The sequence below is a fragment of the Endozoicomonas acroporae genome (assembly GCF_002864045.1).
Taxonomy (GTDB): Bacteria; Pseudomonadota; Gammaproteobacteria; order Pseudomonadales; family Endozoicomonadaceae; genus Endozoicomonas; species Endozoicomonas acroporae.
Genome location: NZ_PJPV01000075.1, coordinates 1 through 57,671, shown reverse-complemented (window position 1 = coordinate 57,671; position 57,671 = coordinate 1). Strand labels below are relative to the sequence as shown.

Genomic DNA, 57,671 nt, shown 5'->3' with positions numbered 1-57,671 from the left:
GAACAGGACTGAAGCGCATTGAAGCGGGCAGCTTTGTGTCACCAAAAGCCGTTCCGCAAATGGCAGACTCCCACAAAGTTTTTGATCTTCTTCATCGACAACCGGGGATCACCTATGGTGCCCTGACCCCAAATCTCAAAGGTTTTGAAGCAGCCCTGGCCGCTGGCGCTGATGAAGTGGCGGTATTTACTTCAGCCTCAGAAGGGTTCAGCCAGAAAAATATCAACTGCTCCATTGCCGAAAGCCTGCAGCGTTTTGAACCGGTTATGGCAGCGGCAAAAAAACACGGTTTAAACGTCAGAGGCTATGTTTCCTGTGTGATGGGATGCCCCTATGATGGCGATATCCCCCCTTCCGCCGTTGCCGGGGTTGCCGAACAACTCTGGCAGATGGGCTGCTATGAAATATCCCTGGGCGACACCATTGGCGTTGGCACACCCCTCAACGCCAAAAAAGTGCTGGAGCACACTTCCCGACATATTCCCGTCTCAGCCCTGGCGGCACACTTTCACAATACCTATGGACAGGCGCTTGCCAATGTCCTGGCCCTGCTCGAAGAAGGGCTTTCGGTGATTGACAGTTCGGTTGCCGGCCTGGGAGGTTGCCCTTATGCCCCCGGAGCTTCGGGCAATCTGGCGACGGAGGATGTGGTCTATATGCTGCACGGCATGGGCATAAAAACCGGGATAAATATGGAGGAACTGCTCAAAGCGGCTACATTCATTTGTGACCAGCTGGGCATACCCTCAAGATCAAATGCCGGGTTGGCATTGAGCCGGTCGATTCATCCTTCCGGGTGAATTGAAACTCGCTAATTTAGAAAAGAACCCAGAAAAGAAGCCAAAAGAGAAAGCCAATGTCAGCACTGTGGATACCGGATCAAAACACAATAACATCATCCAATCTTCAGGCGTTTATCAACCGCGTAAAAGAAGTCACAGGTTTACCACTGGAGGATTATTCTGATCTATACCAATGGAGCATTGAAGACCGCCCGGCCTTCTGGCAACGGCTGGCAGAATTCTACCGCGTACAATTTCATACCCAACCCTCCGCGCCCTTAATAAACGACAATATGCCAGGTGCTCAATGGTTTCCTGATTCAACACTGAACTATGCAGAACACCTGCTGCAACGAAGAGATAATAAAACAGCCCTGGTATTCCAAGGTGAGAATGGCCGTCGCCGAACCCTGAGCTACCGGGAACTCTATCAATCAGTAGCCGCAGCTCAACAGGGGTTGATTGCAGCCGGTATCAAAAAAGGGGATCGTATTGCGGCCTTTATGCCCAACTGCCCGGAAACCATTATTGTGATGCTGGCCGCCACAGCGCTCGGGGCAATCTGGTCATCCTGTTCGCCAGATTTTGGTATTCAGGGCGTTCTGGACCGTTTCGGACAGATTGAGCCCCGGCTTCTGCTCACGGTTGACGGTTACTTTTATGGCGGTAAAACCATCGACTGTATGGCAAAAACAGCCCAGATTCAGCAAAACATCCCATCGCTGGAAACCACTGTCGTTGTGCCTTTTGCCAATCCGGAGCCGGATTTTGTGCAGCTCAGCACTCTCAATAAAAACAGCAATGCGGTACTCTGGGCTGATTTCTGCCAACCATCGAGTAAATCGGTGAGTATCATCCCTGTCGAGTTTAATCATCCACTGTTTATTATGTACTCTTCAGGTACCACTGGCGTTCCCAAGTGTATTGTTCATGGTCATGGTGGAACGCTGCTACAGCATTTGAAAGAGCTGGGCCTTCATACCGATCTGAAAGCCCAGGATACGATTTTCTACTTTACCACCTGTGGCTGGATGATGTGGAACTGGCTGGTTTCATCACTGGCCCTTGGGGCCACTGTCGTTTTGTACGATGGCTCACCGTTTTATCCCGAACCTGAAACCCTGATGGATATGGCAGAGGCGGAGAACGTTTCCATTTTTGGTACCAGTGCCAAGTACATTGCCGCCCTGCAAAAAGCCGGCGTCAAACCTGCCAGCAGTCATAACCTTCAACACCTCAAAGCCATTCTATCGACAGGCTCTCCCTTGCTGCACGAAAGCTATGACTTCGTCTTTCAGGAGGTAAAAGCGGATGTCCGGCTTTCTTCCATATCCGGTGGCACGGACATCATCTCCTGCTTTGCCCTGGGCTGCCCGATACTGCCGGTCTATCGCGGTGAACTGCAGTGCCGGGGGCTGGGTATGGATGTTCACTTTGTGGATGCCACAGGGTCTCCGCTGACTGAAGCAAAGGGAGAGCTGGTTTGTCAGTCCAGTTTCCCGTCCATGCCCGTTGGCTTCTGGAATGACCCCGATGGCAACAAGTACCACAACGCCTACTTCAACGAGTTTGCAGGGATCTGGGCTCATGGCGATTACGGCGAGCTGACCCGGCATGGCGGTGTTATTATCCATGGCCGGGCCGATGCTGTATTAAATCCGGGAGGTGTTCGCATTGGTACTGCCGAGATTTATCGCCAGGTTGAAAAGGTAGAAGAAGTACTTGAGAGCATTGCGGTAGGACAGGAATGGGAAGACGACACACGCATTGTATTGTTTGTGCAGCTTCGTGATGGCGTGACACTTAATGATCAATTGATCCGGAAAATCATCCAGACCATTCGCAGCAACACTACGCCTCGTCACGTTCCCGCCAAAGTTCTGCAGGTCACCGACATTCCAAGAACCATCAGCGGTAAAATCGTTGAGCTGGCGGTGCGTGAAGTTATTCATAATCGGCCGGTAAAAAATACCGATGCCCTGGCCAACCCGGATGCCCTGGATCAGTTCAGACACCGTCAGGAGCTTTTTTCCTGAGCTTTTCAAAGCACTGAAGAGCTCACGCATTTCAGACTGGCCCGTTTAGTGCGTTTCTCGAGAATTTTCACAGCAAAGTAACGCACCCAGGGCTATTCTACCCTGCGGGTTGTTTGCTCATTTGCCATGAGAATCCCCGAGTCAGGCATGAATAGGCCTTCACTACCCGTGTGGCATTTTCATTATGCCGGATGACCGAACAATCAAATGGCAAAGTCCCATGACTGCCTGTGGCGGTCACGGGAATTTGAGCGATAGGAAACCAGCACAATAATTAACGCCATCATGAGGTAGTGATTTTGATACAGCCATCAACCATGCCAGGCAGCGCTACTGCCAGCGACCCGCGATCTACCACAACCCGGTCTGCCGAGTCACAGGGACGGTGGGGGCGAATGGCTGTGTGCACGAAATCTCGCGTCGGACCGTTATTACCGGACAATACCCGGCAGAAAAACGACCGCTGTAAAATAAAAAACAGACAGCCAGACGTATCGCCGCAGCATCGTAAACCGGCCAGCACAACGCCCCGGGTTCACCAGCTGCCGAGCGCCGCCGTTAGGGCTCCTTCCGGCCTTGCTGCCGCCGGTGCGGCAGCCACAGCCGACGGTAACAGTGACCGGTGGATAGCGGTGCCGGATGCTGCCACCCTTGGCAAGATCGGCCACGACCCTGACTATCCACTCAATGGTACTTACCGACAGACCGGGGATATTGATGGTAGCCAGTTGGGCCAGCCCATCGGTAATGATACTCATCCGTTTACCGGCAGCCTCCGTCGCGAAAACGGCACCATTGGTAATCTCAGCCATTGTCTGGTGCAAACGCTCGGTGGTCCGGGCCAGATCAATGGCCTGAGGTTTAGCGATGCCAACATAAGAGAAGAAGGCCCGGTCGCAGTCGCAGCCTGTACCATTGAAGACGCTGCCAGGGTCAGTAGTATCAGCGTTAACAATGCCAATGTATTAGCCCTGGGTCACAGTGCGGGGATTGCCGGGGGGGATGTCCGGGGAACGGTGCTCAACACCACTGCAGTGAACTGCACAGTTGCAACCTCCGCAGACGGGAAATACGCCGGAGCAGCAGGTATTGGTGCCGGGTTTCTTCGTGGTGGTGGTATGGTTGTCGACACCACGGCGGTTAACTGCTCATTGGCCAGCTCCACAAATTCAGGGGCAGCAGGCATTGGAGCGGGGAAGCTTATAGCAGGTGCAGGGGGGCGTCGTGGCATGGTTGCCAACACCACGGCGGTGAACTGCAAAGTTGAAAATTCCGCTCAATATGGCGGTGCAGGCATTGGCGTGGGTACGGCTTTTAATGATGGCACGATTGCTCACACCACGGCGGTGGACTGTATAGTCGAAAACACCGGTGAGGATGGCGACGCAGGTATTGGCCTGGGCAAAGCTGTTTTTTTTGACATGGTTGCCAACACCACAGCGGTGAACTGTACCGTGGCCGCTTCCGGTTTGCGGGGCAATGCAGGTATCGGCGCAGGGGGAGGCAGTTTTGCTTTGGCAAATGTTGCTAACACCACAGCCGCAAACTGTACTGTGGCAACCTCCGGCCCCAGCGGGAACGCCGGTATCGGAGTGGGCATGGTTGGTGGCGGATTTGAATCTGGAAAGGTTGTTGGCACCACCGCACTGAACTGTACAGTGACAACCTCCGACAAGAGCGCAGATGCTGGCATCGGAGTGGGAAGATTTTTAACTCATGGCAATCTTGCCTGCACCACAGCGATCAATTGTGAAGTCGACAGTGAATATGGAGATGCTGGTGTCATGGGTGGTCCTGAAGCGGGTATCTGTAATGTCCGTATCAATGGACACTGGCAAAACAATACCGACCCTGGTTGTCATCCCTGGCTGGATAGTTTAGGTGCAGTTATTGACCCTGGTCTGCTGCCGCCGAATTATCGCCCCGATGCTTATAATTTTACGGCGCTGGCAAACAATCAAATTCATCAGTGTGGGTTCTTCCCGGCCACAATCCCGACCACAATCCCAACAACAACCCCAACCACTTCGGGTAAAAGCAGCTCAAGGGATCTGGACCTGAATCAAGCCGCTTTAGCCGCTATAGCCCTGGGCGGTGTACTCTTGGTGCTGGTGGTTGGCTTGTGCATCTTCCGCTACTATCGCAACCGGGCATCGCCTGCGGCTGGCTATAGCCCCCTATTGCCCGGGAGTACAGGGGACAATCCCGTGAACAGATCCCCCGAACGCTTCGTGAACTCACTGCCCGATATTGCCGAAGAAAGCGATGATGATGAATTGGTGCCGTTACTCCGGTCGGTATAGCCACCGAAGGTGGTGAAAGTCATTTGCTCACTTTGAAAGGGCGTTTATCATGAATAGCGTCACAAATTCGATCAACAATTTGAGTAATTTTTCCACCTGTGCTCTCTGTAACGACCCAACAACCAGTTCATTTGGCGGGCGATCGGTGGTCACCGCGTCGTGCCGTGAGTCCCACCAATTCCATCTTGACTGCATTCTTCAACCATTGCTTGATCAAGCCAGGGCTGGGGCCAGGCGGAGTAAACTGCATTGTACTGTCTGCTCGGAGCAACCTGTCCTGCCGTTGCTCCGTGACTCTCAGCCTGTCGCTGAACATGCCTGTCGTTATGGGGATCTGGAAGCATTGGAAAAGGTGCTGGATCTTGATATCAACAATATAGGCTGGGAACAACCCGGAGCAGCCATTTATGGCGATAATCTGGAGAGCAGAGTTAGCGACCTGGGACGGATGGCCGCTAAACACGGTCAGGTTGAGTGCTTGCAATTATTGTGGGAAAAATCAAAAGGGCAAGGGCCACTCCCCAACCCTAACCATGTCTTGTATGCAGCGGCTGCCAATGGCCGGATTGAGTGTATGGAGTGGGTATTAAGCACCTGGGTCAACAGGATAAGCAGAGATTACCTTACCGAAAAACTTAATAAGGCAATGCGTGAAGCTGCCAGAGAAGGTCAGGTAGAGTCTATGCGGTATTTGCTGAAAGAGGGGGCAAACGAAGCTGCTAGCGCTCTGCATTGTGCCTCGCTAAAAGGCCAAACTGATTCAATCCGATTTCTGCTGAAATCATGTGACAGTTTTAAGGGTCTCGACAGTAAACGACATACTGAGATTTTAAATAAGTCTCTGACATACGCCATCGACAAAAATCAACCCGGGAGTGTGCAAGTTTTGCTCGAGGAGGGACTAAGACTCGTTGGTCGTCTTGATCTCAATGATGCTTTGTTCAATGCCATTAGGCATGGCAGCACCCAGTGCATGCAACCTCTGATTGATGAAGGTGCTGACATTAATGGCAGACTTAAAGGACTCGACGTTGCTTATCACACGCCTCTTACCCGGTCGGTTAGTTGTCAAGACAAAAAGCTCATGAATGCAGTTATGCTCGCCGGGGCAAATGTCGATGTTAAAAACCAGTTTGGCGACTGCGCACTTCATATCGCCGCTGGACTTGATGATATTACCTACCTGCGAAAACTCCTTGAGTCTGGGGCGGATTGCAATGCCAGAGATCAACAGGGCCGTACAGCCCTCCACCTGGGCAACCGGACTGACAATGTAGAATGTGCCGAAACTCTGATCAGGGCTGGGGCAGATATTAATGCCAAAGACTGCTCCGGTGAAACTGCACTCTTTGCGGCTGCCAGAAAAAACAATATTGGATACATTTTGACCCTTATTGACGCCAAGGCAGATATTAACGTCAAAAACTACAGTGACAAGACGGCGCTGGATTTTGCCAGTGATGTACGATGCAAGCGAGCACTTATCGAAGCCGGAGCCAAGTACAGCTGGGAGTTAAATCTATTAGATGCTGCAGAAGCTTTGGACGATATGAGACAGTGCACTTTAACCTGATCCAGATTGGCTGCTTTGGTTTGGACAAGAGGAAAACCCGTTCTTTTCTTGCTATTCCATCGCCGGGCCGATGCCGTATTATAAATCCGGGAGGTGTCCGCATTGGTACTGCCGAGATTTATCGCCAGGTTGAAAAGGTTTTTCATTATGCTGGATGACCGGACAATCAAATTGCAAAGACCCATGACTGCCTGTGGCGGTCCCGGGAATATGAGCGATAGGAAACCAGCACAAAAATTAACGCCATCATGAGGTAGTGATTTTGATACAGCCACCAGTCATGCCCGGCAGCGTTACTGCCAGCGCCTCGCGACCTGCAACAACCCAGTCTGTCGAGCCACAGGTACGGTGGGGGCGACTGGGTGTGTGCACAGAATCTGACGCCGTACCGTTGTTACCGGACAATACTTGGGAGGCAGACCCGGTAAACGACCACAGTGCAATAAAAAACAGACAGCAAGACCTACATCGTAAATCGGCCAGCACAACACCCCGGACTCGCCAGCTGCCGAACCCGGCCGTGGTGCCAGGTGCTCCGTCCGGCCTCACTGCTGCCAATGGGACAGCCACAGCCGACGATAACAGTGACCGGTGGATAGCGGTGCCGGATGCTGCAACCCTGGGCAAGATCGGCCATGACCCTGACTATCCACTCAATGGTACTTACCGGCAGACCGGGGATATTGATGGCCGCCAGTTGAGCCAACCCATTGGTAGTGATACTCATCCGTTTACCGGCACCCTCCGTGGCGAAAACGGCACCATTTGTAATCTCAGCCATTGCCTGGTGCAAACCCTGGGAGCTACAGGCCAGATCGATGGCCTGAGCTTTAACGGTGCCAATATAAGAGAAAAAGGCCCGGTCGCGGTAGCGGCCTGTACCATTGCAGATGCTGCCATGGTCAGTAATATCAGTGTTAACAATGCCAATGTATTAGCCCTGGGTGACAGTGCGGGAATTGTCGGCGGGGATGTCCAGGGAACGGTGTTCAACACCACCGCAGTCAACTGCTCTGTGGCAACCTCCGCTAGCGGCGAAGAGACCGGGAACGCAGGTATTGGTGCCGGGCTACTTCGTGGTAATGGTAATGTTGTCGATACCACTGCGGTGAACTGTCACGTGACAGCTTCCCTCAGGGATGGAAGTGCAGGCATCGGCGCGGGTACGGCTTTTGGGACTGGCACGCTTGCTGACACCACGGCGGTGAACTGCACAGTCGAAAACTCCGGAGATTATGGCTACGCAGGTGTTGGCGCAGGCAGAGCTTCTTTTTTTGGTATGGTTGCCGACACGACAGCCGTGAACTGTAACGTGACAGCTTCCGGCCTGGATGGAAGTGCAGGCATCGGCGTGGGGGGAGGCGTTTTTAGTTTGGCAACTGTTGCCAACACCACAGCGGTAAACTGCAATGTGACAACCTCCGGCACTGGCGGGGGCGCCGGCATCGGGGCGGGCACGATTTTAACTGGATTTGATTCTACAAAGATTGCTGACACCACCGCACTGAACTGTACCGTGGCATCCTCCGGAAAGGACGCATGTGCTGGCATCGGAGCGGGAATATTAGATTCTAAAGCCATCGTTGCCAGCACCACAGCGATAAATTGCGAAATCGACAGTGAATATGCAGTGTCTCCTGTCACGGGTGGTTCTGACCCTGATATCTGTAATGTCCGTATCAATGGACACTGGGAAAACAATACCGTCCCTGGTTGTCAGCCCTGGCTGGATAATTTATGTGCAGGTATTGACTCTGGTCTGCTGACGCCAGATTGTCGGCCTGGTGAGGCACTGGCAAACAATCCTGTTCGTCAGTGTGGGTTCTTCCCTGTCGTCCCGACAACAACCCCAACCACTTCCAGCAATAGCAGCTCAAGAGCTTTGGACCTGAGTCAGGCCGCTATAGCCGGTATTGCCCTGGGCGGTGTGCTTTTTGTGCTGGTGGGGGTTTTGTGCATCTACCGCTACTGTCGCAACCGGGCATCATCTGCGGCTGGCTATAGCCCCATTTTGGCCGCGAGCACAGGGGACAATTCCGTGAACAGATCCCCCGAAGGCTCCGTGAACTCACTGCCCGATATTGCCGAAGAAAGCGATGATGATGAATTGACGCCGTTACTTCGGTTGGTATAGCCACCAGCGGCGGCAATTCTGCGAGCAATATACTTCTGAACGCAGCGCGCGCCCAAAAAGGGATAAAGTGCCTGGAATAATTTAGTCTGAATTGTGCCAGTCTCTCGACTCCACTTCAGGATGAACCGAGATCAAGCTTTAAACCAGGAAGTTCCGAAAAAGTGCTTTTCAGGAAACAGTGATTGCCACCACAGGAATCTTTGACCTTGTTCGTCTGGGAAATACGGATATTCAGTCTCCCATAACGTGACCTTCCCGCCGTGGATCGGCGCTTCCAGGCCTGACTTCTTTTTAACAATGGCATGCAAACCGCTGTTCAGATCACGGACCGATACCTTTTAGGAATTGTCCCTGAATAACTTCCTCTTTTTGCCACGGAGACACGGAGTCACAGAGGAAAAGATTTTTTCCTGAGCTTTTCGAAGTACTGAAGGGTAAGTAGTTAACCAAATGAAATCGTATTTTCTGACTAAGTGGACAGTCACTCTGCTGCGTTACAACTACGGTCACATAGCTACGGCTATGCTCCCTACGTTGTGCCTTGCATAGTAACTGCCCACTTAGCCAGAAATATACGATTCCATTTGGCCAACTACTTAACAAACGAAATTTCTAATTCCCAAATGGTATCGCTCCTCATTCTATCTTGATCAAATGTCCAAAATAGCTATCAGGAATGCAGTATCAATAATTTCAAAGTGAACTAATGGAAAAATAGTTTATCTAAAATATGTTCTTACCGATCAAATTTCAGGAGCCTTAGTGTTTTGCCTGTTGATTCATCTATTAAGCCAATGACGGTGTTGGAAAAGTCGGTTTTGGCGAATGATGCCTTATTAATCTGTGATATTAAAATATCCTACTCACGCTATGTGATTGATGGTTTGTCGCATGTTGATTTGCGACTCCCCAATAAAATTCGGGATCCACTGTTGCCCCCTTTGCCTTTATTAAAGTTAGAGCAGCGGCACAGTGTAGGGCGAATAACGTATACAGATAATCCTAAACAGCATTTGTGGTCTATTGATCGAGTAATGACCTTGCTTCTGGATCAAAATGATAATGCTGAATTTAAATGTTATCTTGAACCAATGATGGCTGATAATGTTGATTTACCAACAACGGAAGGTAGTGGAGAGTCAGAGCATCTGGATGCTTCTTCAGTTGTCACTGTGCTTGATGCCCTCTCTGCTCATTCCAATGTAAACGAGGTACGATGCTCAACCAGCCAGAAACTGAAGAAGGGCAGCTATCTTGGGGTTTATCATCCATATTTAGCAACTCATGACAAGACGAATCTTTATTACAGGGATGGGCAATTCATTATATTATCACCCGGCGAAGGTGTGATATTAGAGTATAAATCCTCTGATGAGGGTTTACCATACTGGGAAATAGTGGCTACCTATCATAATAAAGATATAACGGTTCAGATGAACCCTCTGCTTCAGGAGAGACTTGACTTTAAAGATATAGCGATAAGTAATGGGCAATACCATCTTCCGGTCAGAGCGATTGAAGAACTCTCTGTGCTTAAAAGAAAACATGGAATCTGCCCTGCGGTCTTTAATTGTGGTCGTATCAGTGATAAAAGCGCTTTAAATTCGTTAAAAAAATACGTTTCTGAAAATCTTGCAAATGGTAGAGGACAGGCTGTTTTCAGTATGCTTGTTATGAATGAGTCTGCTGCACATATGATTGCCGTCAGATTTATCCAGGCAGGTAATCAAATTGTTGTTTATTTACATGAAACAATACAGCCGAAAAGCTGTGTAGCTAAAGAGACAAGAAATTTTATCATTACTGCTATATCTGATTCAGTAAAAAATATTCGAGACAATAGCCTGTACTTTTTGACCACGCCAGCGTCTGGATATCTCCAGAAAGACTATAACAGCTGCTCAATAACAGCATTTAAGGTGTTGCTGTCCTTTGAAAAAGAACGCAATGGGCTTGACTCGTTTTTTATCCAGCTGGTGAGAGATTCTGATTCGGAAATTGCTCTGATTGATTATCAGGCATTCAATAAGGAAGGTACAGGTGATTTCAGTAAGGGAGCAAAGGTGCTCCCGGGGAATATCAAAGTGGGTAGTGTGCCGTTAACATTATTACCCGCAGTTCTTTTAAAGTTTTATCAGGGTAGTCAGGACCTTCTTTCTAATCAGCAAAAAAAAACCATTGTCAGTCATGCCGGAAAATTAACATTGGAAGATTATTATCTAAGGTACAGATTTCATGATACGAAAACTGATAAGGTTTTTAATGTGGCCGCCTTTTGTAAAACCAATAAGTCTTTTGTTTTATGGAAAGATATGATCAGGAATTTCACACCTTTGTTTGTCAGGATTTTGAAGGTTGACTTTGATCAGGTGAGAAAGTATTCGTTAAATCGATGGTTGAAGAATTCAATGTATTCAAATATAGAAATCAATGCTAATGATTTGAAAATGTTAAAGCGATACAAAAAATTTATCACCATGGAGGCAGATTTAAATAGATGGCCTGAAGATGCTGTTTTAAAGTGGCGGAATCAAAGCAGGGAGTTGACAGTTTGGCTAAAGGAGATAAGGCCAAACACAACGACTATGAATAAGAATAAACTACTGTGGTGCTGGTGTCAGTTTTTAAATAATCATCTTGATTCCTTTTCCGATGTTGGAAGGTTGTGGGTTCGCAGGGATGTTGGCTATGTTATTGCACGGCTTGATGCCCGGTTGAAATTATTGCAAAAGACCGTGAGATCTGATTTTCCCTTTCACTTTGGTGAGAGGTTCTACAGAGAACCAGAGTCTCTGCCAGAGCCTGTGTTTGAGGGAGAGCCCATTGATAGAGGTGCTCGATGTTTCTATGTCAAGACTGAAGTCAGAGAGTCTTTGAGGGAGCCAGGACGTTTTAACAGGATTGTCATGACCTTTCCGAAGCCATTACTTTTGGCTTTTGCTGACAATGAAAGAGCATGCGATGATTCTGATTCAAATACATCGCATCGCAAGGATGAGTCATTATTGTCATCGGCTTCAGGGGAGTCCAGTACAGAAACCACTGCTGCTATCGCTGCTGTAACAAAAGCTGTCTCAGTGCTGGATTCAGTTGAGAAAATATCCTGTGATTCAACTTTGGCTATATCGGATTCCTGTAAATTAATTGACCTTGAATTACAATATGATGAAAAACTCACTGATGAACTCCTGTTTTCTCAAGACTATAGCCCATCTCATGCATCTACACTCGATCAAAAATATTTTCCGAAAATGGCAAAAGAGGCTGCTCAAAGTAGTAAAGTTCAAACTTCGCCTGTTCTGAAAAGAGAACAGGCAGCATTGGAAACGGGTTTTTCTGGCTCTCCCATAAAGAAACAACGATTGATGACTGTTTCTATGCCTGTTTTGGATACTGCTGCACCGGATTTGGCAGAGCAGGCTAACTCAATCAGAAATGAAATTGAAAAGGATGAATTCAAGGTTGCAATCGAGATGCTTTCCATGGTGCTGCAGGGTATATGGACAATGGATGTATCAAGCAAAACGAAAGCCAGTAAAAGGTTAAAGGTTCTCAAAGAAGCCATAGAGAATATCTGTAAGATTTCCAACCGTCCAAATGAGCTGGATAGCTACCTGCAGCGGAATAATATTTTTGGTCTCCCCGGCTTGCATGATACACAGAAAAGAGTCCTGATCATTTCTTTTGCGCTTGATTATCTTTTGCAAATATTATCCGCAGCTGGCGAGGAAGTTGATGATGAACCTGTAGCTATTGTTGCCACGGCAAGGCTTTTCATTGCAAGGAATACCGGGAAAAACGGTTGTGGGGTTGTGGGAGAAAGTAGATACGATTTAATAGCAGGTGAGTTTCCTACCTTGTTTGCAACAGCAAGTGTTTCTGAACCCTCTGAAAATGAAAATGTCATGGAAAAGGTGCTTAGAATCAGAAAGGAGCTTAAAACAATTGGATATTTAATGATTAGTGAAAGAATAAATACTGTTTTTTTCAAAGGGGAAGTACATGGGAGAGTAAACTTGCTTAAGTTGTTGATTAAAAAAGTCTGCTCTTTTTTGGGTAGAGAAGGTGGGAACTATGATTTTCAGTGCCCACTGAGTTTAGAGAAAAGTATAAGCCCAGCTCAAAGGAAGTGGCTTAATCTTGCGGCACTCCATGAATATTTATCATCTATATTGCCGGGGCACAGCCCTGATAAGTCATTTACTTCTGTTCTGCTAACGGCTGAGAGCTATCTTAAGGAGCAGTCTAAAAATAGTACTTTCATTAATCTGCCTTAATTTAAGAGACTGTAAGCCTGGCTTTACCGGGATTAAGACAAAGTGCTGACACCGGTATTAGCCTAAAGTCTAAGATGCTCATGTCCCCACATTTGTTACTGTCTGAGACTCAGGCAGTCCTCAGTGACTGAAGATAAGAAAAACAATAATACTTTCAGGAGCGTCTTTTCATGTCTGCTGATCCTTCTCGTGATAATCAAAGCGCAGCTGCCGCCTACTGGCGGGAGAACATACGCATACTACTTTCCTTACTGGTGATCTGGTTCGTCGTTTCATTTGGTTGCGGCATACTGTTTGTGGACCAGCTGGATCAAATCAGCTTTTTCGGCTTTCCACTGGGCTTCTGGTTTGCCCAGCAGGGTTCCATCTATACCTTTCTGGTTCTGATTTTTGTCTATATCGGGTTGATGAACCGTCTGGACCGAAAATACAACGTTCAGGAGGAAGAGTGAGATGGCGACTCAAACACTGATCTTCCTTTTTGTCGGGTTATCGTTTGCGCTCTATATCGGTATTGCTATCTGGTCCAGGGCTGGCTCAACCAAAGACTATTATGTGGCCGGTGGCGGCGTTCATCCCGTTGCCAATGGTATGGCAACCGCAGCGGACTGGATGTCGGCGGCCTCCTTTATTTCCATGGCCGGTATTATCTCCTTTATGGGGCGTGACGGGGCCATGTATCTGATGGGCTGGACCGGGGGATATGTATTGCTGGCCATGTGCCTTGCGCCTTATCTGCGCAAATTTGGCCAGTTCACTGTGCCGGACTTTGTCGCTGAACGTTACTACAGCCAGACCGCCCGGGTGGTTGCTGTTATATGCGTTATCTTTATCTCCTTTACCTATGTTGCCGGACAGATGCGCGGCGTCGGTATTGTCTTCTCCCGTTACCTGGAGGTGGATATCAATATCGGGGTCATGATCGGGATGGGTATCGTCTTTGTTTACGCTGTGCTGGGGGGCATGAAAGGCATTACCTACACTCAGGTAGCGCAATACTGTGTGATGATTTTCGCCTATCTGGTGCCCGCGATCTTTATTTCTATGATGATCACTGGCAACCCGATTCCCCAGTTGGGCTTTGGCAGTGACGTTGCAGGCACTGGGCTCTCGGTGCTGGAGAAACTGAACGGTTTGTCTCAGGAGCTAGGCTTTGCCCAGTATACCGATGGCTCCAAGTCCACCATTGACGTGTTCTTTATCACCATGGCGCTGATGGTCGGTACTGCCGGTTTGCCCCACGTTATCGTGCGTTTCTTCACCACCCCAACGGTGCGTGACGCCCGTAAATCGGCCGGTTATGCGCTGCTGTTTATTGCTGTGCTCTACACCACAGCGCCAGCGGTGGCCAGCTTTGCCCGTATCAATCTGCTGCAGACGGTTTCTGAAGCTGAATATGAGCAGCTGCCTGAGTGGTTTGCCAACTGGGAAAACTCTGGTTTGATGGCCTGGGTCGACAAAAACGACGATGGCAAAATTCAGTATCACCCTGGTGCTCCGATTGAAGGTAAGCCGTCGTTTATTGATGCACGGGGTGACAGTGGTGAACGACTGGTCAGCAATAACCAGACTGGCAACGCCAATGAACTGTATGTTGATCGCGACATTATGGTGCTGGCCAACCCTGAAATCGCCAACCTCCCCGGTTGGGTCATTGCACTGGTAGCGGCCGGAGGTCTGGCGGCGGCCCTTTCTACCGCAGCTGGCTTACTGCTGGTTATTTCCACCTCCATTTCCCATGACCTGCTGAAGCGGAATCTCATGCCGGGCATTACCGATAAGCAGGAATTGCTGGCGGCCCGTATTGCTGCCGCGGCTGCTATTGGTGTGGCCGGTCTGGCAGGCATCTACCCGCCAGGATTTGTGGCCTCGGTGGTGGCTTTTGCCTTTGGCCTGGCGGCTTCTTCATTCTTCCCCGCGATTCTTCTGGGTATTTTCTACAAGCGGATGAACCGTGAAGGGGCGATTGCCGGTATGGTGACAGGCCTGTTGTTTACGGCTTCTTATATTATCTACTTCAAATTTCTGGGGGGGACTGCGGAACAGTGGTGGTTCGGTGTGTCACCAGAAGGCATTGGTACCCTGGGTATGTTGATCAACTTTGCGGTCTCCCTGGTGGTTTGCCATGCTACGGAAGGACCACCCAAAGCGGTGCAGGATATGGTGGATGATATTCGTATTCCCCGTCGTGGCGGGAAAGCATCAGAGCCCGTAGAAGAGGGTGAGACAGTTCGGGTATGAAGCCACTGAACCGATAAACAATCCAGAGCCGCTTTCCGTTGGAACGCGGCTTTTTTTCGATTCTTTGATCCTGGTCGCCTCTGTTGCAGTCAGTTATCGTAGCCGGTATCATTTTCTGGCAATTTCTGTGTCGCACCTGATATTCATTTTCCCAAATACAGAACTTAAGTGCTTTATAGGTGTCTAAACTGCCAGTCGTTATATTCTGCCTATGGAGTAACCAGCGTGGTTTCAAGAACTGTTTGTCTATCTCTGCTTTTGCTGTCGGCACTGGCCAATGCCGTGGATGATCACCATAAGTTGTTGTTAAGTATGAAGCACTATCTTGACGATGAGGTGGTTAAAGAGGTTAATTTCTACGGCACCGGGATTGATCCTAATGTAATGTCGAATGAGGAAGGCCAGTTCAGGCTGACGGTTGACGGGGTTGAAATCGATGCCGTGAATGACTCGACTTACTGGCGATTGAATAAACTGAGGCGTTCATTCAGCTATGATACCTTTTCCCAGGGTATTCAGCAGCTTGAGCCAGGCTGGGCGATGTGCAAACTGGGTGGTCCGGCCAGTGGCATCATTTTGGAAACCCGTTATCTGACCTATCAGGACCATAACATTATTCATGATGAGATGAGGCCAGTTTATGACCGGCCATTAAATTGCCTCTATCAGCCCAGGTATCAGCCGGTGAATGACCATGCCCGGGAGGCTGCCCGAGGCGTATTGGAAACCTTGAGAACCATTGCTGAATTTAGCAATTAACCCATCAATGGAACTTTTAACAGAGGCGATGTCATCATCGCTCCTGTTATATGAAATGGTGGTTATTTAAGACCGATAAGCACCTAAGGAATTGTCCCGAAATAATTTCCACATTTTGAACTTGATCTCCGTTCATCCTGAGCTTGTCGAAGGGTGATTGGCACAATACATGAGGCCGGAGTGCACGCCCTTCGACAGGCTCAGGACGAACGTAGTTTTGAAACCCAGAAATGTGGAAATTATTTCAGGACAGCTCCTAAATGCTTCAACTGAAGAAGAGTGATAAGTAGCTAACCATATGGAATCATATATTTCTGACTCCTTGTTCAGGCACTCTGCTTCGTTACAACTCCGGTCACATAGCTACGGCTATGCTCCCTCCGTTGTGCCTCGCATAGCACCTGCCCAAGTAGCCAGAAATATATGATTCCATATGGCCAGCTACTTACAGCATCAAAATAATAAAACAATTGCTTCGCTAGCAATGTGCTAGCTTTGGAAATGGATCACATCGCTCAAGGAAGCAAAATTCATGGCCACCCTGACCATACGAAACCTGCCAGACGAACTGATAGAACGATTAAAAGCCAGTGCCAAAGCAGGCAACCGCTCCATGGAGCAAGAGGTTCGGGAGCTTCTGGAAGCTCGCTATCAGAAAAAGTCTGATCTCATTATAGCTATAAGAAATAGCTGGAAAGAGTTGCCGGAAACACCCGGCCTACGATGCGTTTTTTGTGGTATTGGCGGAAACGTTAGACTGCCCATTGGTCACTTGGGATAAAAAGCTGTTGCACAAATTTCCAGAGATAGCCGTTGAGCCTGGGACGCTGTTATAACCACGGTGGTTATTTAAGACCAATGACTACCGCCATTTCATCACCATCAGCCCAGTGTCTGCCGCGCAAATCACTGTAAGTGGCCTGAATTTCCAAACCGTGTTGTTCAAGCTCACTGCGCAGCATGTCAAGGGTAAAGTGCTGTAGCCAGTTATAAACCGTCCACTCCCGTTCTGCTTCATAGATAACGTACTTGTCCAGGGTGACCAGTTCAGGTCTGTACAAGAAGGAAGACTGGATACACCAGTAGTCCAGGTAATTGCCCAGATGGTATTCGATGTCCAGGTTCGACCGGTCTGCCTGCTGGCTTGCGTACTCAAGGGAGTTTTGAGAGAAATCAAGACCCACCACAGTGCCTGTTCCCTGTTTTTTCAGGCGCTGTGTTTACAGTCCCGGGCCGCAGCCAAAGTCTATGACAGTTGAAGATTGATTAAGGCCAAAGCTTGAAGTAAGCCAGCTGACCGATTCATCAATAAAATCAAACGATCTGGAGGCGGCGTTGATATCCGGCTTTAGATGGAAGGCCATCATTTGTCTGGCAATATGAGGATCTGCCCACAATACTTCTGCCGTGTAAGTTGACCACACAACAGGCTGAGCTGTTGCATTATTGAGTTGTTTGAACATGTTGCTTATCCCAACACTAATGAATTCATTGCTATAACTCAGGAGTGTTTTGTCTATGATGAATGGTATCGCTACATCTGAAACCACCTGTTTACTCTGTGCCAAACAAACCGATTCTGCCAGCACTGGGGACGTAGTTGGAACATCTGCCGGACGCTCAATAGTCAAAACAGCTTGCCACCATACTTTCCATCTGGAATGTATACGTCGACACCTGGACGGGCAGTCGGGGTTTCCTAAATTTCGAACCTGTGCTGTCTGTCCACAGGTTGCTTTACCGCTGGTGCAGGTGGCCGGGGAAAGGTTAGCTCCAACCACCCGTTATTGTGAGTCCCCGGCACTGGTCGCCTGCTACAACGGAGATTGGCAGGCCATACAGGCCATAGTGGAGCAAGAGCCGGACATGGCCCGGCAACACTATTATTCTGCTCACACTTGCTGCAACACCGGGCTATTGCACATCGCCGCCGAGCAAGGTGATGACCGTATACTGAATCTGCTGATCCGTAACCAGGCTGATATCAATGGAGTTGAGGGGTATCACGGTTCCACCCCTTTGCATTTGGCTGCCGACGGTGGCCACACCAGGTGTATGGATCTTCTGCTGGCAGCAGGGGCAAATCCAACGGTAACCGACCAGCTCGGCGATACTCCCCTGCATAAAGCGGTCGATGCCGGACACATTGAGTCTTTGCCGCCATTAATTAATGGTGGAGCCAATATCAATGCCGTCAACAATCGCGGTTATGCACCCTTGCAAAAAGCCGTGTTAATGAAACAGATGGCGTGCTTGCAGTACCTGCTCTCCCGTGGGGCCGATGTAGATAACATCGACGCCATGAGCTATACGGCCGCATGTAATGCAGCCTGTTCTGGCTACCCGGATTTTCTGGAACAACTGATCCACTTTAAGGCAGATATCAACAAATTCGGGATATTTGGTCATACGCCGCTCCACCTTGCGACCGAAGAAGGACATATCAACTGCATGCATATCCTTATCAACCATGGGGCGAAGATTGATGCAGCCAATGACCACGGTGATACGTCCCTGCACATGGCTGTGTGGAATAACAACATTGAAGCAGCACGACTGCTGAGCGAAAAAGGAGCCAGTATCAATATCACCGATCATGACGGTTGGGCACCAGTTCACATTGCCGCCTCAGAAGGCAATATTGAGATTCTGAAACACTTGCTGGAGCGCGGAGCAAACATCAGGCTCTTAACGAAAAATGGTTTGAGCCCGCTGGATCTTTCTGCCAATGAAGGGCACACCAACTGCGTGCAGTTTATGCACGCGGTATTTTCGATGACAGGCTCCTAGCGATGTATCACAGAAGTTTACCGCCAGGTAAAAGATCGTGAATTCTACCTGGCATGATGGAAATGCGTTGATTTCTGAAATTGATGCGCGGCCATTTACAGCTTTTTGAAGAACCTGGCGTACAGGGAGCTAATAATGCAGGTCGCAGCAGCCAACAGATAAATTGAGAAAATCACGACCATCCATTCTGCCATGTTCAGGGTAAGCAGGGTCCAGTCGTCGGCACCGCAGAGTCCGGTGGGCATAAACAGGGAGGGCCACCATTCATAGAGAGGCAGGTCGAAAGGGAAGGTCGGGCGGAAGCTGCAGCTGGAAGAAAACGGATTAAACTCGGCGTAGTCTGCCATTTGGGCAATGGCTTCCTTCAGCCCATACAGTGCACCAGCAATCCAGAGAGTGTAACCTGTGATTCTGAAAAACAGCTGGGTGGGTGAAATGATGATAACCAATGGCGCAAACATCAGCACCAGAACGGCGAGCCGCTGATAGACGCAGCGCTCACAGGGATCCATATGCAGAATATACTGAAAGCCCAGGGCGCACAGCTCCAGAAAGAGCGCAGTGGCAAACATAATAAGCCAGGTGACTCGTAAACTCTGCCAGCCGTGGATGGTTTGCAGTGGGCTATCTTTCAAACGTTGAAAGAGGCTATTGGGGTTTTGTTCAGCGGCCAATGGTGATCCCTCTCGAAGTTACTTCTGGCTTTCCGGTTGGGTCAGCGAAAAGCCATCAGCGCAGTGTTATTGTGTCTCTTCCGCTGGAAGTTTGGTCAGGTAGGTGATTAGTGCATTCAGCTCGTCATGGGACTTCAAGCTGCCCATATTGATCAGGTAACGGTTATTCACCATAAAGCCGGGAACGGCATGAACGTGTTCGCCATATTGGTTCCAGTCCAGCACTGTTCTCATCACTAGCAGGTTATTCTGGTTCGCCTCGAAGTCAGACTGTTTCAGTCCAGCCTTTTCCAGGGTCTGGAAGAATTCCGCATCGTTTCGCCAGTCTCCCTTGCGCTCTACATGAAGGCGACTGAAAAGAGCCTGTTTGACGGCGTTATGGCGCGGTGTACCCTGGGTCATGGCCAATGCCAGAGTGGCCTGTTTGGCATAGGCTCCCATAAAGTTCATATGCGCCTGTTTGAACTCAATGCCCTGCTGACTCAGCCAGCTCTTCAGGGTAATCAGTGGTCCTTTCTCCCACTGATAGCAGCCTCCGCAGTAAATAGAAAACAGCTCGGTCACGGTTGGCCTGGTAGAAGGGGCAAGCCCTTTAACGACTTTGTAATGGGGGCCTTCCTGAAACCGGCTGGTATTTTCAACGCTGTCCGTCGCTTTGGCAAAAGCCATCATCGGAAATGCAAACATAAGTACCAATAACAACTTTCTCATCGGTATTATTTTCCTGTAGTCCTGTTTAATGGTGTGAATATCGAGAGGTTATCATTGTCCAAACCTCAGTGTCTGATAAATATGCTGGTTATTTTTCAGCCTTGTCTGCTTCCCTTGCCACTTTTGCTGCTTCCATGGCCCGCAGCTGGGCTGTAATCATTTCCGGTGTTTCCAGGGTAATACGACCGAGCTGGCCATCCCGGAACTCATTGATCAGAATTTCGGCAACCTTATGGGTATCGGCAATGCCGCCCCTGCGCATACAGCCACGCCGCTGACCGATCCTGTCAAACAGCTCAATGCCGGTTTGCGGAATGTCCTTAAGCTGGTAACGCTGCAAGAGCGCATCCGGATAATGCTGCATCATAAACTCGGCCAGGTACATGGCAACGTCTTCAAACTCAATAACCGTGTTTTTGATGGCACCGCTGATGGCCAGGCGGTAGCCGCAATCTTCCGGCTCAAGCTTGGGCCAGAGAAAGCCGGGGGTGTCCAGCAAGACAATATTATTGGGCAGTTTGATTCTCTGCTGCTGCTTGGTGACCGCCGGCTCATTGCCGGTTTTGGCAACTGTGCGACTGGCCAGAATATTGATGGTGGTGGATTTGCCCACATTGGGGATACCAAGGATGATGGCCTTCAGCTGGCTGACCTCCAGATTCCGCTCAGGAACCATGGCGGGTGCCATAGCCAGAATGCTGCGAATTTTGTCCGGTTGCTTCAGATTGACGGCAATGGCCTTCATGCCGGAAGTGCGGTTGATATGGTCTACCCATTGTTGGGTGACGGCCGGATCAGCCAGATCACTCTTGTTGATAATCTTGATGCAGGGTGTGTCTTTACGCAGGGAGGCAACCATCGGGTTCTCACTGCTGAAGGGAAGCCGCGCGTCCAGCACCTCGATAATAAGATCCATCTTTGGTATCACTTCACGGATCTCTTTTTTGGCCTTGTGCATATGGCCGGGATACCAGTTTATTGCCATTGTTGGATCTATCTTGCCTGAATGAAAACAGATTATTTTACTATGTATCCGGTGCGCCACAAACCACCAATTTTAAAAGATTAAAAGGTAGCGGCTGAGCTGTTATGGTGGCTACGCGCTAAGCAATGGCAAGAGTGCTTGCAAGACAAAAGGGACGTGAAATAGAACGTTGTGTCAGCCGAACCTGGTAGCTGTTTTGATCATCAGTCTCCTGGTACATGGTTTCAATGAGTTTGACGGGTTGTCGTGCCTCCGCACTCCGTTCGTCCTGAGCCTGTCGAAGGGCGAAAACTCCGGACTCTGATAGATCGTGCCAAGCACCCTTCGACTCCGCTCAGGGTGAACGGAGATTGTACACGTCAAACTCATTGAAACAATGTACTAGTAAATGGCACCAACACTCTGAATTCCTTTACTATCCCGCAAATAATAGGCGATCCATTTCAGAGCTCTTTTTTGCAGTGACCTGAGCGGTCTTCCTGCAATTTCCTCTGCTTCCTCAATCACCTCAAGGTAGCTTTTGCCCAGAAACTGCATCTGATAAGTGCCAATGACCATGCCTGTCCGGTCACTGCCAGCCTGACAGTGAACAAAAATGGCGGCAGGCCTGCTGTACTCCTGATTAAGTAATTTGTTGAGCTTGTCTACCAGTTTGTATACATCACCAATAAAGGGAAGTTTGAGCATGATGTGGAGAACTGACGTCGGGTAATAGTCAGGATTGGAAGCGGCACCATAAACCGGATGGTGGATCAGCTGCATCAGATCCGGGTTGATTTGGGCAAACATCTGTTCCTGTTTCAGTAAATGACGTTCACCGAGCTTGCTGATCAACGAAAAATCATAAATATAGATGTCTTCGGGAAGGGGGGTATGGAGCTGATCCATACTTCTCTGGTTCATGGTTTCAATAAGCTTTTGATAGGCAAACTGGCCTTTGATAACGGGCATGTTGCCCCGGAACAGGTAGTTTCCGGACACAGGATTATAGTCAACCAGCCGGAGTTTCCGGGGGGAGAATGCCACTTCTTTCGGCTTGGACCGGGAATCTGCCGACGATAAATCGTTGGCTACAGGGCGTTGTGAGGCGGTGTTGCCCAACGTGGCAAACGAGAGCAGAACCAGTATTGAGATAAGCCGTCTGATAATAGTCATGATGTACTACATATTATGTGGAATCATATATCAGACTGTTTTCTGCTCTGAGAGTTGCAAAGAGTTTTTGGCGTTTATTCTCGGTCAGCCTCCTGGTAGATGGTTTCAATGTATTTGATGGGTTCCCTCTATCAATATGACGCCCAAACTCCGTTCGTCCTGAGCGGAGTCGAAGGGCGTAAATACCATAGCCTGAATAAAGACCGTGCCAATCACCCTTCGACTCCGCTCAGGGTGAACGAAGATTATATGCCTCAAACTCATTGAAGCGATGTACTAGTACAGGTAAGCGTTGATATCCATACCGTTCACACTGAGCGGAGTCGAAGTGCGAGGCTCCCATCCTTCGACTCCGCTTCAGGATGAACGGGGTGCAGGTGTATTAGCGCTTTCCTGCACCAGACGTTTTCCCATGCTGATGACCTGGTCTGTCTGGTAACCCAGGGATTGATAGAAGGCCAAAACCTGTTGGTTGGCGCTGCGTACCTGCAGGTTGATCTTTGGGCATCCCAGCTTTGCCAGTCGAGTTTCCAGCTTTTCCATCAGGGTTCTGCCCAGTCCGTATTGTTGCCATTGGGGAGTGACGGCCAGATAGTTCACCCAGCCTCTATGGCCTTCGTAACCCCCCATAACCGATGCAACGATTTCATCTTTGATCAGCCCTACCAGGAAAAGGCCGTCATTGATGGCCACTTTTCGATCGATATCACGTTGTGGATTATTCTGTGGAGTGGTCAAACCACACTGTTGCCATAGCCTGATAACCGCTTCGGTATCTTCAGGTTTGAAGGCGCGAACAGTCATTCCGGGGTGGACTTTATGCTGCCGCGCGTGCTCTGGTTTCGGGGTTGCTACGGGTAATCGGATTCTGGACATCCGGTAGCTGTTGACCAGTTGTCCATCGCGAAAGGCATCACATTTGCTTTCACCTTCTATCTCGAAACCGAAGCCCTGGTAGAGGCTGATAGCCCGGGAGTTGTCGGTATAAACGTCTAATTCGATCCGCACCAGGTTCAACCAGTTGTCGGCGAGTTCTACCATGGCCGACATGAGCTGTTTACCGATGCCTTGTCCCTGGGCATCCGGATGCACGGTAATAGCAAAACTTGCGCAGTGTTTGCGTCGTGGGTTGTCCTGTATTTGTAACCCGAGAAGGCCAAGGATTTGTCCTGAGGACTCGGCTACCAGCTGTATATGGTTCTTGTCGTCCATATTGAACAGATTGTGCCAATACGCTTGGGGTCGGTAAGGAATCTGGCTGGTCTGTCGGGTGACTCCCGGGTCGCGGAAAAACTCTCCAATAGCGTGCAAGTCAGGAGCCTCGGCGTGCCGGATAATGGTATCCATGTTTTATTCTCTACAATTCAATAGCATTGACTTTAGGCTATATAACCAGACGGTTTCAAGATGCAGGTTTTTAACGCTGAAAGTTGTTATTTATCTTGCTGCGTAAAGGTACCCCGGTTTTTTACACATGTCTGGTAAAGTTTTATCAGGAAGATGATTTGTTTTTACTGAAGCTCCTTGGCTGTCGCGCAGTATTTGTTGTTCCGGGTTTTTTATTGTCTTTCAAAGTGGATCACTTGGTTGACTGTTTTTAGAGTGATAAGTGGGATTTTAAAATTTAGACTATCATGAGATTTCTAAATATGATTTATAAAAAAAGGAAGGAATTGTTAAGATGTATTCGACTACAGCATCCACTACTCATTCTACTGTGGCTTCATCTGGTTCTATCAAAGATCCATCCTTGCCTGATGAAAACGTATCATTCGAAAAAGCAAGCAAGTTTGGCAGAATAATTGTTAAAGCACCAAATGCTGTTTCACAATTAACTTTGGCAAAAGCTATTCAGGAAATTAAAAAACTACCTGCTTCTGATTTTGTAAATAGTGGCAATAGAATACGACAGGTTGAACTTGTTGCTTCAGAATACTCCAAGGTTTCACAGCATCCAATACAAGTAACATTTGATGCAGCTGGTAAACTTTCAGATACAGAAGAGTTTGAAAAAAAATTTGCACCGCATACAGATTCAATAAAGGCAATGTGTAAAGAGGCCTTGCAAACAATGGGTCAAAAACTTAACTGGAAGGATTTATCTATTGGGGTTCGTTGTAATGTGCTCAGGTATCCATTTACCCCTGAACAAACAGAGATACGCAATATGGAATGGCATAAAGATGGATGTAATTTGTCCATGACAACGCTTTTATCGCCATATTATCAACACGGCAATGGTTTTGCTGGTGGAGAATTGAGTTTTGCACAAGATTCATTAGTTTCTCCCGGGGTTCCTGTAGCGGGTACTATAAAAACACTTGAGTACAAAAATCCGGGAGATGGCTTCATCTTTGATGGTTTGAAATCATTGCATAAAGTTGAAGAAATGCATGTATTGCATGAAATTAAGGATGGAGAAGAAATCGTAGAAAGACTGCTGCTTCTTTGTTTTGCCTGGCCATCTATACGTGATGTAATCGCTCTATCAAAAGCGCTTGGTGAAGAAAATTTAGTCTGAGTACCTAATCCAAAATTCAGATATGATTTATAAAACAGGTAGGCATTTTTAATATGTATTCAACCGCATCATTAAGTGCTGAGTCTACAGTGGCTTTCACTGATTCTTTTGAAGGTTCATCCTTATCTGGTAAGAATGAATCAATAAAGGCGGGAAATAATTCTGGAAGGGTGATTGTTAAGGTAAGAAATACTGTTTCAAAAATAACCTTGGCAAAAGCGTTTCAGGAAATTGATGGATTGACTACAATCGATTTTGAAAACAACGGGAATAAATTGCAGGATATCGGAATCATTGATCCAGAAAAACATAATAAATATCTATTTCCATCAACAGTAACATTTGACGCATCTGGTAAGCTTTCAAATACAGAGGCCTTTGATGAAAATTTTAAGCCGAATACAGATTCAATAAACAAAATGTGTAAAGAGGCCTTGCAAACAATGGGGCGCAAACTCCACTGGAGGAATTGTACTGTGGAGGCTTGGTGCTCTTTGCTCAGGTATCCATTCACCAGTGAACAAACATTGATATGTAATATGCCATGGCATAGAGATCTATGTACTTTATCCATGACAACACTGTTATCTCCATATAATCAAAACGATAATGGTTTTTGTGGTGGAGCATTGAGTTTTGCAAAAGATTCAAATGTTTCTGGTACTCTTCCTAGAAGTTCTTCTGGTATTCCTGAAAAATCTACCATAAAAACATTTGAATACAAAGAGCAAGGAGACGGCTTCATCTTTGATAGTATAAACACACTTCATAAAGTTAAAAAAATGTATGTATTGAATGAAGAGAAGCTTAAAGAACGACCCGTACAAAGATTGTTGCTTGTTTGCTTTACTAATCCATCTGAAGATGATGTAAGACATCTTTCAGTAGCGCTTGGTGAAGAAAATTTAGCTTGAGTATCCAAGGCCAAATCAGGGGTTGCTGCAAATGCAGTTCCCTGAATTTGTTAAAAACACTATTAAAAAATGGCTCAATCCCTATGGCCGTGGGGCTGGCTTTTGGTGCTTTTCTTTCTCTGCCTGCTCAATACTTTGGTAACCAGACCAGACCCTGAGAGCCGCAGTTAAAATGCATATAGCGGCAAAACCCAGGGCAAGCTGTGGAAAATAACCGGGCAGCAGACAAAAAAGCACAAACAGCGCAATGGTTTCTGTTCCCTCGGCCAGACCACCCAGGTAATACAGGGATTTGTGTTGGAAGCGCGGGTCTGACAGCTGATGTTTCTCAGCCATGACGGCATAGGCAAGAAAGCTGGCTCCGGTGCCCATAAAGGAGAAAATCAGGACGCACGCTGCCACCGCATTGTGTGCCGGTGACGCCAGGGCAAAGCCCATGACAATGGCCGAATAAAAAATAAAATCCAGGGTAATATCCAGAAACCCGCCAGCGTCTGAGGGGTTGCCCAGCCTGGCCAGTGCTCCATCAAGACCATCCAGTATCCGGTTACTCAGAATCAGCACTAAAGCCAGTGAGTAGAACTCAAAGGCCAGCAATGGGACTGCCAGCATGCCCATCAGAAAACCGGCAACGGTGACCTGGTCCGGTGTGATGCCACGTTGCTTTAACTGCAACGCAGCCAATCTCAACGGTGGCTGAACAAGTGAGGTTGTCCATTTATCGATCATGTAATATCAGAAGGCAGTGTTGATGAACGGTAAAAGTGCATCATACCGCTGGCTTTTTTCTGTGCCAAATCGCTTCTTCAGATGTTTGGCCAGGACTGAATTTTGGGTGTGGCGAAAGTTTGCCGGTTTGTTTGTGATGTTTTTTCGGCTTGTGTATAGTCCCGCTGTTAACCCGGATATTTCATAAACTGCCCCGAATCTCGCGTACGACCACATGGATGTGGGAGATAGGGCGACGCAGGATGCCAAAGCCGAGGACTTTGTCGCTCTAAGGGATTTTGTGAGGGAGCGCCGTACCGGGGAGTACGGTCGACTGAACAAAACTCCCTTAGAGCGGCAAAGGACAAGCGAGAGCGGGAGCATGTTTATGAAATATCCGGGTTAAGTTCTTCAGAATAAGGCGCATCCTTTTAATAGGTGCTGTTGAAGGAAGGTTGCAGGCTCATTGGCTCTTAACTATTTAACGGGCCCGAGTCATGGTCAGGAAAAGGTGGATAGCTTTGCATCCCGACAGTAGCAAACTCAGGGTTATACGCCATGACCCGAAACGAGATCAGTTAATTCGAATTTTTCTAATGGTATTTATTGCTTTGCTGGGTGGTTTTGCCTATTGGTATGGTGGAAACCATGCAGGCCAGAATCTGGACCAGCTTCGGCAACAGCATACCACTCTGGAGAACAGGGCCAGAGTATTGCAGGAAGAGAACAGAGAGCTCCGGCAGCGAGTGGGCATTCTGGAAAGTGCCAGCAAAATGGATCGTGAAGCGGTCAACAATGTTCGCCTGTTAGTAAAGAAGCTTGAGGAAGAGAAAGAGCTGCTGCATAAAGAGCTGACTTTTTTCAAAAGCATCCTGGCTCCGGAAGACATGTCTACCGGTGTTCGGGTGGCGGGCTTCAGTTTACTTCGGGGGAATGAATCCGGTCAGTACCGTCTTCGGCTGGTGATTTCCCAGGTGGCGAGAAGCAACCCGTTTCTGAAAGGAACACTATCGGTATCCCTGATTGGCGAGAAAGATGGCAAGGCACAGACCATACCGCTGCAGAAGCTGATCGCGTCGGATCAGGCTGTCGCAGGTTTGGGGTTTCGCTATTTTCAGGCTCTGCCCAGTGACAGAGAGTACTTTGACTTCACTATACCGGAAGGTTTTCAGCCGGCAGAGGTCAAGGTTATGGTGCGGATCACCAGCGGAATTAAACAGAGTTTTGAACAAATTTATCAATGGGATAAGGAGCTGTTAGCGGATGTTCGGCAAGAGCAAAACAGCGGGTAACGTCGCGAAACATGGCAGTACGACGCTCATATCGTCAGAAACAATCATTACCGGCGATATTCACTTTTCCGGTTCCGTGCATATCGAAGGGTGTGTTAAAGGTAATGTGTCAGCAGATCAGGGCATGTTAACCATTGCCCATAATGGCAGTGTGGAAGGTGATGTTCGTGTCCAGCGCGTGGTGGTCGATGGTCACGTTCGTGGCAATGTTTTTGCCGAAGAACATCTGGAGCTTGCTTCCAGGGCCGTGATTACCGGTAATGTGTTTTACAACGTGATAGAGATGACCAAAGGGTCTCAGGTTAATGGCAGTCTTGAGCATCACTCGAACGGTGTGCCAGCCGGACCTCAGCCTCTCCTGGAGCGTGCTGATGAAGAGATGCCCGCAGCGGAAGTGATTGAAGCGGTGGATAGTTGACTGTAACAGTTGGTTACTCCGATAATAGCCCGCTAATGAGTAAATGACGGGTCGCTGCCTTAACGGGTTATCACTAGGAGCCAGGGCGGCGGCACGGGAGGGTCAATGAGCGTAGTAGAAACAGTGATACCGGAGCCAATCAGTGTTACGGAAGCTGCTGCCCGCAGGGTAAGTGAATTGCTGGCAGATGAGACCGAAGAAAATCAAAGGCTCCGGGTATATGTCACCGGTGGCGGCTGTTCCGGTTTTCAGTACGGCTTCACGTTTGACAGTAATCTTGCTGATGATGACACCCTGATTACCAGAGATGGCGCAGCCATTGTGGTTGATTTCCTCAGTTACCAGTACCTGGTGGGCGCGGAGATTGACTATGAAGAGGGGCTGGAAGGCTCTCGCTTTCTGGTTAAAAACCCGAATGCCAAGTCGACCTGTGGCTGTGGGTCTTCGTTCTCGATATAAACGAATATCCAGGTTAGGCTTTTGGGAATCCAAAGATCACGCCGGGCACAGAGGAAATCTTCTGTTGTGCCCTGCGTGATCTTTGCGTTTTACCGATCGTAAAAAAGGGTCTTATACCAGCTGATCCATAGAGGCTTTAAGGGTGTTTGCCGAGTGTCGAATGCCCGCCAGTTCCTCCTCATCCAGCTTAGGGGCAATAATACTCTCCACGCCGTCACTGCCAATAACGGTTGGCAGGCTCAGGCAGATATCGCTAATGCCGTATTCTCCATTCAGCCGGACCGTGACCGGAAGAACACTGCGCTGATTATTGAGTACCATGCGAATGATAAAAGCAATAACCAGTCCAATCGCCCAGTTGGTGTAGCCTTTGTTGGCAATGATCTCGTAAGCGGCTTTTCTGACCCTGGTGACAATACCTGCCAGGGCTTCGGGATCGTATTCACGACCATTAATCGTATTGCCTTTGATACCAAGCCCGGCAATGGTGGCGGAACTCCAGACCGGTACTTCAGAGTCACCATGTTCCCCGAGAATATAAGCGTGAATGGACTGGGGTGAGACATCATAGTAGTTGGCCAGCAGGGTTCGAAAGCGGGAGGTATCCAGCAGGGTGCCGGTGCCAATCACCAGGTTATTGGGACGATGACTCAGGCTTTGCATGGCATGGGTAAGAATATCCACCGGGTTGCTGGCAATCAGTAACAAGGCTTGGGGTGCATGCCGGTCAAGCTCTCTGGCGATGGTTTCAAACACTTTGATGTTTCGCTGCAGCAGATGCAGGCGACTTTCATCGGGGCTGGATTGACTGACACCGGCGCAGATAACGATGATGCCTGCCCCCTCCAGGCTGGCAAAGTCACCGTCGGTGACCTCGCAGCGCCCCACCAGTGGCTGGCCATGCATCAGGTCCAGTGCTTCGCCATGGGCTCTGTCCTGGTTCTTATCCACAAGAATAATTTGATTGGCCAGCTTTTGTTGGAACAGGGAGTAAGCGGCCGCCATACCAACAAAGCCAGTGCCGATAATGCCAATTTTATTCGTATTCATGGTGAGTGCCTGCGTCTTTGAAGTATGCCCTGGCAGCAATAAGCTGAAATAAGTGCATACCTCAAGAAAGTGAGGAGTCAAGGTTGTGGCTTATACATTATAAGCCCTGCATGATTCTGCAGTATGAATCACCTTTAGTACAAAGTTCTATCAGCGTTAATTTAGTCTGACTTTGTTGTATTTGGTAGTAACTGAAAAAAGAAGGAAACCACAAAGACACAAAGGTTTATCCGAGCTTGTCTGAGCTGCGATAAACCAACAAAAAAGGCTGCCTTTGTGCCTTCGTGTCTTTGTGGTTCAATACAGAATGTTTGTTATGGATCATGCTGAGCAGTTAGACTCAATCTATTTACGCAAAGACTTTACGCAAAGACTCTTCATGGCAAAAGCAAAATCCCGAAAAGCATACGTTTGTACCGAATGTGGCAGCGAAGCCGCCAAATGGCAGGGGCAGTGTCCGGACTGTAAAGCCTGGAACACTTATAAAGAAGTCAACCTCGGACCGGCTGCCTCTCCCTCCATTGCTGCCAGTAACAAGGCCGGTTTTGCCGGTGCTCTCTCTGAGCTGAAAACCCTCAGCGAAGTGGATGTGGAAGAAGCGCCCCGCTTCTCCAGTGGCATGACGGAGTTTGACCGGGTGCTCGGTGGCGGTTTTGTCAAAGGCAGTGCGGTGCTGATTGGTGGTCACCCGGGTGCCGGTAAAAGTACCATCCTGCTGCAGGTGCTCTGTCACGTTGCCCAGTCCATGAATGCCCTTTATGTCTCTGGCGAAGAGTCACTGCAGCAGATTGCCGCCCGGGCCCAGCGATTAGGACTACCCACCAATAACCTGAAAATGCTGGCGGAAACCTCCGCAGAAAATATTGTCACGGTGGCCGAGCAGGAAAAGCCCGGCATTATCGTCATCGACTCCATTCAGGTGATGTATATGAACGGAGTGGACTCCGTGCCCGGTGGTGTTGGCCAGGTCAAAGAGTCTGCCGCTTTCCTGACCCGGTATGCCAAACAGAGTGGTACGGTATTACTGATTGTCGGTCACGTCACCAAAGACAACTCTCTGGCCGGCCCCATGACCCTGTCCCATATCATTGATACCCAGATCATGCTGGGCAATACCGATGATTCCCGCTTCCGTATGATGCGGGCCACCAAAAACCGGTTTGGTCAGGTGAATGAGCTGGGTATTTTTGCCATGACCGAAACCGGCATGAAGGAAGTGAAAAACCCATCGGCCATTTTTCTGTCCCGCACCCAGGAGGCGACTTCGGGCAGCATTATTTCTGTATTGTGGGAAGGTACCCGACCTCTGCTGGTTGAGATACAGGGGCTGGTGGTGGAATCCCAACTGGGAAACCCTCGTCGTGTAACTGTCGGCGTGGAACAGAACCGTCTGGCCATGCTGCTGGCCATTCTTACCCGGCACGGTGGCATTTTCACCAGTGACCAGGATGTGTTTCTTAACGTAGTGGGTGGCGTAAAGATCACAGAAACCAGTGCTGATCTGGCCAGCCTGCTGACCGTGGTTTCCAGCCTGCGGGATACACCACTGCCTCAGGATCTGGTGGCCTTTGGTGAGGTGGGGCTGGCCGGGGAAATTCGTCCGGTGGCCAATGGTCAGGAGCGTCTGGTCGAGGCTGCCAAGCATGGCTTCAGCCGGGCCATTGTTCCTGCCGCCAACCAGCCCAGAAAACCGATTCCCGGTTTGACAGTGATTGCCGTGAAAAAATTATCGGAAGCGCTGGAAGCAATTTAGGAGTTGTCTGGAAATAACTTCCCTATTTTCATTGCCTGACTCCGTTCGGACTGAGTGCTGAGCTTGACGAAGTATCGAAGTTCGGTGGCACGACCCTTCGATACTTCGACAAGCTCAGCACTCAGGGTGAACGGAAATCGGGAACTTATTAAAAGACAATTCCCTAGGGTATTTTCAACAGCAGTAGTCATTGCTGGTGAATCAAATTAAAATTCAGCCCATTCCAATACGTTGATATCTCGGATACATGAATCAGCCAAAAATAACCTTAGAATCACTTGGTCCGGGAAGTTGCCACCATCTGGGGGCCAACTTTCTCAATCAGCAGCTGCACCCGGAGTTTCCTGACTCAGCGGTGGGGGTGAACTTTGCGGTATATGCACCGGAAGCGTCAGCCATGATGCTGTGCCTGTTTGACAGTACCGGGGTGGAGCAGCGCATTCCCATGTATGGCCCTGAAAAGGGTATCTGGCATGTATTGGTTAAAGGGGTGCAGGAAGGTCAGGTCTATGGCTATCGCGCCGATGGCCGCTGGGCACCTGATGAGGGGTTGCGCTTCAATATTAATCAACTGCTGCTGGACCCTTATGCCCGTGAAGTTAAAGGGGTGATTAACTGGCAGCCTGCCGTCTATGATTACTCCGGCAAGGAAAGAAATCAGTGGTCGTTCAATGATCAGGACAACGGCCATTTGCTGCCCAAATCGGTGGTCCGGACCGATCAGTTTGACTGGCAGTCTGTTACCAGGCCTGAACTCCCCCATGAAGACAGTATTATTTACGAGAGCCATGCCAGGGGCTTTACCCGTCAGCATCCCAATATTCCGGAAGCCCTGCGAGGGACTTATCTGGGGATGTGCCATCCTGTCGTTATTGATTATCTGAAGGGGCTGGGCGTCAATACGGTTGAGCTGTTGCCGGTGACCAGTTTTCTCAGTGAGCCAAGATTACGGAAGCTGGGGCTGAAAAACTACTGGGGCTATAACCCGCTCTGTTTTATGGCACCTGAGCCGTCCTATGCAATTGATGATCCGGTGGATGAACTGAAGACAATGGTTCGTGAATTGCACCGTGCCGGTATCCGGGTAGTGATGGATGTTGTTTACAACCATACCTGTGAAGCGGGATCGGATGGTCCGGGCCTGAGCCTGCGAGGGTTGGCTGAGAAAGATTACTATTTGCTGGATCACCATGGTGGTCATCTGGTGTCTACCAACTACAGTGGTTGTGGGAATACGTTGAATTTTGACAGCCCACAAACCATCAAGCTGGTAATGGATAGCCTCAGGTATTGGGCTGAGCACTATCAGATCGATGGTTTCCGTTTTGATCTGGCACCGACCATGGCCAGACGACATCGGAAGTTTGATGCTCAAAGCGCATTCTTTCTGGCCGTATTTCAGGACCCGATTCTTTCTACCCGGCAGATGATTGCAGAACCCTGGGACTTGGGGCCTGAAGGTTATCGCCTGAAAGGTTTCCCAAGGGACTGGCATGAGTGGAATGACCGTTATCGCGGTGGTATACGATCATTCTGGCGTGGTGACAAGGACCAGGTGGTGGATATCGCCTGGCGTCTGACCGGCTCCAGAGATATTTTCGGGCCAGGCAGACCGGCTGGAAGTGTTAACTATATCTGCAGTCATGATGGTTTTACCCTGCGCGACCTGGTGTCGTTTGAGCACCGGCACAACCTCGCTAATGGTGAGGGTAACCGGGACGGTGACCAACATAATCTCTCCTGGAATTATGGCGTTGAAGGGGCGTCCGGTGACCCTGCTATTCAACAGCAGCGGCTGCGTGTACGAAAAAACCTGCTGGCGACGCTGATGTTTTCCCGCAGTATCCCCATGCTGATGGCGGGTGATGAGTTTGGTAACAGTCAGCATGGCAATAATAATGTTTACTGTCAGGATAATCCCATTGGCTGGGTTGACTGGTCGTGGTTGGCTGGAAACGGCAAAAGTGATGAGAATCCTGATGGTGCCGAGCTGCAACAGTTCACCTCAATGCTTATTCATTTACGCAAGTCAGAGCCATTGCTGGGCATTCGTTATCAGACAGATGACAGGCAGTGGCACAGCGCTGAGCTCGAATGGTTTAATACTGAAGGCGTACCTCTGACCGCAGCAATGCTGCCTGATGAGCGTGGTCGTGCACTGGAGATGCGCTATCGCTGCCCTGTGGATAGCCAGCCCAGCCTGGTGCTATTGGTCAATAATGAGGCTGAAACCCGGCGCTTTAACTTGCCTGATACTGGCAATGCCGTTCGGTGGCAAAGAGTTTTATCCACGGATCTGGATAATGGAGAAGCTTTCCGGGAAGAGGTGATTTTGCATCAGGGGTGGTACGAGGTGCCGGGGCGCAGTGTTGTGGTGATGAAAGAATTGGCCTGAAAACCTTTTATTCTTTCATAATAATGGGATTGGGGTAAATCAGTAATAAACGGCAATGCATCTTTATAGGATAGACGGTATCGTGAGCGTAATCACTTACAGACTGAATCGGGCAATTGCCTCGCATTTCCATGGCTGGCAAATATTGGTTCTGTTTGCTGTCAGTCAGCCAGGGCATTTTCTGCCATTTTTACTATTGAGGAACCGCCATGCACCCCCTCGCAGGCCAACCCGCAACCGATGATCTTCTGGTTAATATTCCCCGGCTGGTTAGTGACTATTACACGATACGGCCCGATCAGGCAGAAAGCAGCCAGCGTGTTGCTTTTGGCACATCAGGTCATCGTGGCACGTCTGCCAATGGTTCGTTCAATGAAGCCCATATTCTGGCGATCAGTCAGGCAATCTGTGAATATCGTCGTGTGCAGGGGATAGAAGGCCCAGTTTTTGTTGGCATGGATACCCATGCGCTGTCTGAGCCGGCGTTAATCAGTGCTGTGGAAGTGTTTGTTGCCAATGGCCTGGATGTCATGATCGATCAGGAGCGTGGCTATACGCCAACGCCGGTTATTTCCCATGCCATCGTTTCCTATAATCGCTGTCACAGCAAGCTGGCGGACGGGGTGGTCATCACCCCTTCCCACAATCCACCGGAAGATGGCGGTTTTAAATATAACCCGCCCCATGGAGGCCCGGCAGGTAGTGATATTACCGGCTGGGTGGAAAAACGGGCCAATGAGCTGATCGCTGAAAACCTGTCTGGCGTTAAAAGAATCGCTTTTGAACAGGCGCTCAGATCCGGCAAGGTTCACAAGTATGACTTCGTTACGCCTTATGTGAATGACCTGGAAAATGTGCTGGATATGGCGGCCATTGCCAACGCTAAACTGAGCATTGGTGTTGATCCTCTGGGTGGTTCCGGTTTGCACTATTGGGCACCTGTTGCGGATCGTTATGGTCTTGATCTGACGCTGGTCAGTAAAAAAATTGATCCGACCTTTTCGTTTATGCACCTTGATAAGGATGGCCGTATCCGTATGGATTGTTCATCCTCCTCCGCCATGGCCGGGCTGATCAACCTCAAAGATGACTTTGCCATTGCTTTTGGGAATGACCCGGACTTTGATCGCCACGGTATTGTGACCCGTGGTCATGGGTTGCTGAATCCAAATCACTATCTGTCCGTTGCCATCCAGTATCTTTATACCCACCGTCCGCAATGGTCACCAGAGGCGACTATCGGCAAGACGCTGGTTTCCAGTGCCATGATTGATCGTGTTGGCAATGGCCTGGGCCGTACTGTGACTGAAGTTCCGGTCGGGTTTAAGTGGTTTGTTGACGGTCTCTGTGCAGGCTCTATGGCATTTGGTGGCGAAGAGAGTGCCGGAGCCTGCTTCCTGCGCCGGGATGGTAATACCTGGTGTACCGATAAGGATGGTTTCACCATGGCGCTGCTGGCGGCAGAAATTACCGCCGTTACCGGGCGTGACCCGGGAGAGCACTATGAGGAGCTGACCCGAAAATACGGTGCTCCGGTTTATCAGAGGCTCGATGCTGTTGCCAATGATGCCCAGAAGAAAGTGCTGGCTGCATTAAGTCCGGAGCAGGTGAAAGCGGAAAAACTGGCAGGTGATCCCATCATTGCCCGTTTAACCCACGCGCCGGGCAATGGTGCCGCGATTGGTGGTCTGAAAGTTGTTACCGAGCGGGGCTGGTTTGCCGCCAGACCTTCCGGAACTGAAGCCGTTTATAAGATTTATGCTGAGAGCTTTGAAGGGAAAGAGCACCTTTCCCATCTGCAAAGTGAAGCTCAGGAGATTGTCGCCGAAGTCTTTAAGGCAAATGGCGTGTGACTTGGTACTCGCTACAGGTGTTCAGCTGAATCAGCGAAACACCTGAATACTTTGCCTGAAGCTGGCAATAGGGGTGTCGGCTGCAGGCAGCTGGGGGATTCTTCCGGGGGAATGGTGTATTCATCAGCCGGAATGGGTCAGGGATTGACCTAATTACTTTCAGATCATAATGCAGAAAACAGGAAAATCGACCATGGCGTCAGTCCTTTCCATGATCCTGGCCGGGGGGGTAGGATCGAGGCTTGCTCCACTCACGAGTGTAAGAGCAAAGCCAGCGGTTCCTTTTGGCGGGCAGTATCGAATCATCGACTTTGTGCTGAGTAATTTTGTGAATTCCGACCTTCACAAGATTTATCTGATTACTCAGTTCAAGTCGCACTCGCTGAGCAAACACCTGCAACGTTGCTGGCGAATTGCCGGTCTGGCGGACAAGTTTATTGATACGCTGCCAGCCCAGATGAATACCGGCAGTGACTGGTATCAGGGCACAGCGGATGCGGTGTATCAAAACCTGAATCACATCGAGTCGCACAACCCTGATCTGGTGTGTGTGTTTGGGGGTGACCATATCTACACCATGGATGTGCGGGATATGGTTCAGTATCACCAGCAGCACAGCGCTGACTTGACTGTTGCAGCGATTCCCGTACCGGTGGATCAGGCCCATCACTTCGGTATTATCGAGGTTGACGAGGATGGTCGTATGATCGGTTTTGCCGAAAAGCCTGTCGATGGGGTGAAGACCATTCCCGGAAATCCGGACTTTGTGCTGGCTTCAATGGGTAATTACGTGTTCACCACTGATTGTCTGGTGCAAGAGCTGCTGGATGATCATGCCAATGAAGGGTCTGACCACGACTTTGGCAAAAACATCATTCCATCCCTTTACCCACGGGCAAAAGTCATGGTGTATGACTTCTCCCAAAATAGGGTTCCCGGGGGCAAAAACAACGGCTACTGGCGCGATGTAGGTACCATTGATTCATTCTGGGAAGCGAACATGGATCTGCTGACCAGTGAACCGCCCATCGACCTGCATAATCAGGACTGGCCGATTCGTACCTATATTCCCCCCTATCCACCGGCCCTGATCGCTTTTGACCGTGAGGAGCGTAAAGGTCAGATCAACAACTCTATGGTGGGTGTGGGTTGCGTATTCTATGACATTTATATGCATCGCAGTGTGGTAGGTTACAACGTCAAAATTGGCGACAATACTCATATATCTGAATCGGTTATTCTGCCCAATGTCACCATCGGTGAAGACGTTGTATTGAACCGGGTTATTGTGGATAAGCGGGTAGAAATTGCACCGGGAACCCGCATTGGTGTAGATCGTGAAGAGGATCTTAAACGCTTCAAGGTCACTGATTCCGGACTGGTGGTTATTCCCAGAGGAGCAAAAGTTGGGTTCTGATTTAAACATTCTTTTTGCGGTATCAGAGCTGGCAGGTATTGTCAAAACCGGAGGGCTGGCCGATGTGGCCGGCGCTCTCGGACCGTGGATGCGCAAGCTCGGAAATGATGTCCGGGTGATTATGCCTGCCTACCGTCAGGCTCTGGAGGCGTTGGCAACAGATGTTGTCGGAGCTGGAGAGGTTTGTCTCGGCCCCTATGGCAAAATGGGTTTTGCCATAAGACAGGGAACGTTTGACGGTGTCCCTGTTTACCTGATTGAGCATAACCATTACTTTGACCGCAGTGGTCTCTACACCCATGAGGGTCAAGGTTTTGGTGATAACACTGAGCGGTTTGCCTTTTTTTGTAAAGCGGCACTTCAGGCCTGTCAGCTGTTAAGCTTTAAGCCGGACATTATTCATGGCCATGACTGGCAGTCAGCACTGTTGCCTTTCTACCTCAAAACCCATGAGTCTGGTAATGCTTTCTTTGCTGACACACGGACGGTCCTGACCATTCACAATGGTGCCTATCAACAACATACTGACCGTGCCTTATTAGGTGTGTTGGGGATCGATCAGCACTGGTATACTCCGGATTTCTTTGAAGACCATGGGCATATTAATCTGCTCAAGGGCGGCATTGCCTTTGCTGATAAAATCACTACGGTGAGTTCAAGGTATGCTGAAGAGCTGCAGACAGATCTTGGGTCTCATGGCCTTGCCCATATTATCGGGCGAAGAAAACAGGATTTTTCCGGTATTCTTAATGGCTGTGATTATCAGGCGTGGAACCCTGAAACGGACGCTTTGCTGCCAGCCAATTACTCCCTGCACGATCTGTCTGGCAAAGTGGTGTGTAAGCAGGCTTTACAGGAGCAACTGCAGTTACCGGTGAGCGCCGATAAACCTCTGTACGGGCTGGTCAGTCGCCTTGCCGGGCAGAAAGGTTTTGCTTATCTGATACCAGCCCTGTGGCAGTTTTTGCAGGATGATGTTCAGGTTGTACTCCAGGGCTCCGGTGACCGGATGATTGCCGCTGAACTGAGCCGACTGGTCAGTGCTTTTCCGGACAAATGTCGCTTTGTTGAGGCTTACGACAACCGTCTTGCGCATCTGATAGAAGCCGGTGCTGATTTCTTCCTGATGCCTTCATTGTTTGAGCCCTGTGGCCTTAACCAGATGTACAGCATGAAGTACGGTACCCTGCCCATTGTTCGGGCGGTTGGTGGGCTGGTGGACACCGTTAAAGGCTATAATTCAGCTGGCGGGGACGCAACCGGGTTTATGTTTGATTCGGCTGACAGTGATGCCCTGTTGCACTGTCTCAATCAGACCCATGCCGTTTATCAGAATGGGCAACTGATGAGCCGATTGATGGTTAATGCCATGAATGAGTCATTTACCTGGGAACAGTCAGCCCTGGATTACCTTGAGGTTTATCGGGCTGCAGTTGGCCAGCGATAAGCCCCGGAGTGGCTTATCTTGAAGGAAAAATGGAAGACTGAGGTGCTCAGTCTTCCAGACACAAGTTTTCCCTGTCTTCCCGGGAGTCCGTCTGATTTTGTCGACTGACAATTTTTGCACTGAAATAAAGCAACACTATGAATATCGCTGTATCTTCCAAAACATCATCAATGCCAAAGGCTGCCATAAAGCCTGTGGTATCGGATCTGGCTAACAGTCAGTGTGCAACTCCTTTTGATCAGCTGGGGTTGCATCCTCATCCGGAAGGAAAAGGTCTGGTCATTCGCACATGGCGTCCGGATGCAACAATGGTAGAGGTTTTTGATCACCGCACCGGCAAGTTACTTGGTGAGATGAGCCGCAATGAGGCCGGTGTGTTTGAGCTGCATCTGCCCAGAAGAAAAAAGCCGTTTCTTTATCAGCTGATTATCCATTGGGCTAATGGCCACAGCTTTTCGATTTATGACCCGTACTGTTTCGGGGAGTATATTCTTGCCCAGTCAGATATTGAGCCGGAAGGCCTCTATCGACACCTTGGGGCACAGGTGGTCTCCCATAAGATCAACAGCAAACTGAATATACAGGGTGTGTTGTTTAAAGTTTACGCGCCTTATGCCCGGTCAGTGAGTATTGTGGGAAGCTTTAATGGCTGGGATGACCGGCTCCATCCAATGGCCAGCGCAGATGATGGTATCTGGCGGCTGTTTGTGCCCGGCGTTCAGGCTGGCGACCAGTATAAATACGCTATTCGTGATTATCACGGCAATTCGCTGCCACAGAAAACCGATCCGTTCGCCCGCCATATTGAGCAGTGGCCCGGACTGGCCTCTGTCGTTCAGGGCGTCTACAGCTATGCCTGGCAAGACCAGCTGTGGATGAGTAAGAGAAAAAACAAGGCAGATAAAGAGCAGCCCTTTTCTATCTACGAAGTCCATGCGGGCTCATGGAAAAGAAAAGAGAACGGTGACTTCCTGAACTTTCGTGAACTGGCCGATGAGCTGATTCCCTATGTGATGGATATGGGCTTTACGCATGTTGAGTTGCTGCCAGTGTCGGAGCATCCGCTGTTTGATTCCTGGGGTTATCAGCCGGTTGGTCTTTATGCGCCCAGTAGCCGTTATGGTTCTCCGGATGATTTCCGCTATTTTGTCGATCAGTGTCACCAGAAAGGTCTCGGTGTCATTCTGGATTGGGTGCCTGCGCACTTTCCCAATGATGAGCATGGGCTGGCCAGGTTTGATGGCTCTTCACTTTATGAGCATCCGGATCCTCGTCGAGGTTGGCACCCTGACTGGCAAACCTGCATTTATGATTTTGGCAAGCCCTGGGTTCAGGACTTTCTGATCAGTAATGCCCTTTACTGGCTGGATGAATTCCATATTGATGGCCTTCGTGTCGATGCGGTTGCCTCCATGCTCTACCTGGATTACTCACGTGGTCATGGTGAGTGGGAAGCCAATATTCATGGTGGTAATGAGAATCTTGAAGCCGTCGCTTTCCTGAAGAAGTTCAATGAGAAGGTGCACGCTGCATTCCCGGATGTGATGACCATTGCGGAGGAGTCAACCAGCTGGCCTGGTGTGTCCACGGCGGTGGCAGACGGCGGGCTTGGGTTTGACTTCAAATGGAACATGGGATGGATGAACGACACGCTTGAGTATATGAAACTCGATCCTGTCTATCGCCAGCACCATCATGGGCAGATGACGTTCAGTACGGTTTATGCCTGGAGTGAAAATTTTGTTCTGCCACTGTCCCACGATGAAGTCGTTCATGGTAAGGGCACTATTCTGACCCGTATGCCCGGTGATGATTGGCAGCGGTTTGCCAACCTGCGGGCCTATCTGGCATTTATGTATGCGCACCCCGGTAAAAAGTTGCTCTTTATGGGCGCTGAGTTGGGTACCCATAACGAGTGGAATCAGAATGCTGAGCTGGACTGGGGCTTGCTGGACAATCCAGATGGTTTTAGTGTGGGGGTTCAGAAGTTGGTTAAAACCCTTAACCAGTTGCATGGCTCATTGCCTGCGATGTTTGAGCAGGATCTCAGGGCAGAAGGTTTTGCCTGGACCACCGGGGATGACAGTAGCCAGAGTGTGCTGGTGTTCCGTCGTTATGATAATGAAGGGAGCTCAGTACAGGTTATCTGTAACCTGACGCCGGTTGTTCGTGACGGTTATCGCGTGGGTGTTCCTGAGGCTGGTCGCTATTGTGAAATTTTGAACACCGATCATACCTGCTTTGGCGGCAGTGGTGTTTCAGCCGGTGAGCTGCTTGAAGCTGAGGAAATCCCGATGCACCATTTGCCATACAGTCTTGCCCTGACATTGCCGCCTTTGGCCACCGTGATCCTGAAGCGCTCCTGATCTGGATTCAGGGAACTGGCTACGTCTGGTAGCCAGTTCTGCTGATCACGAGTGAACCATTCTGGCACCTTTGCAGCTTGGGTAGGTGCTGCATACCCAGCACTCCAGGCCTGCCTGGGGGCCTTTTTTAAGCGTTCGCAGTCGCATGGGGCTGTGGCATTTGGGGCATTGTGGATCAACGATGGTTTCGACTTCGGCAATAGCTTCCCTTGGGGTCGGGAGCTCGTAATCAGGAGTGCCTTCCTCGGTAAATCCGCAGGTGGCGAGAACGGTACGTCGCAATTCGGTAACATCCCGCCAGGGCTTCATATCATATTCCAGTAACGGCAGTTCTGCCGCTGCACAGAGCTGGCGTAATAGCTTGAACTCTTTTGAGTTGGACTTTGTGTTGTAGGGGATCAGGTTGATCACACAACAGATTTCCATCTTTTTGCGGTGATAGAGCACAAAGTCAAATCGGCGGTTTTTTTTGATATTCAGTGCCATGGCGGTCCGGCTGAACCTGCCAGCTGCAAGAACGTCACCAACGGGCAAAGATGGCAAAACCATTAAGTGACTGCGAACGGCAATATCCAGCTGACCGAAAAAAGCACGCTTATCCTGGTCGAAAAGAAGGGTGTTGGTTTTGGCTTTGAAAGGGCTGAAAGTCAGCCATAGAAACCAGGCAATCGCTGCAATAACTACTATCAATGAGCCTGAAACAACGAGGGAAAAACTGTCCAGCAGCACTGCACTACCTTGTCTTGGATTTATGGGTCAATGAGATAAAAACATGGCTCTTTCAAAAGTGTCAATAATGGCCTCCCCATGAAAACGTATTGGAGAACGCGAAGACCTGTATGACTCATCATCGGCGATGCAGAAAGTGCACTTGTGGTTTTTAACCGGCATGGGTAGCCGGAAAAGAGCAGTCCTGATCAGCCAGACATTCTTTTTATAAAAGAGTGACTGGAAATAATAGCAACAAATATTCTTTTGTCATAATAGGTGTTTCTCCACAATGTGTAGCACTGTGGAGAGTGACACAAGACTATCTGGCAAAAGAGTATTCGGGTGGCTTAGCGCCAGTTTAAACCGGGAATGACTCTTCCTGAGTAGCACTCTGAGTGCTTTCAGTGCCATTGCCGTTATCGGGTACGACTTTCGTGGCGATGAGACCTTTGGGACCATGGCCAATCTCAAAGCTGACAACCTGGCCTGCTTTCAGTGTTTTAAAGCCGTCCATATCAATGACAGAGTAATGAATGAGAACATCCTGATTCTCTGTCGCTTCCTGCGCCTGGATAAATCCATACCCTTTGGGGTTATTAAACCACTTGACTGTACCTACCAGCATAGCTTCCATTTCCTTCTTGGTCGCTTCCATACAGCTTGAATCCTTAAATGTTACATTGAAGGAACTGCTGGGAAACTGCAACCCTTGTTGTTTTATTTTTTGGCATTTTTTTATGGTTCTTCATAAAAAGTGTCGTCCTTGCCACTTTGTTCCCTTTATCTATGTTGAAATCCATCTCGATAAATGGAGCTGAACCACAGATTTCCAGAAAAGGGAACTCACAATATAACATCATAAATTGTGCTTTTAATAGCCCTGTTCAGGCTTTATCTGCTGATGTATCTGGCTTTTTCAGGTTTTTATTGGTGGGGTAGTGTGCATGAAGCAACGTCTATGCTCATACACGCTGGTCAATAAGGTGCGACAGGTGACTTTTTATAGAGAGGAGGCTGTGGTTATTTTCAGCTGTATCAGCACAAAAGACTACAATTAAAACCTCTGAATTTGGTGAGTAAACCTCCATGGACCATCATAATGATTATGATTCCGTTGGTGATGGAAAGCTGATCCTTGCCCTGCTTATCAAGCTTTTCCTGAGTGGTGTTCAGGTTGTTGGGGGAAGCGTTGCCGGAAGCCTTTCCCTGATCGCAGACTCGCTGCATAACCTGGGTGATGCCGGTGCAATTCTGGTTGCTGTCATTGCCAGGCGAATAGGTTGCAGGTCAGCAGATAAACGCATGACCTACGGATACAAAAGGGCAGATATTCTCGGGGCTTTAATAAACAGTGTATTTTTACTGGTGGTGGGGGGGTATCTGATCTGTGAGGCCGCAGGTAAGTTTTTCTACCCCCGGGAAGTTGATGGCTGGATTGTGCTGTTGGTTGCCGGTGTTGCCCTTCTGGTTAACATCACGACATCGCTGCTGACTTTCAAGGCTGGAGCCAGAAGCGATATCAATATCAATGCGGTCTTTATTCACAGTGCTTCCGATGCGGTTGCTTCTCTGGTAGTCATCGTAGCGGGTGTGCTGATCATCAACTACCAGCTCTATATTTTTGATGTGATAGCCACCATCGGGATATCAGTCTACGTGATCTTTAATGGCGCGATTCTGTTGAGACGCTGCATTATTATTCTTATGCAGGGGGTTCCGGGCGGCATCGATATTGAGCAGATCAGGGCGGCCCTGGAAAGCATTGAGGGGGTAAAAAGAGTAGGGTGCCTGCACGTCTGGCAGCTGGATGATAAAAAGATCTTCTTTGAAGGCCGTATCCTTTTGAATGGCGCGGAGCCTGAAACGATTAAACGAAAAATCCGGGTGGCGTTACGGCAGCAGTTCTGTATTAATCATACGACTCTGGAAACAAAGAGCAGCCGTCGTATATAACATCAAAACCATGGCCTTTGGTGAGAAATTGTCACGAAATAATTAAATCGTCTAATCCAGGGCTTGAACTTTTTCATGTGGCAGCACTCTGAACTCCGATATTGAATCTTGGAGTCGAGGGGTAACCTGCTATGAATATGCCATCAATGCCTGCCCAAAGTACTGCTGTGTCCCAACCTCAATTGTATGGCGGTCATCAGGGCGAAAGTGCCAGCGCAGCCCCGGTAAAGTTTGATCGCTGGACCATCAGTTTAAGCGCGATTGACAGTTTCCTGCGGGGCAAGGGGCGTGAGGCGGTTGAGAATATCGCAGAGCGTATGTGCAGAAGGGCAGAGCACCAGCAAGGTACGAAATCCTTCAATTTGAGTAGCCTGAAAAAAGATTTTGGTGCCTTCGGGCTACCGGTGGATGACAGCCAGGGGCGCAGCAAAGAGCAAAAGGTCAAGATCGTTACTGGCCTGATCCTCAGGCTCCAGACTGAAGCAAGCAGTGGTAGTCCGGATCGGCCCTTAGGGCAGAGTTTTTGCGGCCTGATCAAAAAATCAGAAAGCTCCATCGCTGAAGGGGTGCAGCTGTTACTGGATGAAGTCAACGACCATTTTGCCACAGAGCCGACCACCGGGACTAAAGAAGCATCCCATGCAGGTGATGGTAACAAAATTGTCGCTGAAGACCATGGCTTGCCAGAATTCAGTGGCCTTCCTGCCAGGCAACCCGACCTGGCTTATCAGCCTGTTAACCTGCCGTCATCGTCTTTTGCGATGGCTGATCCAGCACCAACGCCATCAGCTCCACCGCCCTCTTATGATGCCCTGTCAGTTGAGACTGGAACAAAGTTAGCCAATTTGAGTGATCATATGGATCGATTGATGAAGGATTCGTGGGGGGATAATAATCAGATAACAGCGTGTCGAAATCACATGCATTGGATCAAGGGAGAACTGAACAATTTAAAACCGTTGGGGCTTCAACATTTTCCCGGAAAATTCAGAGAGGTCAGTAAGCAGTTTGAGGAGCTTCAGGTAAAGGATTTTCATCATCGTTTGGATGAGCTGGAAGATAAGCTGGAAGGGGTCAACATGGGGAGCAGCAAGGATATACAGTCAATTGAAAGGGACATTACACAGTTATCCAAACGCTTCGATGAATTAGCTCTTGTAGGTTATGAAGAGCGTTCACGACTGGTAGAGCGCCAGGTAGCATTAAGTAACCAATTGGTCGAAGTAAAAGGGCATTTCAGGATTCACAATGACATTGAATCATTAGCCACTGACCTTAAAGATTTAAAATATAGAGACTTGCCTGATTCTGACCAAATCATCAAATTCTTTAATCATATAGAAGACAGTTTAAGCAAAATAGGCAAGTTGATTGGCCGCCTGCCTGCAGGATCTAAACGAACTGAATTGTTAGAGCAAGAGAGTAAGCTTAGGAATTCATTAAATGCCAGTAAAGAAACAGTTATGCAGCAGAAGCTTGAGAGTATAGAGCAGTTAATAAAAACTCAGGAAAATAATAATGAGAACGGTGTTGCCCTAGAGAAAAAAATGCTTGAGCAAGCTGGCAAACACTTACATGATCTCAAAAAATTAATGGACAGTTTGAAGATGGAGGAGCAAGCGAGTGTTAAGTTAGATGACCTAGAGGTCAGGCTGGCAAAGTTAAAGCTGGCCAATGTGGGTGAGCCGGTATCGGTATCAAAAGCAAAATCCTTAAATACTGGTCTAGCAGGCAACATTATCGACAATCTCGAAGCTGCTGATGCTTTGATTACTGCTTCAGAAAAAGACCCGTATGGCTTTGATGAAGAGTGTGCATCGGAAGCAAAGGGGTATCTTGATAAGGCAAAAGCTCAGTGCGGGAAATTATGTGGCAACAAGGATCAACTAAATCATTTAACGGATACACACCGTGATTTGTGCAATAGGCTGCAGAAAATAGAAGAAACAAAAGGAAAGATTGTTCAGGAAAAAGTAGAAAAACTCTTCAAAAAAGCGCGTAACACTATAGGCTTTTTCCGGGGTCGCCCAAGAGAAGAGATAAAAAAAGAGGTGGAAGAAATGAAGAATCTTTTTGATCAAGCAAGAAAGGAGCTTGAAGGATTGAGCGGCAGTAATTATGACACTATAGGAAAAGGGCTTCGTGCTGATTTCGATGATTTGCAAGAACTGCTAAAACCATACAAGGATAATATAAGCGATAGTCAAAAAGCTACTGCCACAAACAGTGAAGATAAAAATAAGATAGATCGTCTAAAAAAAGAGTTTGATGATTACTGGAAAGTATATGGATCCAGGTCTTCTGATCTGGAGCTAGAGGTTCTAAAATGTTCTGGTTTAGACCACCCTATTGAACAACGCATAGCTAAAAGGGAGGATCTTAGGGGATTTTATGAAAATTCATTAAAAACAGCAAAAGTACTGAGGTTTGAAAAACTCCCTAGCGTACTAGGTTGTGAAAATGAGCGTCAGATTCTTACTCACAATATTGACCATATGACAACGCAGATGGAAGTTATGAAAAAAGAGATCAATCGGCTTGAGCAAGAAAAGGCCCGGGAAAAACGGTCTGGTTGTAAGCAATCCTGAATTCAGACCTTCATAATGTTTTGCTATGAGACTTGGTTTGTTTTACAAAAAATGGTACTCGGTTAAATATGTGGATAGAGTAAAACCGGACTGAAAGTCTAGTCCGGTTTCATACAACAAGTAATATGTTTTATCAAAGTAAAATGCCATCTCGGTGAGCAGTCATTTTCAAGAAAAAAGGCTTCAGACTAGAGGGTATGCAGCGCCGTCTTTGCTGTAATGAGCAGTGACCCGCGAAATCTTTCATACTTGAGTATTAATACAAATATCCAACGGCTATGGCCGTAACTAAATCCATTGTGGCTTGGCATGCTACCAATGAATACATCACCTTACACTGCCCAACAGGCCAGCCTGTCCGGTGCAGGCTATACCGCTCCATCTGACGTTAGAAGCCCTGTAAGGCCAGTAACCCCTCCTGTCATAAGCGGGTCCATTGAAAGGATGGATTCGGGTGCAGGCCAATCGATCGCAACAAGAGATTTACGAAAGGCTTTATATGCAGAGACTTTCAACCTGGGATTATATCAACATGGTGACACCGAAAGCACCATTCATCTCCCAGATAACAAGGACAAAAAGACACCCTGCCCATTAACACGAACAAGCAGAAAGCCCACCGCCAGCTCCCCTGTCTCTGACACGATCAAACATGAAGACCGGTCAAACCCTCTGAATGCCCCCCCGATACTGGCCGCCTGTCACTATAACCGGGTTTCCTTGTCAGACCACTTGCGTTGGGTACCCCCCCTTTGTGTTGCTGCCGAGGAAGGGCATGAGAAAGTCGTGGACGAGCTGCTAACTGCTCTAGGTAGACTGCCTGAGGATAAAAAGCCTTATGGGTCTATTATGGCTGTTTTAAATAGTGCCGACAGGTGGGGGAGGACCCCGCTCCACCTGGCTGTCTGGAGAGGGCATGACAAGGTGGTGGCGCAGTTGCTAAATGCTCTGGATAGGCTGCCGGAAACCGAAAGGTGTACAGCATTTCATGAGCTTTGGAATGCCAAAGACACTCATGGCATGACCCCTTTCGAGAGTGCTATCCAAAAGGATGACTGGAACATTCTGAATTTGCGACTGAAATTTGCTACGAAGCTACTTCACTTGGCTGCGAAAGAGGGCAGAATTGAGCACCTGAAACTGTTGTTGCTGAACTGCCCTGGCATTCGGGTGAATTCGAAGGATGACGATGGCTGTACGCCCTTGCACTTCGCTGTCAGCGGCTACAACGGCTTATTATCTGGCGACTACCTCTCATGCGTCAAAGAGTTACTGAGAGTCCCCGGTATTCGGGTCAATGAAAAGGATAACGATGGCTTTACACCCTTGCACTTCGCTGTCCATAACTGCTATGGCTACGACTTCTACAGCAGCGCCTTATGCGTCTTATTGTTACTGAGAGTTCCCGGTATTCGAGTCAATGAAAAGAACAATGATGGCTGTACGCCCCTGTACGCTGCTGCCTTTAACGGCCAAACTACGTGCGTCACAGAGTTACTAAATGCCTTCGGTATTCTGGTCAATGAAAAGAATAACGATGGCAGGACGCCCCTGTATGCTGCTGCCCTTAACGGCCAAGCTGAGTGCGTCAAAGAATTACTGAACGCTCCCGGTATTCTGGTCAATGAAAAGGATAATGATGGCAGGTCGCCCTTGTACGCTGCTGCCTTTAACGGCCAAGCTGAGTGCGTCAAAGAATTACTGAACGCTCCCGGTATTCTGGTCAATGAAAAGGATATTGCAGGCTTTACGCCATTCTGCGCTGCTGCCTACTACGGCCAAGATGAGTGCGTCAAGGAGTTACTGAACGCTCCCGGCATTCTGGCCACAGAAAAGAATAACGCCGGTTGGACACCTCTGTATTGCGCAGCCAGAAAAGGCTGGCCGACTTGCCTGAAATTGTTGATTGCTAACAAAGCAATAAAAATCACGCTTCTGGACGCTGCTCAAAACGGAGAAACCAAGGTTTTGGCTGATATATTACGCCCCCTGAATAGACTGAAAGAGCCTTCAAAGTCTGAGACCATTATGTTAGTTCTGAATGTGGCTGATCGGGATGGTAGGACTCTGTTGTGCCGGGCTGCACAATCCGGACACAAAAAAGTTGTAGACTTGTTCCTTGATGGTCTGAATGGTCTTTCAGAAGACAAAAAGGCTGAAGCTACAATTTCGGTGCTGAGTGCGGCAGACAGATTCGGCAGAACACCGTTTTATATGGCTGCTGCTTTTGGCCACGATAAGATTATTACCGAGTTGCTGGCTGCTTTGCATAGACTGGAATACGCAGAGTTACCGCTTTCTCTTTGGTGGGCAAAAACAGGGGTGGCAATCGCTGATTTGGTAAACACTGCTGATCTGTTTGGGAAAACACCTGCCTCGCAAGCTCGCGCTCGCGGGCATTTCAATATCGTATGGATTCTGACCAGAGCAGCTTTCCCATATCAAGTTTACACAGTTGAAAAAGATCTCCTATCTTCTAGATGTAGAAAAGTGGATGAAACAGGGGGTACACAAACTGACCTCGAGCTTTTCAACGATGACCTTATGCGCCTGAATACATTGCCAGAAGCAGCGAGGCTGAATGCTGTAATGGCAGTGCTTCATCATGCCAGAGAAGACGAGCTATTGGAGCTGGATGTGTCTGGTCTGGAAAGTTACGACACGCTAGTGGTTAAGATACTGGCAACCATGAGATGGCTGCCAGAAGCACCAGAACGCGTATCAAGGAATTATGCAATCCTCAGGCTTATCGATTATATCTGTGAAGACGGTGAAACCGGGCCTTCCTATACCCGACTGGCCAGAATAGGGCAGGAGCGGATAGCAGAAGTACTGAATGCTTTCCCCATCTTGAGTGCTGCCCGGAACGGGCAAACAGCCATTGTCGCCCGGATACTGAAAATTCTGGAGACCTGGCCTGAATCTGAACGATGTCAGGCAGTCACTACAGTACTGACTATCTCCAACAAAAAAAGGCAAACAGCGCTCCACGTGGCTGCCCAGAGCGATCAACGGGAGGTTTTGGCGCAATTGCTGAATACCCTGGTCAGAATGGCGGAACCTGAAAGGACTGTTGCAATCCAGAAGGTGATGCATGCCGTAGACGCACATGGAGCAACACCGCTGTATTGGGCTGCTTTCAATGGGCATCACGAGGTTGTGGGGCAATTGCTGAATACTCTGGACAGAATGACGGAACCTGAAAGGACTTATGCAATCCAGAAGGTGATGCATGGCGTGGACGACGCACATGGAGCAACATCGCTGTATTGGGCTGCTTACAATGGGAATCACGAGGTTGTAGGGCAATTATTGAATGTTTTGGACAGGCTGCCAGAAAAAGACAGACTAAAAGCCTTCACTCCTATGGTGAATGCTGCCGACCAAAAAAGGGCCACCGCGCTTCATTGGGCTGCTTACCATGGGGATCATATGGTTGTGGCGCAATTACTGAATGTTGTGGGCAGTCTGCCAGCAACAGACAAGCTTAAAGCTTTCACTACAACGGTGAATGCCGCTGACCAAATAGGGGCTACTGCGCTTCATTGGGCAGTTTTCAGAGGCCAGTGCAGCGTTGTGAAGCAATTCCTGAATTTCCTTAATACTGCGAATAACTTCCCGGAAGCAGAAAAAATTCCTGCCTTCGCAGCAATGGTATGTGCGGTCGACACACTCAATAGAACGCCACTGTCCGCAGCTGTCGATAATGGCCAAGGGGAAATCGTGGATCAGCTGATTCAAGCCTTCCCGCTCTTGGATGCTGTCCTGGGCGGGCATAGCCAAAGTGTGGAGCAGTTAATGCAAGTGTTAACAGCGTTACCGAGAGAGAAAAGGGGGGCTGCCATTATGGCGGTGCTGAAGCAGGTCCGGCCAGAAGACGGAGCAACACCGTTATATATTGCAGCCAGTCAGGGTAATATCGAAATAATGAAACCTTTGTTGGGCGCTGTAACTATTCTCCTGGCCGATGGAAACCGCAAAGGAGCCAGAGAAGTGCTGTACTCTGCCTGCAAGGTTAAAGAAGAGGATGTGGAGATAACCCCGCTCAGAATCTCTGCCATAAACCGGCATGATAAGGCTGTGAATTTGCTATTGGAGAAAATACGGGAGTTATTTATTGCATAATAAATGTCGTTTAAAAAGCGGCTATCACCATCGCTTGGAAATAATTAAACCGTCTAATCCAATGTTTGAACTTTAACTTGTGGCAAAACTCTGAACTCTAATGTTGAACCTTAGAGTCGAGGGGATAACTGGCTATGAATATGCCATCAATTCCTGCCCAAAGCACAACTGTGACCCAACCTCAATGTCATGGCGATCAAGAGGGAGAAAGCGCCAGCGCAGCCCCGGTAAAGTTTGATCGCTGGATGATCAGTTTAAGCGAGATTGACAGTTTCCTGCGGGGCAAGGACCATGAGGCGGTTGAGAGTATCGCAGAGCGTATGTGCACAAGGGCGGAGCACCAGCAAGGTACGAAATCCTTCAATTTGAGTAACCCGGAAAAAGATTCTGGTGCCTGCGCTCTACCGGTGGATGACAGCCAGGAATGCAGCCAGGAGCAAAAGGTCAAGAACGTTACTGGCTTGATCCTCAGGCTCCAGTCAGGAGTGCACCAGTTGCTTGATGAAGCCAACGGCCATTTTGCCAAAGAGCCGTTCACCGGGACTAAAGAGGCATCCCATGCAGGTGATGGCAATATCGTGGCAGAAGACGGTGGCTCAATGGGCTTCAGTGGGCTCCCTGCCGGTCAACCAGATTCGGCTTATCAGTCTGCTACACTGCCTTCATCGTCTTTTGCGACGGCTGATTCAGCGGCAACGCCGGTAGCTCCAACGACCTCTTATGATGCCCTTTCGCATGAGGCTGAAACAAAGTTAGCGTATTTGAGTGCTCACATGGAACGATTGATGGGGGATCAGTGGGGGGATGGTCAGATAACAGAGTGTCGAAATCAGATGCAGTGGATCAAGGGAGAGCTGAACAGTTTAGAAACGTTGGGGCTTAAACATTTATCTGGAAAATTCAGGGAGGTCAGGAAGCAATTTGAGGAGCTACAGGTAAAGGATTTTCATCACCGTTTGGATAAGCTGGAAGAGGCCGTCAACATAGGGAGCAGCAAGGATATACAGTCCATTGGACGCGACAATAGTGAAAAACGAGTATTGGAAGCAATGGGGGCTCGGTTTGAGCAAGCAAAATTAGAGCTGGCTGAGCTTCATTCTCAGTTCAATGAATTGAAAGAAAAACTACAACCCTGCAAGGGTAATATCAGTGATAGTCAACAAACAGCTACAAACAGTGAAGTTAAGAATAAGATAGATCCTCTTGAAAAAGAGTTTGGTGATTACTGGAAAGAATATTTTCGCAAGTCTAAATATCTGGAGGAACAGTTTCTGCAATGCTCCAACTTAGACCTCCTTAGAGAGCAACACTTGGGTAAAATGATGGAGCTTAGGGATTTCTATCTTCAGTCATCAGAAGCAGCAAAAGTACTGATCATAAAATTCGTTGGTATACCAGCCTATGAAAATGAGCATCTGATGCTTAACAGGCATATTGAACATATGCTTACGCAGATCGAAGTTCTGAACAAACAGATCTATCAACATGAGCAGGAAGAGAACCGGGAAAAACGATCTGGTTGTATGCAATCCTGAATTCAGCTCTTGATGAGGTTCCGGTGTGAGCATCAGTTTGTGGTTCAAAAATCGGTAACGGGTTAACTGTGTGGGTAGAGTAAAATCCGGGCTGAAAATCCAGTTCGGTTTCATGTGGCCGGTGTCTTATTTATCGTAGTAAAAAAGCCATCTCTGTGGGCGTCATTTGTCAAGAAAACAGCTTCATTCGAAAGGGTATGCAGCGCTATCTTTGCGGTAATAAGCAGTGTCCAGCGAAATCTTTCATGCTTGAGTATTAAAACAAATATCCAACGTTTATAGCCGGAACTAAATCCTCTGTGGCTTGTCATGCTAGCCATGAATACGCCACCTTACACTGCCCATCAGGCCGGGTTGTCCGGTGCAAGCTATACCGATTCATCTGACGACGAGAGCCCGTTAAGGCCAGCAACCACCCCTGCCATAGTCGGGTCCAGTGAATGTATGGAGTCGGGTGCTGGCCAATCGATCGAAACAAGAAATATTCGCCCCCTGGATAACACCAGTAATTATGTAGACCGGTCAAAGCCTCTGAATGAAGCCCCGATACTGGCTGCTTGTCGCAACAACCAGATTGACTTGTTACAGGATTTTCTGGCGGCAGAACCGGCGTTGGCTTACCGGGCAGCACCATCAGTTATAACGGACAAGGATCGGGTATACCTATACCCCCTCGGTGTCGCTGCCCAGGAAGGGCATGAGAAAGCCGTGGAGCAGTTGCTGACTGCTCTGGATAGACTGCCCGAGGGAAAAAGGCCCGGTGGTGGTTCCATCATGGCCGTTATCAATACGGCTGACCGATCGGGGAGAACTCCGCTCCACCTGGCTGCCTTGGGAGGTCATATCAAGGTGGTGGAGCAGTTGCTGAAAGCTGTAGAAAGGCTGCCGGAAACCGAAAGGCCCGCAGCCGTTCAAAGGCTACTGAACGCTACTGACGATGGCGGGCAGACCCCGCTCCAGCTTGCCAGGCAACAAAACCACCAGAAAGTCGCGGTTTTGCTGCGGGATGCTCTGCAGAAACCGGCACAAACAGCAAGGCTTGATTCCATCATTCCAGAGGCCTTTGATCAACCTTGTTCAAGCAAGCTTCCGGCAGCTCAACCAGGTACATCGAAGAATGAGACTTCTGAGGTTTCTGCACAACCCCTGCACCGGGTTGCGAAAGAGGGCAACATTGAGAGCTTGGCACGATTGTTAATGACCACTCCTGACATTCTGGTCAATGAGAAGAATAACAATGGCTGGACGCCCCTGTTTGCAGCTGCCCGTTACGGACACGCTGAGTGCGTCAAAATTTTACTGACCGCCAAGGGGATGAAAATTATCCTATTAAAATCTGCGCTGGACGATCAAACAATAGTTCTGGAGCAGATACCAGGAGGCTGTCCGAGAATAGCGCCCGTAGCGAGGACGGCAGAAAATTGAGGATAAAAATTCGGTTTTGTGAGGTGAATAGCGGGGCTATTTGCCGAACAAAAGCGGATTTTTAGACCAATTTGCTGTCGCCGCACGACTGCATGGATGCAGGAGCTAGAGCAACGCAGGAGCAGTTGCCGCGTAGGGCAGTCTATTCTCGGTCAGCCTCTCCTACTAGTTAGTTGCTTTGATTAGACTGACTAGCGCTGTAACGTGTGCAATTGAAAAAAGAGTGAGGCCATGGGCAATCGCTGCTCTGGTAAACGCTGCCGATTTGTTTGGGAAAACACCTGCCTCGCAAGCTCGCTCTCGCGGGCATTTCCAGATCGAAAAGCTGTTGACCAAAGCCTTACCGCTGTATATTGCAGCCAGTCAGGGAAATATCGAGATCATGAAGCCGTTGTTGGACGCTGTCTCAACGCTCCTGGCCGATGGAAAGCGCAAAGAAGCCAGGGAAGTGCTGTACTCTGCCTGCGAGGTTAAAGAAGAGGTTGGAACCCTGATGGTGATAACCCCGCTCAGGATCGCTGCCATAAACCGGCATGATAAGGCTGTGAATTTACTATTGGAGAAAATACGGAAGTTATTTATTACATAATAAATGTCGTTTAAAGAGCGGCTGTCACCATCGCCTGGAAATAAGTAAATCGTCTAATCAAATGTTTGAACTTTATCTTGTGGCAAAACTCTGAGCTCTATTGTTGAACCTTAGAGTCGAGGGGATAACTGGCTATGAATATGCCATCAATTTCTGCCAAAAGCACAGCTGTGTTCCAGCCTCAATGTCATGGCGATCAAAAGGGAGAAAGCGCCAGCGCAGCCCCGGTAAAATTTGATCGCTGGATGATCAGTTTAAGTGAGATTGACAGTTTCCTGCGGGGCAAGGACCATGAGGCGGTTGAGAGTATCGCAGAGCGTATGTGCACAAGGTCGAAGTACCAGCAAGGTACGAAATCCTTTGGCTTGAGTAACCTGGAAAAAGATTCTGGTGCCTGCGCTTTACCGGTGGATGACAGCCAGGGATGCAGCCAGGAGCAAAAGGTCAAGAACGTTACTGGCTTGATCCTCAGGCTCCAGTCAGGAGTGCACCAGTTGCTTGATGAAGTCAACGGCCATTTTGCCGAAGAGCCGTTCACCGGGACTAAAGAGGCGTCCCAGGCAGGTGATGGCAATAATATTGTGCCAGAAGACGATAGCTGGCCAGGATTCAGTGGGCTCCCTGTCGGTCAACCCGATTCGGCCTATCAGTTTGCTACTTCAGAAAGGCTGGAAAATGAAGAACAGAAAAGAGAGTTTATCCAGAAAAAAGTCAAACAACTCTTCATTAAAGCACGTATTGCTATGGATTTGTTTCCTGCTCGCCCAAGCGAAGAAGAGCTAAGAGATGTGGAGGCTCTGTTTGAGCAAGCAAGATTGGAGCTAAAAGAAATGGAGGCTCGGTTTGAACAAGAAAAATCAGAATTGGCAGAGCTTCATTCTCAATCCAATAAAGAGCTTTATTTTCAATTCAATAAATTGAAGGAAAAATTACAACCATACAAGGATAATATCAGTGATAGTCAACAAACTGCTGCTTCAACAAGATGGAGAGCTGGGAACTTCTCATGTTACACAGGCTGGAGAGCTGGGAACTTCTCATGTTACACAGGACTTTATGAGACGAAGAGGTTCTTGAAAGGAAAGCCTTATTTAATGAGGACAGTGCAGCATTTACCTCCTCCCGGTACCAAAATATCCAGACAAGAACCGCATCGAGATGCAGATATGACTTTCATGTGACAAAATAATCATCTGTAGTGGATCAAGCTCGAAAAATTACCTGACAGGAATCAAGGATATGAACGATTAGAGATTACAACGGGTTCCGGTATGCATTCCCACGAGGCGTCGTGGGAGCAAGGCATTTACCCATGTACTTAAGTAAACTATTTTTGCACTGATTCCAGCTTTTTGTTGAATTGTTGCAGCTCGGAGATTTTTTGATCAATTGTTTCGCTTTTGTTATGGCTGGCGGATCCGGAGAGAGTAGAGAATGTGTTGTTTATCATCTGGAGATCTCCCATTATCAAGTATGCTCTGCCACTCATCGATAATGCATTGAATTCTGACAAGTTCTGGTCGATGGGGGTGGAAAGCAGGTTATTAGCTGCTTGCATCACCTCCTCCAGATTGTTTAAGAGCTGATCAGTATCACTTGCAAGCCAAGGAAGCGCCAACGGATAGGCAACATTCTCCTTCTTGCCAGATTGCGTGTCCTGATTCCCAACAGGCAAAGCCACGGCTCTTTCCTGAAGGGAAGGGCCTGTGCTTTCTGACGGGCATTTAGAACATTCATTACCAGTAGTACTGGGTTTAACCTCCTTGTCACCAGCCTGGCCGATTTGTTTATCTCTTGATAGTGGAACATATTCTGCAAGAGCGGTAGTACTGGTTTGCGGTAGGTTAATCATTCCTGCTTTCCTCTTTGACTGAGTTAAGACGTGGGATGCTGTCCAGGTGAAGCTTTATGCTCTCCTGCTCTCTCAGACTCCATGGGGGCTGGTGGCAGTCAGAACAGCGTCAGGTTATATCTTTAACAGCGGGCTGACCGATGTGATCGAAGATTTCATGGCCAATCAAAAATAACGTTCTTATTTTATTTGTCATCTAATTCATACGCTGATTTCAGCCTTGAAACGTATTGGTTCAGCTCGGATATTTTTTGTTCGATTGTTTCTCTGTCGCCGCGGAAATTGGGGTGAAGATGATGGAGATGTCCCAGTGAAGTGAGTGCTATGCCAGTCATTAGGTGTGCATCACGTTTTGACCAGTTTTGGTCAGGGGGGTAGGAAAGTACTTCAGTAGCGCATTTCAGTACCTCATCCCGCAGGGCGGTAGTTGCAGGTACACTATCGTAACGTTTAATCGTTTTTTCAGAGCTGCTAGCCTTGGAATTATTTTTGCCTGATATTGAAAGTGAACTAGTGTCGGGTATTTGTATCTCATTTCTGGTTTTGAATGTAGTGTCGTACACTGGGTGCAAACAACCTGACTCATTCAGCTCGAGTAAGTTGAAATAAGTATCAGCTAACAAGTCGAATTCCATGAAAGGAGAGTCAGCAATCACCCTGAGCCGTGTGAAACGATCCCCAAAAAACATGGCAACGGTTCTTTCCTGAAGAGAATAACCTGCGATTTCTGGCGGGCATTCAGAATATTTATTGTCAATATCACTGGGTTTAACCTCCCTGAGACCAGCAAAAGCCTGGGCGAATGACTCAGACTCTTTTGACGGCGGAACATCGGTTGATGGAGCTATAGTACTGGTTGGAAGTAGGTTATTCATTTCTGTTTCCTGTGAAGGCTGGGTAAAACCTTATGCCCTTCTGTTGTCAAACCGGTCTGGCAGTAGTCAGAAAAGCGTGAGGTTATATATTCAAAAAACGAACTGAACAATGTGATTGAGGACTCCATGGCTGATATGCTCAAGATTCTTTGCAAGCTTTGAGGCGTATGAATTTGAGATTTAGTTATTTTTCGATTTTGGACTAATAAAACAGGAAATAGTTCAAATGACCCGTCTGAATGCTCAAGAATTGACAGAACTTCCAAAAGCCAGAAACCAGTAGTATCAAAAAACTTTCGTATTTGTCAGGTTTCAAACTCAGTTCGTTCTGAGTGCTGAGCTTGACGAAGTGTCAAAAGCGTGAACTCCAGGCTAATGCATTGTGCCTGGCACCCTTCGACTCCGCTCAGGATGAACGGAGATCAAGGTGAAAGAAATCACAGTGGAATGGATTAAACAGCTTATTGCTGATTACAGGCCTCTTCCATCATTGGTTGAATATTTTCTAAGGTGGTCATTTTCTCCCCATTGGGTACGAAGATAATTGCCTCGTCAAGAGCGCCGATATATCGTCCCTGGTACTCTGGAATCTTGCAGGCATTAAAATACATTTGCAGGTGTTGGTGAAAAATTGCACTCCCTGTAGCATTGTTGGTGTGCGTTGGCCTTTCGCCGATAAATAGTACAGGCTTGGTTGTGCCCCATGCCCTGAGTATTTGATAATCATCGAGATGTTCTTGCGAGAAATATTCTTCAAGCGCTGGCAAATATGTCGGTAGGGGTGGCCAGCTGATTACCAGAAAATCGGATCTATGCTGATATTTCACCACTGTATCGAGTGAGTTTTCATTCCGCACAGCTATCGGTGGTGAAGCCGCAGCCGGGTGTTGATAATTGCTGTGGTTGTCACTTACCACCATCCTGAAACCATACTTTTTCAGAAAGTAAGAGAGATACCCCTTACCTCCAGGGCGGTTGCACCTAGTGTACGATAGTTTATATTTT

The 57,671-nt window shown here is 48.6% G+C and carries 43 protein-coding genes (1 of these 43 running past the window's edge); 29 read left to right on the top strand and 14 right to left on the bottom strand.

The window, feature by feature from the left end; all coding sequences use genetic code 11:
- The 10 genes from CX664_RS13160 to CX664_RS13110 form a co-directional block, all read left to right on the top strand.
- Positions 1-800 carry the 3' portion of a hydroxymethylglutaryl-CoA lyase gene (locus CX664_RS13160; RefSeq protein WP_101747180.1) on the top strand. The gene continues 139 nt to the left of window position 1, outside the view, so the window shows 800 of its 939 coding nt (coding positions 140-939); its start codon lies beyond the left edge, outside the window; it ends in the stop codon at positions 798-800.
- Positions 801-856: 56 nt separating this feature from the next.
- Positions 857-2,818: an acetoacetate--CoA ligase gene (locus CX664_RS13155; RefSeq protein ID WP_101747179.1), complete on the top strand. Its 1,962-nt coding sequence runs from the start codon at positions 857-859 to the stop codon at positions 2,816-2,818.
- Between the two features lie 299 nt (positions 2,819-3,117).
- On the top strand, positions 3,118-5,121 hold the full coding sequence (locus CX664_RS13150; protein WP_145999993.1) for a hypothetical protein: 2,004 nt from the start codon (positions 3,118-3,120) through the stop codon (positions 5,119-5,121).
- A 49-nt stretch (positions 5,122-5,170) separates the two neighbouring features.
- Positions 5,171-6,694: an ankyrin repeat domain-containing protein gene (locus CX664_RS13145; RefSeq protein ID WP_101747177.1), complete on the top strand. Its 1,524-nt coding sequence runs from the start codon at positions 5,171-5,173 to the stop codon at positions 6,692-6,694.
- A gap of 262 nt (positions 6,695-6,956) precedes the next feature.
- Positions 6,957-8,828: a M26 family metallopeptidase gene (locus tag CX664_RS13140; RefSeq protein ID WP_145999992.1), complete on the top strand. Its 1,872-nt coding sequence runs from the start codon at positions 6,957-6,959 to the stop codon at positions 8,826-8,828.
- Between the two features lie 767 nt (positions 8,829-9,595).
- Entirely contained in the window at positions 9,596-13,105 is a 3,510-nt protein-coding gene (locus CX664_RS13130; protein ID WP_101747174.1) for a hypothetical protein, read from the top strand.
- 170 nt (positions 13,106-13,275) lie between these two features.
- On the top strand, positions 13,276-13,557 hold the full coding sequence (locus CX664_RS13125) for a DUF4212 domain-containing protein (protein ID WP_101747173.1): 282 nt from the start codon (positions 13,276-13,278) through the stop codon (positions 13,555-13,557).
- A gap of 1 nt (position 13,558) precedes the next feature.
- Positions 13,559-15,346 carry a sodium:solute symporter family protein gene (locus tag CX664_RS13120; protein WP_101747172.1) on the top strand — a complete coding sequence of 596 codons (1,788 nt, stop codon included), beginning with the start codon at positions 13,559-13,561 and terminating at the stop codon, positions 15,344-15,346.
- Between the two features lie 225 nt (positions 15,347-15,571).
- Complete coding sequence (locus tag CX664_RS13115) at positions 15,572-16,105, top strand: hypothetical protein (RefSeq protein WP_145999991.1); 534 nt, start codon at positions 15,572-15,574, stop codon at positions 16,103-16,105.
- Positions 16,106-16,637: 532 nt separating this feature from the next.
- Complete coding sequence (locus CX664_RS13110; RefSeq protein ID WP_101747170.1) at positions 16,638-16,886, top strand: FitA-like ribbon-helix-helix domain-containing protein; 249 nt, start codon at positions 16,638-16,640, stop codon at positions 16,884-16,886.
- Positions 16,887-16,950: 64 nt separating this feature from the next.
- On the opposite strand, the gene CX664_RS27035 is transcribed toward CX664_RS13110, so the two are convergent.
- Together CX664_RS27035 and CX664_RS27030 are read right to left on the bottom strand one after the other, a co-directional pair.
- Positions 16,951-17,292, bottom strand: a complete 342-nt coding sequence (locus tag CX664_RS27035; protein ID WP_219622183.1) for a class I SAM-dependent methyltransferase — start codon at positions 17,290-17,292, stop codon at positions 16,951-16,953.
- 33 nt (positions 17,293-17,325) lie between these two features.
- A complete protein-coding gene (locus CX664_RS27030; protein ID WP_219622182.1) occupies positions 17,326-17,736 on the bottom strand; it encodes a hypothetical protein in 411 nt (136 codons plus the stop codon).
- 115 nt (positions 17,737-17,851) lie between these two features.
- On the opposite strand from CX664_RS27030, the gene CX664_RS13100 reads away from it, so the two are divergent.
- Positions 17,852-18,895, top strand: a complete 1,044-nt coding sequence (locus tag CX664_RS13100) for an ankyrin repeat domain-containing protein (RefSeq protein ID WP_219622181.1) — start codon at positions 17,852-17,854, stop codon at positions 18,893-18,895.
- Between the two features lie 95 nt (positions 18,896-18,990).
- Here the strand turns inward: CX664_RS13100 and CX664_RS13095 are convergent, their stop codons facing one another.
- The 5 genes from CX664_RS13095 to CX664_RS27450 form a co-directional block, all read right to left on the bottom strand.
- On the bottom strand, positions 18,991-19,569 hold the full coding sequence (locus CX664_RS13095; RefSeq protein WP_101747168.1) for a disulfide bond formation protein B: 579 nt from the start codon (positions 19,567-19,569) through the stop codon (positions 18,991-18,993).
- Positions 19,570-19,635: 66 nt separating this feature from the next.
- Complete coding sequence (locus tag CX664_RS13090) at positions 19,636-20,280, bottom strand: thioredoxin domain-containing protein (protein ID WP_101747167.1); 645 nt, start codon at positions 20,278-20,280, stop codon at positions 19,636-19,638.
- A gap of 88 nt (positions 20,281-20,368) precedes the next feature.
- Positions 20,369-21,265, bottom strand: coding sequence for a ribosome biogenesis GTPase YlqF (gene ylqF / locus CX664_RS13085; RefSeq protein WP_101747166.1), 897 nt, complete (start codon positions 21,263-21,265; stop codon positions 20,369-20,371).
- Positions 21,266-21,646: 381 nt separating this feature from the next.
- Positions 21,647-22,420, bottom strand: coding sequence for a protein-tyrosine phosphatase family protein (locus CX664_RS13080; protein WP_101747165.1), 774 nt, complete (start codon positions 22,418-22,420; stop codon positions 21,647-21,649).
- Positions 22,421-22,777: 357 nt separating this feature from the next.
- A complete protein-coding gene (locus tag CX664_RS27450; RefSeq protein ID WP_101747164.1) occupies positions 22,778-23,767 on the bottom strand; it encodes a GNAT family acetyltransferase in 990 nt (329 codons plus the stop codon).
- A gap of 334 nt (positions 23,768-24,101) precedes the next feature.
- Here CX664_RS27450 and CX664_RS13070 point away from each other — a divergent pair, with 334 nt between their 5' ends.
- Together CX664_RS13070 and CX664_RS13065 are read left to right on the top strand one after the other, a co-directional pair.
- A complete protein-coding gene (locus CX664_RS13070; RefSeq protein WP_145999990.1) occupies positions 24,102-24,941 on the top strand; it encodes a hypothetical protein in 840 nt (279 codons plus the stop codon).
- A gap of 53 nt (positions 24,942-24,994) precedes the next feature.
- Positions 24,995-25,855, top strand: coding sequence for a hypothetical protein (locus CX664_RS13065; protein ID WP_101747162.1), 861 nt, complete (start codon positions 24,995-24,997; stop codon positions 25,853-25,855).
- 81 nt (positions 25,856-25,936) lie between these two features.
- On the opposite strand, the gene CX664_RS13060 is transcribed toward CX664_RS13065, so the two are convergent.
- The gene (locus CX664_RS13060) at positions 25,937-26,584 is read right to left on the bottom strand and encodes a CDP-alcohol phosphatidyltransferase family protein (RefSeq protein ID WP_101747161.1); all 648 of its coding nucleotides are present in this window, start codon (positions 26,582-26,584) and stop codon (positions 25,937-25,939) included.
- Between the two features lie 500 nt (positions 26,585-27,084).
- Between CX664_RS13060 and CX664_RS13055 the strand changes: the two genes are divergently transcribed.
- The 3 genes from CX664_RS13055 to erpA all read left to right on the top strand — a co-directional run bounded on the left by CX664_RS13055 (position 27,085) and on the right by erpA (position 28,732).
- Positions 27,085-27,855: a DUF6776 family protein gene (locus CX664_RS13055; RefSeq protein WP_145999989.1), complete on the top strand. Its 771-nt coding sequence runs from the start codon at positions 27,085-27,087 to the stop codon at positions 27,853-27,855.
- Positions 27,827-28,273, top strand: coding sequence for a bactofilin family protein (locus tag CX664_RS13050; protein ID WP_101747159.1), 447 nt, complete (start codon positions 27,827-27,829; stop codon positions 28,271-28,273). The genes CX664_RS13055 and CX664_RS13050 overlap by 29 nt, the downstream gene beginning before the upstream one ends.
- A 105-nt stretch (positions 28,274-28,378) precedes the next feature.
- On the top strand, positions 28,379-28,732 hold the full coding sequence (gene erpA, locus CX664_RS13045; RefSeq protein ID WP_101747158.1) for an iron-sulfur cluster insertion protein ErpA: 354 nt from the start codon (positions 28,379-28,381) through the stop codon (positions 28,730-28,732).
- A 111-nt stretch (positions 28,733-28,843) separates the two neighbouring features.
- On the opposite strand, the gene CX664_RS13040 is transcribed toward erpA, so the two are convergent.
- Positions 28,844-29,782, bottom strand: coding sequence for an L-lactate dehydrogenase (locus CX664_RS13040; protein ID WP_101747157.1), 939 nt, complete (start codon positions 29,780-29,782; stop codon positions 28,844-28,846).
- Positions 29,783-30,161: 379 nt separating this feature from the next.
- Between CX664_RS13040 and radA the strand changes: the two genes are divergently transcribed.
- The 6 genes from radA to glgB all read left to right on the top strand — a co-directional run bounded on the left by radA (position 30,162) and on the right by glgB (position 41,013).
- On the top strand, positions 30,162-31,535 hold the full coding sequence (gene radA, locus CX664_RS13035) for a DNA repair protein RadA (protein WP_101747190.1): 1,374 nt from the start codon (positions 30,162-30,164) through the stop codon (positions 31,533-31,535).
- A gap of 247 nt (positions 31,536-31,782) precedes the next feature.
- Complete coding sequence (gene glgX / locus CX664_RS13030; protein ID WP_101747156.1) at positions 31,783-33,930, top strand: glycogen debranching protein GlgX; 2,148 nt, start codon at positions 31,783-31,785, stop codon at positions 33,928-33,930.
- Between the two features lie 209 nt (positions 33,931-34,139).
- Positions 34,140-35,783, top strand: a complete 1,644-nt coding sequence (gene pgm / locus CX664_RS13025) for a phosphoglucomutase (alpha-D-glucose-1,6-bisphosphate-dependent) (RefSeq protein WP_101747155.1) — start codon at positions 34,140-34,142, stop codon at positions 35,781-35,783.
- A 169-nt stretch (positions 35,784-35,952) separates the two neighbouring features.
- Positions 35,953-37,200 (top strand): glucose-1-phosphate adenylyltransferase, encoded by a 1,248-nt coding sequence (glgC, locus tag CX664_RS13020; protein WP_276328485.1) that lies wholly within the window; start codon positions 35,953-35,955, stop codon positions 37,198-37,200.
- Complete coding sequence (locus tag CX664_RS13015) at positions 37,190-38,647, top strand: glycogen synthase (protein ID WP_180966488.1); 1,458 nt, start codon at positions 37,190-37,192, stop codon at positions 38,645-38,647. The genes glgC and CX664_RS13015 overlap by 11 nt, the downstream gene beginning before the upstream one ends.
- Positions 38,648-38,784: 137 nt before the next feature.
- Entirely contained in the window at positions 38,785-41,013 is a 2,229-nt protein-coding gene (glgB, locus tag CX664_RS13010; protein ID WP_244910660.1) for a 1,4-alpha-glucan branching protein GlgB, read from the top strand.
- 45 nt (positions 41,014-41,058) lie between these two features.
- Here the strand turns inward: glgB and CX664_RS13005 are convergent, their stop codons facing one another.
- Positions 41,059-41,742, bottom strand: a complete 684-nt coding sequence (locus CX664_RS13005) for a DUF2726 domain-containing protein (RefSeq protein WP_163372784.1) — start codon at positions 41,740-41,742, stop codon at positions 41,059-41,061.
- A 340-nt stretch (positions 41,743-42,082) separates the two neighbouring features.
- Positions 42,083-42,379: a cold shock domain-containing protein gene (locus CX664_RS13000; RefSeq protein WP_269675240.1), complete on the bottom strand. Its 297-nt coding sequence runs from the start codon at positions 42,377-42,379 to the stop codon at positions 42,083-42,085.
- Positions 42,380-42,810: 431 nt separating this feature from the next.
- Between CX664_RS13000 and CX664_RS12990 the strand changes: the two genes are divergently transcribed.
- The 7 genes from CX664_RS12990 to CX664_RS12960 all read left to right on the top strand — a co-directional run bounded on the left by CX664_RS12990 (position 42,811) and on the right by CX664_RS12960 (position 55,120).
- Positions 42,811-43,677, top strand: a complete 867-nt coding sequence (locus tag CX664_RS12990) for a cation diffusion facilitator family transporter (RefSeq protein WP_101747151.1) — start codon at positions 42,811-42,813, stop codon at positions 43,675-43,677.
- A 131-nt stretch (positions 43,678-43,808) separates the two neighbouring features.
- Positions 43,809-46,265, top strand: coding sequence for a coiled-coil domain-containing protein (locus CX664_RS12985; protein WP_101747150.1), 2,457 nt, complete (start codon positions 43,809-43,811; stop codon positions 46,263-46,265).
- 309 nt (positions 46,266-46,574) lie between these two features.
- Positions 46,575-50,390, top strand: coding sequence for an ankyrin repeat domain-containing protein (locus CX664_RS12980; RefSeq protein ID WP_101747149.1), 3,816 nt, complete (start codon positions 46,575-46,577; stop codon positions 50,388-50,390).
- A gap of 494 nt (positions 50,391-50,884) precedes the next feature.
- Positions 50,885-51,925 carry a hypothetical protein gene (locus tag CX664_RS12975; RefSeq protein WP_145999988.1) on the top strand — a complete coding sequence of 347 codons (1,041 nt, stop codon included), beginning with the start codon at positions 50,885-50,887 and terminating at the stop codon, positions 51,923-51,925.
- Between the two features lie 318 nt (positions 51,926-52,243).
- Positions 52,244-53,350, top strand: coding sequence for an ankyrin repeat domain-containing protein (locus CX664_RS12970; protein ID WP_180966486.1), 1,107 nt, complete (start codon positions 52,244-52,246; stop codon positions 53,348-53,350).
- A gap of 223 nt (positions 53,351-53,573) precedes the next feature.
- Positions 53,574-53,939, top strand: a complete 366-nt coding sequence (locus CX664_RS12965; RefSeq protein WP_101747146.1) for an ankyrin repeat domain-containing protein — start codon at positions 53,574-53,576, stop codon at positions 53,937-53,939.
- A 134-nt stretch (positions 53,940-54,073) separates the two neighbouring features.
- A complete protein-coding gene (locus CX664_RS12960) occupies positions 54,074-55,120 on the top strand; it encodes a hypothetical protein (RefSeq protein ID WP_145999987.1) in 1,047 nt (348 codons plus the stop codon).
- 146 nt (positions 55,121-55,266) lie between these two features.
- Here CX664_RS12960 and CX664_RS12955 read toward each other — a convergent pair whose 3' ends face one another.
- The 3 genes from CX664_RS12955 to CX664_RS12945 all read right to left on the bottom strand — a co-directional run.
- Positions 55,267-55,791, bottom strand: a complete 525-nt coding sequence (locus tag CX664_RS12955) for a hypothetical protein (protein WP_101747144.1) — start codon at positions 55,789-55,791, stop codon at positions 55,267-55,269.
- 185 nt (positions 55,792-55,976) lie between these two features.
- The gene (locus CX664_RS12950) at positions 55,977-56,666 is read right to left on the bottom strand and encodes a hypothetical protein (RefSeq protein ID WP_101747143.1); all 690 of its coding nucleotides are present in this window, start codon (positions 56,664-56,666) and stop codon (positions 55,977-55,979) included.
- A 461-nt stretch (positions 56,667-57,127) separates the two neighbouring features.
- A partial coding sequence (locus tag CX664_RS12945) for a hypothetical protein (protein WP_219622180.1) occupies positions 57,128-57,671 on the bottom strand: 544 nt, incomplete at its 5' end.

Excerpts from the sequence above, each read along its gene's own strand:
- CX664_RS13155 (WP_101747179.1), top strand. The coding sequence starts at position 857 with ATGTCAGCACTGTGGATACCGGATCAAAACACAATAACATCATCCAAT.
- CX664_RS13145 (WP_101747177.1), top strand. The coding sequence starts at position 5,171 with ATGAATAGCGTCACAAATTCGATCAACAATTTGAGTAATTTTTCCACC.
- CX664_RS13125 (WP_101747173.1), top strand. The coding sequence starts at position 13,276 with ATGTCTGCTGATCCTTCTCGTGATAATCAAAGCGCAGCTGCCGCCTAC.
- CX664_RS13120 (WP_101747172.1), top strand. The coding sequence starts at position 13,559 with ATGGCGACTCAAACACTGATCTTCCTTTTTGTCGGGTTATCGTTTGCG.
- CX664_RS13110 (WP_101747170.1), top strand. The coding sequence starts at position 16,638 with ATGGCCACCCTGACCATACGAAACCTGCCAGACGAACTGATAGAACGA.
- CX664_RS13090 (WP_101747167.1), bottom strand. The coding sequence starts at position 20,280 with ATGAGAAAGTTGTTATTGGTACTTATGTTTGCATTTCCGATGATGGCT.
- ylqF (WP_101747166.1), bottom strand. The coding sequence starts at position 21,265 with ATGGCAATAAACTGGTATCCCGGCCATATGCACAAGGCCAAAAAAGAG.
- CX664_RS13080 (WP_101747165.1), bottom strand. The coding sequence starts at position 22,420 with ATGACTATTATCAGACGGCTTATCTCAATACTGGTTCTGCTCTCGTTT.
- CX664_RS27450 (WP_101747164.1), bottom strand. The coding sequence starts at position 23,767 with ATGGATACCATTATCCGGCACGCCGAGGCTCCTGACTTGCACGCTATT.
- CX664_RS13070 (WP_145999990.1), top strand. The coding sequence starts at position 24,102 with ATGTATTCGACTACAGCATCCACTACTCATTCTACTGTGGCTTCATCT.
- CX664_RS13065 (WP_101747162.1), top strand. The coding sequence starts at position 24,995 with ATGTATTCAACCGCATCATTAAGTGCTGAGTCTACAGTGGCTTTCACT.
- CX664_RS13060 (WP_101747161.1), bottom strand. The coding sequence starts at position 26,584 with ATGATCGATAAATGGACAACCTCACTTGTTCAGCCACCGTTGAGATTG.
- CX664_RS13050 (WP_101747159.1), top strand. The coding sequence starts at position 27,827 with ATGTTCGGCAAGAGCAAAACAGCGGGTAACGTCGCGAAACATGGCAGT.
- erpA (WP_101747158.1), top strand. The coding sequence starts at position 28,379 with ATGAGCGTAGTAGAAACAGTGATACCGGAGCCAATCAGTGTTACGGAA.
- CX664_RS13040 (WP_101747157.1), bottom strand. The coding sequence starts at position 29,782 with ATGAATACGAATAAAATTGGCATTATCGGCACTGGCTTTGTTGGTATG.
- radA (WP_101747190.1), top strand. The coding sequence starts at position 30,162 with ATGGCAAAAGCAAAATCCCGAAAAGCATACGTTTGTACCGAATGTGGC.
- glgX (WP_101747156.1), top strand. The coding sequence starts at position 31,783 with ATGAATCAGCCAAAAATAACCTTAGAATCACTTGGTCCGGGAAGTTGC.
- pgm (WP_101747155.1), top strand. The coding sequence starts at position 34,140 with ATGCACCCCCTCGCAGGCCAACCCGCAACCGATGATCTTCTGGTTAAT.
- glgC (WP_276328485.1), top strand. The coding sequence starts at position 35,953 with ATGCAGAAAACAGGAAAATCGACCATGGCGTCAGTCCTTTCCATGATC.
- glgB (WP_244910660.1), top strand. The coding sequence starts at position 38,785 with ATGAATATCGCTGTATCTTCCAAAACATCATCAATGCCAAAGGCTGCC.
- CX664_RS13000 (WP_269675240.1), bottom strand. The coding sequence starts at position 42,379 with ATGGAAGCGACCAAGAAGGAAATGGAAGCTATGCTGGTAGGTACAGTC.
- CX664_RS12990 (WP_101747151.1), top strand. The coding sequence starts at position 42,811 with ATGGACCATCATAATGATTATGATTCCGTTGGTGATGGAAAGCTGATC.
- CX664_RS12985 (WP_101747150.1), top strand. The coding sequence starts at position 43,809 with ATGAATATGCCATCAATGCCTGCCCAAAGTACTGCTGTGTCCCAACCT.
- CX664_RS12980 (WP_101747149.1), top strand. The coding sequence starts at position 46,575 with ATGCTACCAATGAATACATCACCTTACACTGCCCAACAGGCCAGCCTG.
- CX664_RS12970 (WP_180966486.1), top strand. The coding sequence starts at position 52,244 with ATGAATACGCCACCTTACACTGCCCATCAGGCCGGGTTGTCCGGTGCA.
- CX664_RS12960 (WP_145999987.1), top strand. The coding sequence starts at position 54,074 with ATGAATATGCCATCAATTTCTGCCAAAAGCACAGCTGTGTTCCAGCCT.
- CX664_RS12955 (WP_101747144.1), bottom strand. The coding sequence starts at position 55,791 with ATGATTAACCTACCGCAAACCAGTACTACCGCTCTTGCAGAATATGTT.
- CX664_RS12950 (WP_101747143.1), bottom strand. The coding sequence starts at position 56,666 with ATGAATAACCTACTTCCAACCAGTACTATAGCTCCATCAACCGATGTT.